The sequence below is a fragment of the Hornefia butyriciproducens genome, from assembly GCF_009695915.1.
Classification (GTDB): domain Bacteria; phylum Bacillota; class Clostridia; order Peptostreptococcales; family Anaerovoracaceae; genus Aminicella; species Aminicella butyriciproducens.
In genome coordinates, this window is the sequence record NZ_VUMZ01000012.1 from 1 (window position 1) to 56478 (window position 56478).

The window sequence follows — 56478 nt, forward strand, 5'->3', positions numbered from 1 at the left end:
AATGGTGGTTTCCACCGCCGGAACGGCGGTGCCGTTGAACCGGAATACACGTATTTATGATTTCCACCGGCCGGACTGGTGATTTCCAGTTCACCGGATTTGCGCTTTCAGCGCACCGGAATATTCAACGTGGGTATGGGGACGTAATCCCAATCAAGGTCTGCTACTCGTAAGTAATACAAAATTGTCAAAATGACAATACTGTAATACCCGGGTGGATCTTGCTCTAGTTGTAACATATTAATTTATACAATAATAGGCCCAAATGGGCACTTTCGCCATTTGAGCCTATATATTGTATGTCTTTCAAATGATAGCTTAAAAAGTAGCTGTCTAGACTGTATGTTTTTAACATAGAATTGATTTTATGGAAGACAACATGTATTTATCCATAATGTCATTGCATCATTTTTACTTTCGACACCAGAATCATCAGTCATCATTCAATTCACATAAGCCATTCTATAGCCTAATAAATTATGCTTTCTTTTTCGTTCATGATCATGAGGTTTTTTTCGTTTAAATTGTACGATTATACACTCTTTCGCCGGAAGTTCACTTGTTTTAATACTTAATCTTTTGGAATATCTGATGGACATTGTACCCAAGTGTCATCCTCACCAAATTGACAGATCTGCTATTTCTAATTTCTTGTGTAAAAGAAATATCTATTTTTAATGCACATTCAGCAATCTGTAAATACAGTATGCTACCTTTATTTCATCAACACAGATAATCTATCCTTGAAATATTCCGGATACGAATCAAGACAACTAAAGATTTCTTCACTATGAGCTTTCAACATATTAAGTATCTTGTCCGTTCCAATATTCGCATCAGATAAAATTTGAGCTAATTCTATAGCTAATAGACGATCATTAAAAATACTCTCACAAATAGAAATTGCTGTCATATTTGGAACGCCATATTTTACTTTCTTTTGTAACAATGTCAAGATGTTCCTTTGATCAACTTGCTCCTCATTTTCTCCGTCAACTTCTATCAGATCACAGATATTGCCGATAAGAAAATTCATTTCATATGAGATTCTTTTATTACATAATGATTCTACTTCTGCAATTCCAATAGTTTCTTTGTTGTTAATTTCCGTTGGAGTCTGGCCATCAATCCATTTTTTACAAATGCTTTGTATATGCTCTTGGTATCTAAAGTCTCCACAGATTTGCAGATACAATTCTGCAATAACAGATAACAGTTCTGTTTCTGTATATATCTTCTCTGTAAGTTCATTCTGAACAATCCATTCCTCTATTAGAGAAGACAAACCTATTCCTGACATTGCATTAGAATATCTGCTCAATTTTTCAACAGAATATTGTTGAATATTCTCTTCTATCTTCTGAAAAACTTTAATCAGTAATTCTTTCTCTTTTTCTGTTGCCATAGCATACGCCAATGTATTTGTACAAATATCCACAGCACTTTTCTTACTATCATTGACCAATGTTTCTGCGGAACGTACTAAACACAAATAATTTTCTATGTTTGATATAATATCCTGACGCAATAATATTTCCTGCACAATCAGATTTTGTGTTCTTTTGGGATTGGTTTTTAAGTATGCTTTTTCTAACTTCTTTGCGTAATCAAGCAAGAAATCTCTTTCGTCAAGGTGATCTATCACTCTATCAATAAATTTCTCACCACTTACGGTCACATCATAATCTATGTTAAAATTCTGGACTAACGAAAGAATAGAACTGCCACAAGGTTCTGTCAATTTTGCATCAAATAGCTTCACACAATCATTCCATAAATATCCTCCACCATTTTTCCAGTTGGTACGGTTGTCGTATATTTTGCAATCCGTAATAATAATACTTCCTTCTGTGTATATACCTGCTCGTGCTGTTCTACCCATCAAGTTTTGAAAATCTCGAGCTTTTACTAATTGCAATCCATTTCGAATGCTGGTAACCAATAAATATTTTATCGGAATATTCACACCCTGTGCAAGCGTCGATGTACACACTACGCAAGAAACATATTTATTCTTCAACGCATGTTCAACAACAAGCTTAACTCCATTTTGAAGATTAGATGAATGAGGCAAAACACCCAATTCCGCTGCTTTCGTATAATAGTGCTCTGAACCATAATAGCTTTCTATAAATCCCTTGATTTTGGAAAGTTCTGCTTGATTTGTATTATCTTTTAATGCTTGCAAATCATAGTTTCTCTTATCCAAATTTATAATTCTTTCAAATACCGTTTTCATTGAACGTTGCTGCCCGAGATAGATAGCAACACCGCCGTTATGACACAACTTTATTGCATTATAAATGGCCACATCTGTAGATGATGATAAATCTGGAAAATATTTATTACTTCTTTCTCGGGGTAACTTCTTCAATTGTTCAACTCGAAGGATTCGGGGAATATAATAATCTTCATTTGATTTATCATCAGAAAAGAAATGAATATCCCTTTGTGTCGATGAAAATCCTATTGATTTAGGTGTAGATACAATACTATCATCTGTCGCCAAACAACCTCTATCCTCAAACAACCACTGTGCAATATCCCCTGAATTTGGCAATACCGCAGATAGCAAAACAAACTGCCGTTCGCTCGTTATGTTCTGACGTATATGTGTTACTAATAACTCATATGTTGCACCTCTACCTCCATCATCAAACATATGACCTTCATCAAACACAAATAAATCTATAGCACTTAAGAAAAACGGATCATGATGCAATACATAACTCAGTTTCTCTGGCGTACATATCAGTATCTGCCGTTTAATATCTTCAGAAAACAAATTCCAAAAATCATTTTGAAGTACATCAGAAAACTGATTTATCGTGACATCATTTCCAAAAGCTTTGTACATATCCATTGTTATTTCGTTGCACAATGCTCTTAATGGTGCCACTATAATAGCAATATTCGCTCGTTCAGATAAAAAAGCTGCTCTAATAATTAGTTCAATACTTCTTGTCTTGCCTACCCCTGTCGGAAGTTGAACAATAGAGCTTTCTCCACGCAACAATCCCTTTTCGGCTATTAATCTTTGTGCTGGCCATAACATCTTTATTGACATCTTACTTTGTAGATATGGCTCCCATTCTTCATCCGGGATACCTGAACTACTCGGCAAAAGACTCCATGACGAATTTTCGCACGCCACAATAATAACTGCCACTAATATATCTACATAAAATATACTATCCGGATCTCCATTCTCGTATATTTCATTTCTATATACCCATAAGTTTGACTTTAATGCTTCTAAAGACTTACCCTTTCCAAAGTAATCCAAGAAAAAATTATTTATTCGCTCATAAGTATCTATAACTCTCAAATATGGCAAATACACTCCACCCAGAAGATAATTATAGAGATTCGTCAACAATTTCTGCGGAGATCGCTCCTCATCAATTAAATCAACTACTCTGGCTGTCAACACTTTAGCACTACCAAAATCTTTTCTTAGAAAGTAGGCAGATGCTCCAGATAGCAAAAAATCCCAATCATATTCTGGTCTATCTTTGGACTTAAAAGCTGAATCATAATATTCTGCAGTTGTAATCAAAAGTGACTCCAGCTCTTTTAATTCGTCATGATTATTTTCTATAATGCATTCTGAGTATCGTGACAGCACATAAGTTGTTGGATACGATAATTCATTAGAATTCAACGGAAAATGTGGATACTCCTGCTTTGAAACATCGTATTCTACCATTTTGGCCTTTGCTTTTTGATATTTTAACATTAAGCCTGCATTTTTCCCAAAAATCATTTACAACACCTCTGGTAAATGTTATGAGCCAATTCCATCAACTTTTTACCATGTACATAAAAAATCAGTTCATTTTTTCTAATTTCAAGTTCTTCACCAGAAAAATCTAATTCTATGGCATCATCTGCGTTTTCACGACTACTAACTCCTGCAGCTACATATGTAATACGATAATTATTATCTGGTTTAAATAAGAATCTCTTTACCTCTTCTGCCTCTTCTATTTTGCCCAGTTCTTTTAATCGCTTTCTGCAGTAGTTTACTGATCTTGCTAATCGATGTTCATCTTTTCTGGAATCGATAATTGCATTTTTGATTGGTGTGTACTCCGTATTAGAGAGGGTAGCTTTAACTTCTGCTGCTATCAATTCATCTTTATCATTTGGAGTTTTATCTTCATTTTTGTACTTATATGCAATGACATCAGTTCCTTGTTGTGAATTGTTTTTCCCGGATCTGTTCTTCAATTTATATCTCGGAACAGAATACTGATGAACAAACTCTAATAAATCGGAAATTAAAATTTCTGTTATGTCTGCAGAACGTACCGTAGCTCCCAATTCTTCTCCTTTTTGTGGAATTACATAATCATGCAAATACTGTTCAACAGTCATTGCATTGTCATCTGCGTCTTCTTTAAGTTCAGTATCTTCTATGTAATTTCTTCGAATGTGCAATGCCCAGTCATCAAGAATACTTTCATCATCTTTATAGTCAATTTTATAGCATTTTAGCGGTATGTCATCTTTAATTACAATACCAGTTTCTTCAACTATCCAATCGATGTATTGTGGCTTTTCCATGTAGTATTCCTTTCCTAACTTTTAACCTTTATACAGCCTTCAACAACATCCGGATTATTCTTAGATGTGATTTTATATGGTATCTCATCAATCTCATTTTTCACAAAAAGGATTGTCGGGAAAGCAACAGTTGTATTATGTTTTATATAATCTACTTTAAGCTTTACAATATACTTATCTTCACTTGAATAGAATCCATAACAAAACACATCTTTTATCTCATCAGTGAAATCATCACTATAATCCGGAACATATCCAGGCAAACCATATGAACGTGCTCCATACGAAGTTCTTCCATTTTGCTCTGATTTTGAATATTCAATATATTCAGATGTGCCTTCAATTCCGAACAAAATACTCATATCACAATCTGTAAGCAAATATCCCATCTCTGCATTATTAAACTTAGGGAATTCACCTAATGTAAGCAAGGATTCTTTTGGAACTTCAAACATAATTTCAGCATCTTCGTCAATGGCCTTACCACAATTCTGAATTGCTAATTTAATACAATTCATTCCAGAAAACGCTTTCTCAACCGGAGCCCATTCCAAAGCTTTAGAAATAGTTTCATGCAATCTTTTGATTTTCCAATATTTCTGCTTTTCTTCGGACGTTCCATTCAACTTAGGACCACTGAGTAGATTTGATGTTAAAGTATCTTGGTTTAAATTTCCAAGTTCAAAAAAGGAATCGGACAACTCACACTCCAGCTGTTCAGCCACAGCAGTAATAAACTCTTTCTCATCTTCATCTATGTCAACAGGGCTTGTAAATCCAGCAAAAAAAGTATTAGCTGTAACAGATCTACCACCTACATTCATATCAGAAATCTCCTGATACATATTCTTAATCGAAGTAATGTATTCTTTCATGGTAATCTCTGCATTTAACACGAATGGGCATACCACCGCTTCTTCAGTCAATCTTCCAGTTTCGTCAATACCTAATAACTTTAACTCAGAACGATATTCATTGGCTGTTTCACTTACCCTCTTTTCTGTCAAAAAATGCATGGAAAGATGGGCAAAAAACATCTTTTTAAATTCTTCGTCGGATGAATAAGTGAAATATATTCCTTTGTCTTTATATTTGTCACGGAATGCTTGTATTTTCTCATAGCCGTCACCATTTATTTTTGATGGTGGGATAGGCTTATCCGAAAAATACATAAACACTTGTTTTCCAGATTGAAGCATAATTTCAATTTCTTCTTCTGTTCCAGAACCATACTCATCAGTAGGTGAGCCAAATCTTGTCCAGAAAATCGCAACTGCTGCATCACATTTATTTACAAACTGTTCGTTAAGTAATGCCTGTGGTTTTCCTCCAGACTGAGCATAAGAACTCTTACTCCAATGGCGAGTTTTTATTGTGATTCCTAAAGTTTCAGCATATAATTCATTAAACTCATCTACTGCAGCTTCAATCAATGTAACTTCTTTCTTAATATCACCTGGGCAAGAAATCAAAAGGTTATACAATGTCACATTTTGAGCCATTGATTACACCTCCCAAACAGTTTCATCCCCGCAAATATTACGAATTTTAAGGCGGAGAGGTTTCTTTGTGCTGCGGATGTAACCATCCCAGAACTCCTTGGTTTTATTGCCGTCTACGATAACATAGCCATTTTTATCAATCTGGATTTCACTATCAGAATGCCACTCACCACCGGTCGCAGTGCAATCCAAGCTAAGGAATTCAATAAGTTCCAAGCCTTCTTCACTGATTTCAATCTGTTTATACGGTTTCTTCGCAGAAGAATTAAGGAATGCTTTCTGATTGAATTCTGCAATTTTAGACAACACACGATCACTCATAAATTTATCAATAGCAACAGCATATCTGCCTGCACTTTCTTCTGCATGGAATTCTGCATAATCACTAATGACAACATCATCAAGAATTGATTTAAGATCACGCAATTCAATTTCTACAGTTGTACTGTCATCTTCTTTGATGAAATTCATAATCTCCACTTCATCAGTAATGTCGATATAGTAAACAATAACCTTTTTAATATCATTATCCAATTCTGGAATCGCCTGATGGATAATACGGTTCATAGTCACTTTATCAAGAAGTTTTGATGCACTATCCATTAAGTTTGGCACGTAAACAGGAATTGTACCAAGCTTGCTGTCAGAAATAGCACCTTCCCAGAAAGAATCAAGGGAATCTTCATTTTTCAAGCCAGGAATCAAAGATTTAATTTTATCCATTGTCTGAACCGGATTACGATAAAGTTGAACGCCATCTTTAATTTCCAGCACATCGAATTCAGCCCCATCTGCGACAAGACGATCACGGGTTGTCTGAATAGAATTCAATCCAATATCACAATGAATAAATTTTCTGCCAAGTTTATTTGCGCAAACTGCAGTTGTTCCGCTGCCTCCAAAAAAGTCTGCAACTATTAAATTTATATCCGAAGAAGCTTGAATTGCCCTTTCAATCAATGCCTCTGGTTTTTGCGTAGCATATCCAACCGGTTCTTCTTTATCTGCAGGTTGAAGCATAGACATTCTCCAGACATCATCAATAGTCTTTTCTGATGATTCCTGGTAAATTACTCTACCATTTTCATCTTTTGCATTCACAAGCTTTTGAGTTTCAGAATCCCAAACCCTTTTAATTTGTTTAATAGTTTCATCTCTCTTTTCCTTAATGGGCGAGAAACTGTATATATCGCTTTTTGTATACAGAAAAATTACATCATGATTAGATGCAAATCTGTTTACATTCCCCTGCATTTTGTTGTAGTAATGCCAAACAATTTCATTCAGAAAATGTGATTCTCCAAATACTTCATCCAATAAGATTTTTACATAATGACCTATATGCCAATCAAGATGAACATAAATAGATGCCGTTTCGCTCATTATAGACTTAATCGCCATAAGATTTTCGTACATCCAGTTCAAATATTTTTCTTTATCCCATACATCACCGTACATCTTTTCTTCAAAAGCTTTCAATTCATCAACATCCAACTCTTGTTCAGCCTGTGCAATAGCTTCTGCTACTTTCGGATTTCGACGAATATATACTTTCTTTGCATAGTCAGCACCACTGGCAAATGGTGGGTCAATGTAAACAAGATCAACCTGAATACCCTGCTCCTTCAGATAAGCGCAAGCAGAAACACATTCTCCACGAATAACCATATTGCCGTCAGCGTTTTCGCCCAGGGTTTCCTGTTTTTCCATTTCATACAAAGGCATACCACGCTGTAATGTCATAGAAACATCGTCAGCGCCTCTATATCTCAATATTCTATTAAAATTTCCAAGCACAGCTTGTCCTTCCACCGGCTCCGGTATAAACGGTACATATTTAATTGGCATTATTTGATTCCTCCATTTTTCATATAACTTACAAATTGTTCAAAAGAAATTGCCATACTATATGATGTTATAAATTCTTGTGCCAATTTTGCTTTTTGTATGTCATCCAACTCGTCTAATGCCTTAATAAAATCAAGCAATTTATTTTTTGCATTAGTATATTTATCATCAAACTCTATGCCTACAGTAGGTCTAATTCCATTCATTACGCTTTCTCCTTAAAAAACTCACAGATTTTTTGATGTGTCTGTGTCAATCTATCTTTCTCTGGCATCGTATCTTCCAAATACAGGTAATCAAAACGTTCATAACCATACGCAGCATTATTCTGTTTTGAAAACTCTGTTTCCATAAAATTCTTCTTATCTTTAAAGACTGGATCTTTGGCATAAATCTGCCCCTTGGTTTCCACTACAATAACCTTATGGATAACGCCATCTTTTCGTTTAATGATAAGGAAGTCCGGTGTGTAAATACCAATGTAATTCCATTTTCCACTGGTTTTCTTATAGCACTTGATCTTAAACTCCGTCATAGCACGATCGCCATTGTAATACACCTCCAGACCTAATTCTTCGATAATATCGAAGGACAGTACTTCTCTTAAAAATGTTTGTTCAAAACCACTGTCTGTATGATATGGCAAGTAGTGGAACGAACGATTCTTATTTGGGTGAGATGATACACGCTGTTGCAATTCCAAAACGATTCTATCGTTTCCAGTTTCTATAGCGAGATCAATTAACTGCTGTGTCTTTTTATCAACTTTCAATTTTCCCTTATCGTCAGCCATTATGTTTTCAACAACATTCTGTCTTGGATAGTAGTCATCCAGATTATCTGCATATATCTCAGAAGTAAAATTCGCAATGTTCAACAAATTAGCTTCTTCTGGTATCAGTTCTTCTATTGTATTGAAATCCGTTTTGTCACAAAAAGCTTTGCGAATATTGGCTTCTATCAACTTTTTATTGTACTTCGAACTGAAATATCGTGAGCCACCTTTTTCGTATGTGATTTTTTCATATACTACTTTTAACTGCTCTGTATATGCATTTAATTCTGCCATGGAAAGTGTTCCAAATCCACTTCTCATAATGCCATAAATCCAAGAATTAAAGGTTGCATATTCTGTACCATATTCAGCATCATCCGCCTGGATACTGATATTATTTACATTCATAGAAAGATCTGTTGTTTTGATAATATTACCTGCAATTTGCGCTGAATCAACAGATTTTTCAATAGAAACTTCAGGATTTGCCTTTTCCACAGTAAGTGTATCATAGCTGATTTTCAGCTGATAAAACTCTACTTTAGGCAACTTTAAATAAGCCGTACGATTATAACGTTTCAAAGTAGTCTTACTGTTGTCTGCAGAAGAAAATTCTTTAAGCGAAATATGGTGCTGCCGCTCAAGCTGCATATTTAATTTTTCGGCATTGCTTTCATTCAAATATATCAGCGCCGTTTCCTGACCGTTTTTAATCACCTGACGCAAGCATTGACAAGATGTCTGTAATACCATATTGGTTGGGCAGTCTCCTTCTTGAGAAAGAATAATACCTGTAAGACTTCGACAGTCCCAACCTTCTTTACCAATCTGCACAAGCAAAACAATACGAATTTTAGAAATAGATTTATCCAAGATATCAAACTGCATCTGACTATCAGCCGACATCTTATACTGTTTATTTCCTTTGTGGAATTTAAGTATAACATCAGTACCAAGGCCATATTCAACTACAATACGGGATACCTGTGGATATACTGTTTCTTCTAATTTTTCGATAGTACCGCAATAAATACCCAATTTAGCTGTTAAACCATCTGCATAAACAGTGTCTTTATAAGTATCAAGAAATTCTCTGACACCCTTTTCAATAATAAGGCTGCTATCTGCAATATCTGCAATTTTTACAACTGGACGTTTTAAGAAATTTCCTACACCGTCTATAAGTGGATAGTAATACACAATATTTGTGATTTCAGCTGTACCAATGGACAATGAATCTACAACTTTTATTTTTTCAACTTTGTCTAAATATGGAGTACCAGAAAAACCAATTACAGAATTGACTGTATGATTCTGCGCCCATCTTGTAACTACAGCACGAAGCTTAATTTCATCACTTACTGCATGATGAACTTCATCAATAAAGATAGACAATGATGGTAACTTACCAATTAAATTACGAAGTTCATTTGCCTGTCGGTCTTTATCGTCCTCGCTTTCTTCAAACATATTTATCTGTCCCTGTTTTTCCTGAATACGGTCAAGAATTACTTTTTCCGCATTAGTAACAGCAACAAGACCAAACAACTCAGAAAGCGGCTGATGATTAGCGATTTTCTGAACATTTGGATTTTTTATCTTATTTGATTTTTTTGCAGTTTTGCTTTGATCCAACACTTCAAAAGAAATCATCCTCTTGATGTCTGTTGCTGCCGGCTCCGGAAGAATCCATGATGGATTAAAGTTTTGTATTGTTTTAAGACTTGGAACCACTGATGATTTCAAACCTGATGGTGCAAATATGATAAAGTTATGTGCAAATGCTGGATTTGTTGGCTCGTTATAAGCAAAATATAAATCCAAGTAAATAAATGCCGCCATCAAATACGTTTTACCAGCACCCATAGGAAGGCTAAACAGATAATCCGTATAGGAAACACCATAAAACGCATTACGAAAGAATTCATTATAATCAATTCCCGCTGGCTCTTTCTTTATCTGTTTTTCCAGTTTTTCAGATACCTGTTCATCTTTATCATTTGTCAAACATGCATATTCAAACAATGCCGCAGCCGCTGGATTCTGAAACAAATATTCACGAGTGGATTTTGACAATTCTATCTCATTCAAATCAATAGAATTAAAGAATCCCTGTCTAAACAGCTGTGTCAACGGCTTACATTCACAGGCAATTTTGAGAAACAGATATACCTTAATAGCCTCAATCTGAGCATCACGCATCTGCCCTGCTTTCTCTATATACTCAATTATGCTTTTAACCGTACACCGTTCTGATTCATACCATTGTGTACACTTATTTTCTATCATTTTATAGAACATGTATTTACTCCCGTCTTTAAAATGTATATCATTATTTTTTCTCAAAGCGCAAATTTTTCACTTTGAATCACGTTTAATATGCAATTCTAAAATAATCCAAATATGCCTTATACTTATCCTGTGCGGTCAAACAGGTATCTGTCAAATAACCTTTCTCATTGTTCCACTCTTTCAGTCCACGGTAATAGAACATCTTCAGATTATCCTCAATGATAAACGGAACGATATTATATTTCAGACATTCCTTAAACATAATTAATCTGCCCACACGACCGTTGCCGTCCTGGAATGGATGGATCCGCTCAAACTTCACATGGAAGTCCAGAATATCCGCAAAGGTTTTTTCTTCTTTGGCGTTGTATTCCGTCAGCAAGGCCTTCATTTTATCGGCAACTTCTTCTGGAAGGGCTGTATTCCTGCCACCGACTTCATTCGGAAGTTTCTTATAATTACCAACAGCAAACCAATCTTTTCTAGAATCGCTGGTGCCATTCTTCAAAACCAAATGAAGTTCTTTGATGAATTTCTCCGTCAAAGCTGCTTTTGCATGATCAATAATCATGTCAATGCACCGGAAGTGATTTGCCGTTTCGATCACATCATCCACATTCAGCACTTCTTTTTCTACGCCAATAGTATTGGTTTCAAAAATATATCTAGTTTGATCGTGTGTCAGGCGGCTTCCCTCCATATGGTTAGAGTTATAGGTCAAATCAATCTGTGTCTTATGATAAATCCCACCGGAATATTTACTTGCCTTCTGCTCTTTCAGAATATCCAACAGAGTAATCGGCTCTTCTTTTCTTTTGTTGGTGCGCTCCGGTTTTTCTGCATTTTCTGGAATGTTCCATGTCTTACCAGTGAGAAATGCACCGTTCACACGCCCTTGGGCACAGTAATTTCTAACACTGCGCTCTGACATATTCCATTTTTTTGCTATATCAGCAACTAAAAGGTATCTCATCTACAATCCTCCATCACAAATCATAACCCATATCCAAAACGTACCGATCTATTAATTAGTATATCACACCATCGGCAAAAACGCTATTCCTTTTGCCCACCGCACTATTTTTTAGCCGATATAACAATTATATCATCTAATAAGTTTCACTTTCATTTTCGCACATGATCATGAGGCTTTTTACGTTCAAATTGTGCAATCATATGTAAAAGGTGGATGTTCTTCATCAAAATAAAAATGGCGAAGTGCTTATCGTAACACTCCGCTGGAAGCCTAACCGGTTTGAGCCAGATGCTTGGTTAGGTCTGCTTTATTATTTTATGCACTTCCACTGCATTTATACACTTAAATGTTCTTTCCAATCCGCAGGAAGATTCATTGCTGCGAGACTGACCACACCATTATTAGTTTGAATCAACTTATCGAAAGCATTTACAAATACTGTCCACTCCTCATCAAATGAACGCAGGTACTTCATCGCCAGTAAGATTTGATACAAGCCATTATGCGCTGGTGTTGGCATAATTTTATCTACATCAAGAATCTCCGGTGTCGTATGAATTGTACGATTATAAATTCTGGAATTATGAGCACACATATTACGCAATACTGAAACACCCTGTATCCATGAAGCAAGCATTTTCTGTGATGGTTTTACCAAATTTCCTTTTTTCGATCTATACTGATAATTCGACGCCAAGATAGAGTATGAACTTCCGGTACCTGTTTTCAAATTCTTAATTATCTTCGATAATGTACCGAACGAAAGGACTTCAACGGCTGCCCATACAGGTACTTCTCCATCATGATTGTCAAAATTATGTTTGATAAACACATCATTAGAGCGAGCAATTTCTGACGCTACAGTAGCCATATTCTGCCAATACCGTTTTTTCTCTTTAAAAATCGATGAATCTTGCAAAACAAGTGGTTCTCCGTGTATAAGCAATGCTTCCACCAATCGCACTCTCAAAGCAACCTCAATCTTAGAAATCATTGAAAAAACCAAAGCAGATAATTCCTGATCAAATTGATACAATTTTATAATATCTTCAAACTTTGTTCCCGGAACATACTTCTTTGCAGCATTATCATATAATTGAAACGAATAACCTCTCAAACGATAAAATCCAATTGACTTCAATGCCTTCTCTACATCTTCTTGAGATGTAATCTTCATTCCTGCATCCACATAAGATTGCACCTGCTGTTCTATTGTTAATATTTGTTTTGGATATTGATACATAAAACACCCCATAAATAAGAAAGTCCCACCGGGTTGCGCATGAAAAATCAGAGGCGTGGTGGGTTCTGTTAATGTTATTATACAGCTTTCAATGCCACTGTCAAGATTGTTTTTGTAAAAAAATCAGCAGTCTATTTGTTTCTTGAAGTTATGCTCTCATTCATAAATTCCTATTTTTCAAAACATATCTCTTGTAGTTACCATATGTTTTAAATACCAATCCGATCTTCCAAAGGTGTAAATAAGGTGTAAATTCTACGTTGCCGTCTAAGAAACCTAATAAACTCAAGGCTTTTGCTCCGTCCCTTAAACACTTCCGTGGCAAATAAACAAAATGTTAAGCATTGATTTACGTTACCTCCAATTGACGTGCTTTGTGACGGCCCAGGAAACGACCCCGGAACAGAGAGAACACCTCAGAATACGTCAAGATATATCAGGTCACAACAGACCTAATGTGAGATGAAGTCCTGACATTTATTTTTTGATACTCCAATTTGGTGTGATATACTTATTATATCGAACAGGAATAAAAAATCCAAAAAAGTTTTCAAAATGATGTCACATTTTTGCGGTTTCCGAGGTTTATATATATGGAAACGTAAAAGGATGGAAAACTAATAAATACAATATTTATCCTGAATTATCAGATGCGTACCCAAGGACAGAGTTGGTAAAACTAACAGAACTAGGGGGAGATGTCTTATGAAATTTTTAACAAAAAAATGGAACATACCTCCAGGGAAAGAGAGAACTGCAATTGTGGCAACCCTTGCGGCGCTCGTGGTAGCTCCTGCCTTATGGGTTTTGTCAAATTGGATACTTTCTGATGATTGGTTTTCAGATGCGTGGACTATGATACCAATCTTCTTGGCGATGCAGTATGTCTTTATAGGTTTCTGCAAATGCACTACGCCACTTACGTTCCGTGCACATATGATAGTACGATGGGTGGTTTGTGTGGCTCTTTGCGGAAAAGTGATCACCTCAATTGTTCTGGTACTTACGCAGGGCTTTGAACCAGGTTTACTGGTATATGAAATGATTCTGGCGTTGGTAGGGATACAGTTTTTAAGGAATGGTTATTATAAGCCAGATGATGAAATCTATAATGAAGAATAATGGTAATCTGGCCCCAACGGAAAAGTATAGATACGCCCTAATCACACTTCTTCTGGTACTGGCATTTTTTCTTGCGGCATGTCAAAAAACTGCCTGGTATAAAGAGACGCTAGATTGCGAGGTGTTAGCGAAGTATGATGAATCCACGCAGACTATCGCTTTTATTGATACAGGAATAAGCAAGGAATTAGAAGAGGATTTCAACATAATTGATAAGTACCGATGTGGAAATAACGTGGTCAGAAAAGGAATGTCAAACCGAGTAATGTACAGAAAAGAGGGGAAATGATGTGGAAAGCTTAGTAAATCGAGAATTCGGTTACTGTTTGAGTAAATGAATTTTAGAAATTCGTTTTTTATTGAAAGGGAAATATTAGGAGCAGCATCATGGAAAGGAAACGTTATTCAATATATTTATTTATATCAGTGCTTCCGGCTTTGGCCAGTGCACAGGCGGCATATCGGACTGATGAGAATCTTCCGTATGTTACCAATTTCTTATTATTACTGGTTGTCAGCTTTGCAGCACTTACAATATGGGATTATTTCCGAAAGAAATCGGTTAGGCGAGACGTAGTAGTGTATCTCTTGAAGTGGACAGTTCCTTTTTTGTGGGGAGTGGCATTTTCTAAATTGTTCTATACGTTAGGAGCATCAGAGCCGGGGATAAGCCTTTCGGCAAGGGGATTGTTATATGCAGGTGCTGTATACTACTCGCTGTTCTTGTCAATTTTCTATGTATCTCAGAGAAAACGTACATGATGGCACATACCTGGTAAATTGACAAAGCATAAAGGTATGGAATTGAAAATAGCAGATTACTACACAGCCTCACGTTCATGACGGCGTGGGGCTTTTTCTTTGTTCGGAACAAAAGTAAATAGTGTCTGCTCATTAAGTTCCCGTCGGAATTAATGGGCGCTGACGGCAGTTTGTCAGCAGCGCCGCGGCGCACCATCCAATGGAAGGGTGCGCCGGCAGACACTACTTGATGCTTGTGCTCAGGGATTCGGCCGTTTCCGAATCCCACTGCCGCAAGGTTTTCGGATGAAACGTCTGAAAACCCTGCAGCGGGCTACCGAATATGTTCTTTGTATTATTGATATTTCAAGCATATTCGATAGCTGAGCACGTATTAAATACGCAATCAGGCATCAAAGGCTTCCGCAGGGCAGGCGAAGTCTGTTCTGTATATTTTTCCTTGACGAGAGCCACAAATAAGTTTACACTGAAAAGTAACTGTAAAGACATATGTCTTGTTAAATAAATGGAGGTTTGGAAATGGAACGTAAATATGCAGTACTTGTGGTGGATATGCTGAATGATTTTGTAACTGGAGCATTGAAATGTGACCGTGGTCTGGCAATCGTGCCGAAGACGGCTGAGCTTCTCAAAGGCTGCCGGGAAAAGGGAATCCCTGTGGTCTTTTGCAATGATGCGCATCTGAAAGGCATTGATCACGAACTGAAGCTGTGGGGCGACCATGCTATTGCAGGCACCAGGGGTGCAGAGGTTATTCCGGAACTGGAATTGTCAGATAAGGACTATGTGGTGCCAAAGCGGCGTTACAGCGGATTTTTCCACACAGATCTGGATCTTCTGCTGAAGGAACTGGGAGTAGACACTGTTGTCATGACGGGTCTCCACGCGCACATGTGTGTTCGCCATACATCCGCAGATGCATACCAGCTGGGCTACGATATTGTAGTTCCTAAGGATGCTACAGATTCCTTCACAGAGGAAGATTACAACATGGGAATCAGATATCTGAAAGAAGTTTACGGAGCGGAAATTACGGACGTAGACAGTTTCCTGGCTAGTCTGTAAAAGAAACGGCTGCATACCGACTATCTGAGGCATCGCAACAGCGGTGCTTTTTTTGCTGTTATGTCCGCACTGCTGAGGAATTTGCAGATTCGCGGAGGGAGATAGCAAAATGCGGACAAAGAATGATTTTTTTAGTATACAGACGCCGGAAATGAGTATACAAAAAGCAAAGGAAAGGTAATTGACATGCCATATAATTTATGCGATAAAATGATACAAGAACCCATAGTATTCCACGTAATCTATTTAATTAATGCGTGCTCAGCTATCGAATATGCTTGAAATATCAATAATATGAAGAGCATATTCGATAGCCTGCCGCAAGGTTTTCAAGCGTTTCATCCGAAAACCTTGCGGCGGTGGGATTCGGAAACGGCCGAATCCCTGAGCACAAGCATCAATTCATTATAAAAGGCGGAAAGCTTGTAACTCCGTTGAAAATCGATATTTCCACCGGAGATCAGGTTACGCCAAGAGAAACCGAATTCCATTTATGAAGCGGATATCGATACGCAAGTCTTCCATAATGCGTTTCTTCAAACTTGCAATAGGCGTGGACGAAATATTTACATGAACAAAATGAAGAAATACTGTCCGCCATTGAATCCGATGAGCAACTTCGGAAGCTTTGGGATTCTTATCGCAGAAAATTTTCTTACGCCTCCGAGATAACCTATCAAGATACGATAGACAACATAAAGATATTAATAGCATTGATCAGGTAACGGCAATATCTGCTATTTATGATCGGGCGGAGGCGTTAAGCTGTATTCTGCGCATTATAATTTCCATTATTTTCTACTGTTAATCCACTACATATAGTGCTATAATAGGTGATGCAACGCACATGATGTGCTGTTCGCAAAACAATCTGAATTTAATCAGTGCCTGCTCATCAAGTTCCCGTCGGACTTAATGGGTGCTGACGGCAGTTCACGGCAGTGCTGCGGTGCGCCGTCCGATGGCAGTCTGCGGCGCGTCAACTACCGGCGCACGCTCGCCGCCTTTGTTGAAGTTGTCGGGGCCTGCGGCTCGCTGTGTATCAGTGGCACCCGCTTGCCGGTCGCGGGCTCATCCGTCGTGTGACAATCGCTCGCCCAGCGCCCGCCAACAGTCGGAAGGACTCGCTCGACGACCGAGGTGGGCAGGAACTGTAATAATGGAAATGGAAAAGGAGTTGGAATCATGGCAATATCGGATATTAGTGAAAATGCTTTGAAAGTCCTGGAGAAACGGTACCAGGGGAAGGATGAGGAAGGAAATGTGGTGGAGTCTGTAGAGCAGATGTTCCGCCGGGTTTCGGACACCATCGCCAGAGTCGATGCTAATTTTGACAATACGGTGGACACAGGGAAAGTGTCCGATGAGTTTTTTGAACTGATGACCAGCCTGCGGTTTATGCCGAATTCTCCGACGCTGATGAATGCCGGACGGACGCTGGGACAGCTGTCCGCATGTTTTGTGCTGCCGGTCGGAGACAGCATGGAGGAGATTTTCGATTCCGTGAAGAATGCGGCGCTGATCCATAAATCCGGAGGAGGGACGGGATTCTCGTTCTCCCGCCTGCGTCAGAGCGGTGCGTCTGTAAAATCCACCGGTGGAGTTGCCAGCGGTCCGGTGAGCTTCATGAAGGTCTTTAATGCGGCTACAGAAGCGGTCAAGCAGGGCGGGACCCGGAGAGGCGCCAACATGGGTATTCTGCGCGTGGATCATCCGGACATTCTGGAGTTCATCGACTGCAAGGCCAATAACAGCGATATCACCAATTTCAACATCAGCATCGGGATTACCGAGAAATTCATGCAGGCGGTAGAGGAGCAGACTGATTATGACCTGATTGATCCCAAGTCCGGAACTGCGGTCGGTCACCTGAGCGCCGTCAAGGTTTTCGAGCTCATTGTGGATCATGCGTGGAAAAACGGGGAGCCGGGAATCATCTTCCTGGATCGTCTGAATCGGGACAATGTTGTGCCGTCTCAGGGAGAGATCGAGAGTACAAATCCATGCGGGGAACAGCCGCTGCTGCCCTATGAGAGCTGCAACCTCGGATCAATCAATCTGACGAAAATGCTTCGCCGGACTCTGACAGGATACGAGTTTGATTTCCCGCTGATTGAGCAGACCGTTAACGAGGCGGTGCATTTCCTGGATAACGTAATCGAAGCCAACAACTATCCGCTGGACATCATCGCGGAAACCACCCGGGCCACCCGTAAAATCGGACTGGGAGTCATGGGCTGGGCTGACGCGCTCCTGATGCTGGAAATTCCGTACAATTCTGAGGAGGCGATTCGTCTGGCGGATAAAGTCATGGGCTTCATCAATAACACCGGGCACGCGGCCAGCGCGAGACTGGCGGAAAAACGAGGGAGTTTCCCTTTGTTTTCCGTCAGCACCCTCAGAGAGGGTCCCGCAATGCGGAACGCAACTGTCACTACCATCGCGCCCACCGGAACGATTTCCATGATCGCGGGGTGTTCCTCCGGCGTAGAGCCGGTGTTCGCCTATGCTTTTGTGCGCAACATCATGGACGGAACGGAGATGGTAGAGGTGAATCCGATCCTCATGCATAAGCTGGAAACCCTGGGCCTTGATAAGGACAGGGCACTCCTGAAACGGATCGCCGGAGAAGGGACCATCGCGCATATCGAGGAGATTCCGCAGGAAATCCGGGATGTGTTCGTCTGCGCTCATGATATCAAGCCGGTGGATCACATCAGGATGCAGGCGGCGTTCCAGAACCATACAGACAATGCGGTTTCCAAGACCGTCAATTTCCCGAAGGAGGCCACGCGCGGCGATGTGCGGGAGGCGTATCTGCTGGCCTATGAAGAGGGCTGCAAGGGAGTGACGATCTATCGCGACGGGAGCCGCGAGGAGCAGGTGCTGAACATCGGCGCGGTGAACCACGGGAACAAAACCTCTGCCCCCGAGACGCCTGCGGCACCTCTGCATGTGGAGCCCCGTCCCCGTCCGGAAATCACCAGAGGCTTTACGGAAAAGGTCAGGATCGGGTGCGGAAACCTGTATATTACAACCAATTACGATGAAAACGGAATCTGTGAGGTGTTCACCAGCACCGGAAAAGCCGGCGGCTGTCCCAGCCAGAGCGAGGCCACGGCCCGTCTGGTTTCCGTTGCGCTGCGGAGCGGCATCTCCATCGAGGAGGTTTACGATCAGCTGAAGGGAATCCGGTGCCCATCGACTATCCGCCAGCAGGGGATGAGTTGTACATCCTGCCCAGACGCCATCGCCAAGGTAATCATGAAGGTGTCCAAGGCCATCGAGGAAGAGCAGAAAAACGGTATTACGGCATCGCTGGCACAGGAACGGGAGATGCTGAAAAGCAAACCGCTTCCCAAGCCCGGAACGGTGAATATCCCGGCCAACTCGGCGGAGATCCACGTCTGTCCGGAGTGCGGCGGACCGGTGGAGCATGAGGGCGGCTGCGTGATCTGTCGGAACTGCGGCTTCAGCAAGTGCGGCTGAAGCCGTGTCCATACGCCCGTTGCATCGGGAACAGTCTGACGAAAGGAGCCTGACTTGGAGCAGCTGACACCCTATCTGATAACTGTCATAAAATGTCTGGCGGCCATTCTCGCAGCGATTTTTCTGGGGAATGGCGCTGTCTATTTCTTTAACAAAATGCCGGCCCGGTGGTTCTGCGACTATGGCGAGGCTCCGCCCAATGAAGCATCGAAGAAAACACCGAATGGATCGCCGGAGGGAACATCGAAGGACCCGACGGGTTCCGGCAGGCGCCGGATTCGGAGCCATCCCTGGAAAATCGTTTTCACGATGCTTTTTGTCGTGCTGGGGATATGGCTTGTCATCGATGACTGGCGTTTCGCCGTTGCCGCACTGTGCAGCGCCTGGCTGCTGATTGAAATGGCAATCGGAGACGTCCTCTATCGGATTGTGCCGGATCAGCTGATTCTGCTGCTGGGCGTCACCGCGGTGGGTTATCTCCCTTACTATGATAACTGGCAGTTCTGCGTTTTCGGCGGGCTGGCCGGTTTCGGGCTTATGGGTTTTGTGGCACTGCTGGGAAGGCTTATTTATCGCCGGGACACGGTGGGCGGCGGAGATATCAAACTTTTCGCGGCACTCGGTTTTGTTACGGGCGCCTACGGCATTGTTGCGATCTTTGTGGTAAGCACACTGCTCAGCGCGGTGCATTTTCTGTTTCTCATGGCACAAAAAAAGGTACGGCGCGGCGAAAGCCGCCCGATGGTTCCGTACATTGCTGTTGCGGCGATCGCGTACCTTGCGTTTTTCTGGGGAATCCCCGAAATGATGTTCAGTCTGTAGAGCGGCGGAGCTCCGGATGCAGAAGTGATGACACTTCGGCTGCAGAAAATTGTGGATTCAGATGGCAATGTTTGCTATAATGAATAATACAGTACGTCCGGAAGGAAGACCATGGAACGGAATATTCTGCTGACAATCGAATACGACGGAACCGGATTTTCCGGCTGGCAGAGACAGCCGGACAGGAGAACCGTACAGGGAACGCTGGAGGAGGCGCTCTCCAGAGTCTGCGCTATACCCGTTCAGGTGGACGGCACCAGCAGGACAGACGCCGGCGTTCACGCGCTGGGGCAGAGGGCGAGCTTTCACGGGGATTTCGGAATCCCCGTGGAACGCATTCCGCTGGCGGTAAACAATCTGGTTTCAGAAGCAGGGAAAGACGGTGATATGAGGATCCGGAAGGCACAGCTTGTGCCGGAGGGGTTTCATGCCCGTTATGACTCGAAGGGAAAGAAGTACCGTTATCGGATTCACAATGGGGAAGAGATGCCGGTATTTTTGCGTAATTACCGTTATCATGTGCGCGGCGCACTGGATGCGGCCGCGATGTGCCGCGCTGCGGAGCATATTACAGGCACTCATGATTTTGCCTGCTTCCAGGCGGCGGGAGGAACTCCCCGGAAGACGACGGTGCGGACGATCCGTCAGCTTACGGTCAATGAAAGCGCCGTGGACGGCGGCAGGCTCATTGATATCGATGTTGCCGGAGACGGATTTCTGTATAACATGGTCCGGATCATAGCCGGGACGCTGGTAGAGGCGGGGCAGGGAAAAATCCCGCCGGAGGCGGTTCCCGGTATTATCGCGTCACGGGATCGGCGAAGGGCCGGGCATACGGCACCTCCGCAGGGACTGTATCTGACAGAGGTGTATTACTGATTACTGAAGGGACGGAACGGCCCGATGAACAGCCGGAACGGATGAAGGGACGGCCGGCTCGCAGAACGATCGAAACGAATAGAATAAAGGAACGGACATATGGAACATTATGAAGACAACAGGCCATCATGGGATGAATATTTCATGTCCATGGCGGAGCTGACCGCGAAGCGCTCGACCTGTCTGAGACGGCATGTGGGCGCTGTGATCGTCAAGGATCGACATATCATTGCCACAGGCTATAACGGCGCACCGAGAGGCGTGGCGCACTGTGCGGAGAAGGGAGGCTGCCTGCGGGAGGAACTGGGAGTTCCGTCCGGAGAGCGTCACGAGCTCTGCAGGGCGCTTCACGCGGAGCAGAACGCGATTATTCAGGCGGCAACGCTGGGACAGAGCATTGAGGACGGCGCAATCTACATCACCCATCAGCCCTGCGCCATCTGCGCCAAGATGATTATCAACGCGGGAATCAAGCGCATCGTCGTCCGGGAGGGATATCCGGATAACCTTGCCGTCGATATTCTGGATGAAGCCGGCCTGAAGGTCATAACGATGGGAAAAGAAACGACGGAAAAATAGAGGAAACCAATGGAAGTAAGCAGGACAGTTGTCTTTGGCTCCTTCGTGCTGGCATTTGTGATCGCGCTGGCGGCTACGCCTCTGGCGATCCGGATCGCCCCGAAGATAGGAGCCATGGACATTCCAAAGGACAGCAGAAGAATGCATGATCACGCGATGCCCAGGTTCGGCGGGATGGCCATATTTCTGGGCACCATGATTTCGATGATTTTCTTTCTGCACGATAAGCCGAAAATGCTGCCGGTGCTGATCGGCGGAACACTGATTTATCTGCTGGGAGTCGTGGATGATCTCCGGGATCTGGACGCCCGGGTCAAATTCGGCGGACAGACCGCCATCGCAATACTCATGTATGTGATGGGACTGAAGATCGAATTTATCAGCAATTATATCGCGGGAGAGGGACTGTGGCGTTTCGGAACGATTGTATGCTTCATCGTCACCGTGCTATGGATCGTTGGAATTACCAATACCATCAACCTGATCGACGGGCTGGACGGACTGGCGGCCGGTGTGACTGCCATCGCGTCCCTGGCAATTGCGTATGTCGCATACATTCACGGCAACCAGTTCGGATTTCTGATCGTCTGCGCCGCGATGATGGCGGTGGCAGGCGGCTGTATAGGATTTCTGCCGTATAATTTCTATCCCGCCAGAATTTTTATGGGGGACAGCGGTTCACTGTTTCTCGGATTTATGATCGCTGTGCTGTCTGTGGTGGGGCCGCTGAAGCGGTCCACGATGGTGGCGGTGGTGATCCCGGTTCTGGTGCTTGGCATTCCGATATTTGATACGTTCTTTGCGATTTTCCGCAGGGTGATTAACCGGAGACCGATTATGCAGGCGGACAAAGGCCATCTCCATCATCATCTGATCGCGTCCGGCTACGGACAGCGCAGAGCGGTTCTGATGCTGTACGGGATAAGCGCCATCATGGGAATGGCCGCTGTCCTGATCAGCCGGGACCTGTACAAGGATTCCTTTGTCCTGATCGGCATCGCATGTATCTATCTGTATGTATTCCTGACCGATCCGAATCATAAGATGCCGCAGATTAAGGCGGTCAACATCGAGAAAGAGGAGAAGGAGGAACAGAAAGCAAGAAAAAATGGAAAAATATAACGAATCTGTTGATGATTTTTTGAGGTGAGGGGAAAATGAATTTATCAGAAATCGTACCAGTAAAATTTACCGGTGACAAGATGCTTGTGCTGGACCAGACGAAGCTGCCGGGAGAGCAGAAGTATCTTGAGATGACGACGAAGGAGGATGTCTTTGTCGCCATCAAGAAGATGAAGGTCAGAGGGGCCCCGGCCATCGGCGTGGCTGCAGGATACGGACTCTACATTTCGCTGAGAGATTATGACGGGACGAATCTGAACGAGTTCAGAGAGAAAGCGCACGAGGTCGCCGATTATCTGGTCAACGCGCGCCCCACCGCCGTGAACCTTTCCTGGGCGCTCAAGAGGATGCTTGCCCGGCTGGATGATTTCCACGGATCGGTGTCCGGTGCGAAAAAGCTTTTGTTCGAGGAGGCGGATCGCATCCGGAAGGAGGACGAGCAGTCGTGCCGAAAGATGGGAGAGTACGGACTGACCCTCCTGAAGCCGGGGATGGGGATCCTGACACACTGCAACGCGGGTACGCTGGCGACCGCTAAATACGGAACCAGCCTGGCGCCGCTGTATCTGGGGCAGGAGAAGAACTACCGGTTCCGCGTGTTCGCAGACGAGACGAGGCCTGCTCTGCAGGGAGCGCGACTGACTGCATGGGAGCTGAGCAAGGCAGGCATTGATGTGACGCTGATCTGCGATGATATGGCCTCCATTGTCATGAAGAACGGATGGATCGATGCGGTTCTCGTGGGGTGTGACCGGATGGCTGCCAACGGAGACGGAGCGAACAAAATCGGGACCTCCGGGGTAGCGATTCTGGCGAAGGAATACGGGATTCCGTTCTATATGTTTGTGCCGACGTCCACCATCGACTACGATACGCCGAAGGGCGACGACATCGAGATTGAGCTGAGGGACGGCCGGGAGATCTGTGAGATGTGGTACAAAACAAGAATGGCGCCGGTCGGTATCAAGACATACAACCCGTCCTTCGATGTCACCAGTGCAGAGTACATTACAGCCGTTGTTACGGAGAAAGGAATCGTGTACCCGCCTTACGAGGAGAACCTGCAGAAGCTGCGGGAGAAATAACCGACAAAGACAGATACGGAGAGGACCCGCAGAGACTGTGGGGGAATGACAGACAAAGACAAATACGGAGAGGCTCTGCAGAAATTGCAGGGAAATAATAGACAAAAATAAAATGGAGAGGAAAAAAAGTTTTTTAGAAAAGTATGTAAAGATTATCGTGGTGCTGGCGGTGGTCGCGGGATCCTCGTCGGGGATCTTCGGCGCTGCGATTTCAGCACCGTCCATGGCTATCGGGTTCTGGAGGCTGACGCTGGGCATGCCGTTTTTTGCTGTTCCGGTGCTGCTGCACCAGAGGGAACAGCTGAAGGCCATTGAGAAGAAGGATCTGCTCTGGACCTTCGCTGCGGGGGCGTTTCTGTTCGGCCATTTTTTCAGCTGGTTCACTGCCGTCAAGCTGACGAATATCGCCAGCGGCGTTGTTCTGGCGGCGCTTCACCCGCTTGTGGTGCTGGTGGTGACGGTTTTCGTGTTCCACCGCCATGTGGGACGGCGGCCCGTGATGGGAATCGTTCTGGCGCTGCTGGGCGGCGTTCTGGTGGCAGGGCTTGACAAGAGCCAGCTGTCCTCGGGAAATTTCAAAGGGGACGTTCTGGCTTTCATGGCCGCGATGTTCATGGGCTTTTATTTTGTGATAGGCAATGAGGTGCGCAGGAGAGTGGCGGGACCGCCGTATGTGTTCCTGTGCTTCCTGTCCTGCTGGATCTGTTTCTGCATCGGCATGGTGGTGACAAAGACTCCGGCACTGGGCTATTCCGCGCACGATTATGTGCTGCTGGTCGGACTGACGCTGGTCTGCCAGATCGGCGCCCATGCGGTGTTCAACCTTTGTTTCGGTTATGTGGATTCCCTGTATGTTTCCGCCTGGGAATCCGGAGAATCGGTGTTCGCCATCATTCTGAGCCTGATCTTTCTTCATCAGATTCCGACCTCCTGGGAGGTGCTGGGGGCTGCAGTCGTGGTCATCGGCCTGCTGTACTACAATTACTGTACAGGTCTGGAGGAGAAGGCCAGGGCGGAGATACGCGGGAACAAATGAGGTAGCGGATGAGTTACAAAGTCAGACTTCCGATTTTCGAGGGGCCTTTCGACCTTCTCGTTTACCTGATCGAAAACGCGCAGATGAGCATCTACGATATTCAGGTGTCGGAAATTACAAGTCAATATCTGGACTACATCAGTGAAATGCGGCAGCGGAACGTGAACCTGTCTTCCGAGTTCATGGTGCTGGCGGCGGAACTCATCGAAATTAAATCCAGGATGATACTGCCTAAGCCACGGCTGGACGAGGAACTCCTGAATGTGGAGGATCCGCGCAGTCAGCTGGCAGAACGGCTGTTGGCGTACAAACGCTGTAAAAAACAGAGCGAGATGCTGGCGGAACGGGAACGCGCTCAGTCCGGCGTGTTTGAGAAACCCCAGGAAGACATTTCAGTGTATCTGGACAATCCGGACGTCTATCTGAACCTCAGCATAGAGGATTTCGCAGGAGCGTTTCACGCGTTTCTCGGTCGAAAACAGAGAATCGAAGCGGTTCGCCGCCACTATACCCGCGTAGAGCGCGAAAAAGTCACCATGGAAAACCGTATGGAGCTTATCCGGAGAATCTTCCGGAAAACGACGGCCGGCGGTGCCACCTCCGTCCCATTTCAGGAGCTGGTGCCGAATCTGCGAAACCGTTATGATGTGGTGGTCTCCTTCATGTCCGTCCTTCAGATGATGCGAGACCGTTACCTCGACGCGGTACAGAAGAAGACCTACGGGGAGATTACGGTAATTGCCGGAGAGAGGGACTTTGACCGGCCGCCGGATGAAGAGGGGACTGAACGCGAGTACGGGAACAGGCCGGGAGACCGACACGATGGCGAGTCGGGAGGCCGGCACGATGGTGGACGCGGTGACCGGCCCGAGGAGGATCAGAATGACCAGTAGAAAAGTGATTAAATCGGCCTTCGAGTCGATGCTGTTTGTCTGGGGACAGCCGCTTCCGGCAAAGGATGCTGCGGAAATTTTCGATATCAGTGAGCAGGAGGCTATCGGCTGCTTTGAGGAGCTTCAGGCGGAATACGAGCAGGAAGGCCGGGGAATCCGGATACGCAGAGTGGGGAAATCCTTTCAGTTTGTGACCCACGGCGAGAACGAGACGTTCGTGCGGAGGCTTTGTACTCCGGTAAAAATCAAGAAGCTCTCGCAGGCCGCTCTGGAGGTCCTTGCGATAATCGCCTACAAACAGCCGGTGACAAAGGGCGAGATCGATTCCATACGGGGAATCCGGTGTGACCGCGTCGTGGAAGGCCTTCTGAAGAAGGGCCTGATACGGGACATGGGACGTTCCGAGGCGGTCGGTCGGCCGGTTCTCTACGGAACGACGGAAGAGTTTCTGAAGCATTTCGGCTTCTCCTCCCTGAAGGAGCTTCCGGATATCGAGGACATCGAAGGGATTATGGGAGTCGATGACGACGAAGGTGAAGAAGAGGATTCGAGACAGATCTCGATAGAAATGGAGATGGCAGATGGCAGTGGAGATCATTGAGGTGGAATGCCCCGGCTGCGGGGAGATGATTCAGGTTCGCCAGGAAGAATTTGTGGATGTAAAAGAAAATCCGGAATACCGGGAGAAGATTATCGAAGGTGACTTTTTCCTCAACCGGTGCCCGTCCTGCGGAGATGTGGTTATGGTGGAATATCCGCTCATGTACATGGATCCGGACCGGAAACTGAATTTCTACATGGCGCCGGAGCACGAGGACGACCTGCTGGAGCAGCTGAACAGTCTGGAACTTCCGGAGGCTGCGGTGGACGCGGAGGCGGTGTTCCGCCTGGTTCCCAACGGCCTCGGCCTGACGGAGAAGATTCTGATTGCGGAAACGGGACGGGATGACCGGGTGCTTGAGCTCTGCAAATTTGTAATCTGGGATCAGGTCAGGGAGGAATGGCCGGATCTGGAGCCGGGTGATCTGCTGTACATGTTTGACGAGGACGGGGAATATTTTGTGATCTGGCCCTCGGACAACGGACAGGACGAGAAGCTGACGGTTCCTCTGGACGCAGAGCTGTACCGGGAAATCGAGGAGCATTACATGGATGCGCTGGCGATACCGGCGGGGAAATACGCCGAGGTGGATCAGCACTGGATCAGCGAGAGGTTTGAGCGGTAGAGCGGTGTACAAATGCAGTACAACTGTATAAAATAGTAAATCAGATCCAACCAGGCATTTTATGCTCAAAGCAGGCAAAATCGGCCGAAGAAAATGACTGAAAATTCCGTTTATGAGTTGCTCTTATTATTATATTATGTTATTCTCTAAGTAGTTTCACGTAGCATCATGGCGGCGGAGACGGGCAGTTTTATTACCGGAAACGCACTTTGTATGTTAATGAACAGATGTGTGCGTTAATGACCAGACATTGTGTGTGAGTTACTTCAACTTTTTATGTGACAAATCTAATGAATTTCCAATGCCTTCACTCATGTTGGAGCGGGGAGAGTTTGAGTTATCAGCAGGAAGAAGATAGAGTCATATGAGAGCGATATCAGAAAGAATTACAATAATAATCTTGACTGCATCAATGGTATTTGCAGGCTTTAATTGCACAAAACAGACAGTAAGTGCTCAGGAAACCGGAACCGATCGGTATATAGTTATAACAAAGACAGATAAAGCGGCGGAAATAATAGAAAACAAATACAGCGTAAGTGCAGATGCGACGATCAAAGGGGCGGATAATGTTTTAAGCGGAACATTGACAGCCTCTCAGGCAGGAGAAATTAAGGAGATGAAGAGTGTGAAATGTGTGGAAAAGGATTTCACACTCAATGAAAATGCGAAAGAAAATATTATACCTGATGTTAAACCGGCAGAGAATAACTGGGAGAAGAAAATGATTGGAGCGTCTGATGCAGCGGAGACAGGTGAGAAAATAAAAATCTGCATTATAGATTCGGGCATAGATGCGAATGAAAACGTTGACGTGGTTGAGAGGATAGATTTTATAAACGATAATCACGTTGCAGGTACTGACAATTGTAGCAAAGATATAACAGATGAACAGGAATTCACTGGTAAAGAGGACGAGAGTACAGTTGACGAAGAGGAGATAGATGATTCAGATGAAGAAGACATTGCCCAGGAAGAAGATTGCGAAGATACAGGGTCATTTGAGTTATTCGATGATACATGTGGGCACGGAACAAGCGTAGCAAGTGTAATAGCGGGAAAAGGTGTTAACAGTGAAGTGGAGGGTGCTGCACCAAACGCAGAACTGTATTCGGCGAAAATACTTGATGAAGAACGTCAGGCTCCGGTCAGCAGAGCGGTAAAGGCCATATACTGGGCAATAGACAATGATATGGACATAATCAATCTTAGTTTTGGGACCTTGAAATATTCAGAAGCTCTGGAACAGGCGGTAAATGATGCGGCAAATAATAATATACTTGTGATAGCCTCGGCAGGAAACAATGGAAATAGAGGTATAGATTATCCGGCAAGATACGAATCTGCACTGTCTGTCGGCGCTGTAAATGCTGCAGGAGAAGTGTGTGACTTCAGTTCAAAAGGAGATAAAATCGATGTTGTTGCACCGGGAGAAGCAATAACGGCACAGGCAAATTTCGGAGAAGACCTGACACTGACAGGAACGAGTCTGGCTACACCGTATGTTACAGCGATAGCGGCAGATCTCTGGTCGAAAGATAAGAGCAAGCCTGCAAAATTTATAAAAGAACTGATAAAGGCAAGTGGAAAAACTATCGCGTCAGAGGATAGTCAAGAGTACAGGATTGCAGATTATGGCTATGCAAATGAGATATATAACGACGCATATCAGGCATATCGGACAAAGACGGAAGAAGCAGAGTCTGAATCACAGGAAGATAATCAAAGCACTGCAGAAAAGTCAAAGACTGAAAGCAACACTGCCATTGATGATGAAAAGGCCGCTCCGGACGCGACAAGTAGTGGAGCAAGTACCAGAGACATTGTCGGCATTGATAATCTGACAAGTGATGAAGAAGTTGTATCGGATGAAGAAGAGAGTGGAGACGTCCAGAAAGAAAGTGAAGAAGCAGATGGTTCTACAGTCGGTGATGCAGATGGAACATACGAAAACGAAGACACAGATGAGGCGGATACAGATATCTCTGAAGAAATCGATGAAAACGATGGAGAACCGCAGGACTTATCCGAAGATACAGTAAAGGCCAGCTGGAAAAAGGAAACCCATAGAAAGAATGCCTGTAATACGAAAATGAAATGGGGAGCATCTTATCCGGACGCGAAATCATCCACAGTTAGTGGGATGACAGCAAATCCGCTTTTTCATGGTTGCGCAAAACTTAAAAAGAATGATCCCAGATACAATTATGTAGCTGCATACAGGTATATGGCTATAGTTGCGAAAAAATATGCTGACGGAGGAAAGTATTCTGACGTATCCGTTGGAGAAAGCAATACAGCAGGGCTTACCGACAAACAATACACTAAAATCAGGGATTTCTTCAAGTCGCTGAACAGCGGAAAACTTGGCGGAAATGCGAAAGGATTTAATAAATGGAAAAACCGGGAGCAGGCAAGCTTCATTTATGGAATTGCTATGCACACTGCAACAGATGCGTTTGCGCATTCAACCTATAAATTGAAGTCAAATGGCAAATTTAGAAGAATCAAGCATGCTGATGTTTCGGATAAGTGTTTAAGTTGGTGTTGTGATCGAACAACAGTTTATCCGAACAGAGCTAAAATCGCTCTGCAAATTGAGCAAAACATTGTAGACAGGTATAAAGGTAATAGAAAGGGAATAGGATATGGAAGAGATTTCTTTGTAAGCAAGATGAAGACAACAGATAATTATAAAAACTGGCGCATTAACAGATTGAAATCTTTTGCCGAGGCTGCAAAGGTAGAGCATGCAGAAAGTCTGAAATACTTTGGAAAAATATCGGTTACGGAATAAGTCACATAACTGTTTACTGAGGTGGGAAAATGAAGAAGCTCAAAAGGATACTGCTCGTATCCATATGCGTTATTTTAGCCTCATTCGGTCTGTTTAGACTGAGCGTATATATCTTTGACAACAGCACAAGCGTCAAAGGGATAGAGCAGGCAAAAATATCCATCATAGATTGGGATGGAGAAGGGTATTATGTCGACGATTACTGGCATACAACATTTGACGAAAAGAGCATGATAAAAATGGTGAAAGAGGCAGGAAAAGACATGTCTCATCGTAGTAAGTGGTATTATGCAGAGATTGAAGGGAAATTTCATTTCAGAATCGTGTATAAGTGCCTGCTGGGACTAAAGGTAACGAGAACATATCACATGGATTACACGGAATTAAAAAAGCTCAAAGCCTTTGAGAAATTATATGAAGCAAAAGGCTTCAAGGAAAAATTCCTGCTTTCCGGCACAGAGAGAGGAAAGAAGTACTGTTATGATGAGAATGGAAAAAAAGTCTCCAAAGAACTGTTGAAGAATTTAGATTTGGATTTCTTGGAAAGAAAGTATGATCAGGAGCATTTCGGTGAAGAGGATTGCGAAGATTATAGTAGCTACAGTGTTACCTTATATCCAAAGCGTGGTGATTACATGGATTATATTGCTCCTGCTATTTACAAGACCGATAAGCATACACCGAAATGGTTGAAAGAGCATGGAGGTAAGTATTAGGAACAATTCATATAAACCGCACACTATAACAGATGCGTTTGCACATGTGACCTGTAAAACTGGAATATTAACAGACTGAAATCTTTTGCCGAGGCTGCAAAGGTAGAGCATGCAGAAAGTCTGAAATACTTTGGAAAAATATCGGTGATTAAGTAAGGTGTTCAGTCTTTGCAAGGAGAGCGCGGGATGAAGAGGGTTAAAAGTGTAGTAAAAGGAATATTAATGATACTGATTATACTGATTTGTATCATTGTGGTAGTGCTTATCCACATAAACCTGTACGTACTCATTTTTGATAATGGCACAAATATAGCGGGAATCAGAGAGGCAAAAATAGCAGCAGTCGATTATGATTTTGATGGAGACGGTGGATTTTATGTTATTGATGACCACTGGCAGGCAGCTTTTAAATCAAAGAAAATGATTAAAATGGTAAGGGCTACCGGAAGGGAGATGTCGCGTTATAATAAATGGATCATAGTTGACGACCAAATTCACTTTAGAATAGTGTACAAGTGGATATTTGGAATGAAAATAACAAGGATATATAGTATGCCGCCTGAAAAATTGAGCGAGTTAAAATGTCTGAAAGAGTTATATGAAGCAAAGGAAACTAAGGCGAAGCTCAGGCTTGTAAAGTCAGCCGCAATGAAAAATGGCAAATACGTCTGGAAATATGCTGAGGTGGGAATGCTCGGGGAAAATTGCAAAAAACCGGAAGAATTAATATATAATATGGACTTGGATCTTATGGAAAGAAGCTTTGCTGAAGAGATTACAGAGGCAAATGTAATTTCAAAAGCTGACTTTCGCAGTGAAAATGGCGATATAATATCTCTGTCGATTCATAAAACCGACAGGCATACATTAAAATGGCTTAAAGATAATGGATATGACTATTAACGGGGAATTATCATGCAACGTTCGAAAAATAAAAATGAGATAAAATTGTATAGCGTAATTTGTCCGATTTGGTTTCTGATGCTTATGCCATCATGGCAATCGCTTTTGATTTTTCCGGTAAATTACATTATTGATACCGCCGTAACCTTTTTTACACTGCCTAAAAGCGAGAAACGTTGGAGCTTTTGTAAAAGGCACACATGGAAGGTGTTCATCGCAGGTTTGGCAACGGATCTGGCGGGAGGTTTGCTGCTTTTCCCTGCAGTACCCGTCGCGGGTGATACAGGGATTGAATGGGTAGACGATGCGATGATTGCAATTTATGGGAATCCATTTTCAGATTATGTTGCTTTAGCGGTTTGTAGTGCAGCAATAATAGTTGCAGCATTTCTTACATATTTAATTGACAAAAGGATTTTTCTAAAAGCAGGGCTTACAATAAGACAGGCAAAAAAATCGGCTATAATATTGGCGGTCATAACAGCGCCATACCTGTTTTTATTTCCGTCGGAATTATTAGGCACATAATAAACGTAACAGGGGGGAGTAATATATGAATCAACAAAAGGGCAGGATTGCAGAACTGCTTCCTAAGCAGTCTGTAAGAGAATTAAGTTACATCATTTTCTTTGCACAAATAGTCATTATTGCAGCGATACTGTGTGTAACGTTTACAGATGTAGGAGCGGAAAAACTGACAGGATTAATTCTGGTTCTGGCATTAGCGTCTTTAATTGCGGCGATTAAGCTCCTGAAAAAATCCCGGAGCGCCAGTCCCGGCGACGATGATTCCGGCCAGCCATGACCGGGAGAATGTAGATCTGATGCGTAACGGCGTTCCGGGCGGTACTCCAGCCAGAGCGCCGTTATTTTGACCGGGGTTTTCTTTTTGTTCATTTTCTTTTGTTCACTGGGGTTCACGGGCGCGCCGTTATTTTGTTATGGAGAAACGCCTCTATCTATGGTACAATATCGGTGGAGAGGCCGGCACATCGACTGACCGGGAGCGGAATCCCCGGAAGGTTTGGAAGGCGTGGCAAGCCAGGACGGAATGCGGCCATTCGGGAGGGAACAAATATTGATTAAGATACTCTTTGTCTGCCACGGCAACATCTGCCGTTCGCCTATGGCAGAATATATGATGAAGGATATGGTTCGGTACCGGCAGCTGGAGGAACAGTTTTACATTGAATCCGCCGGCGTGGCTTCCGACAATGTGGGAATGGAGATGCAGGAGGGAGCGAAAAACAAGCTGCGGTCTGTGGGCGTCCCTTATGACAATCACAGAACTGCCCGCAGAATGACGCGGGAGGATTACGCAGGCTTCGACTACGTGATCTGCATGGATGAGAACAACAAAAGAGAGCTGTATAATCTGATCGGAGGCGATCCAGAGAAGAAGATCCATCTCCTTCTGGATTTTACGGAGAGAGAGGAGAAAAACATCCCCGATCCGTGGTTTACCAACGATTTTGATGATACCTACGATGATATGCTGGTGGGAATCAGCGGGCTGCTGAAGGCTCTCCGGGAGCAGGACGGAGCGCTTTCCCGTGAAAACCCGGCGGCGGCTCCGGCTTTGCACACTGAACCGGGCCGTGTTTCGGCTCCGCGCACTGAACCGGGCCGTGCCCCGGCGCCCCGAAGCCTTGACAAAATGGCGGGATGTCGTTAATATGAATAAGGAACAGAAAAGAAAGGTGGAACATACGATGAAGAGAATTAAAACAATCGAGACGAGAAATCTGAAGGAAAGCCTGAAAGACGGCGGATGCGGCGAGTGCCAGACCTCCTGCCAGTCGGCCTGCAAGACTTCCTGCGGAATTGCCAATCAGAAGTGCGAGAAGGCTGAGTAAATGATACATCAGTACAGGCTGAACGGCTATAATATCGTGCTGGATGTGAACAGCGGTTCTGTACACAGTGTGGATGATGTTGCGTATGACATCATCCAGCTTTTTTGTGACGGAGAAATTTCACGCGAGGAGATTGCGTCCCGCATGCTGGAGAAGTACGGCGAATCCCAGGGACTGACCCGCGGGGATATTGAAGAGGTTTTCGGGGATATAGACAAGCTGCGCGAGGAGGGCAGGCTCTTCACAGAGGATCTGTATGAACCCTGCGCCTTTGATCTGAAAAACCATCATACGGAGCTCAAGGCGCTGTGCCTGCATGTGGCTCACACCTGCAATCTCAGCTGCTCTTACTGCTTTGCCGCACAGGGAAGGTTCCACGGAGAGCGTGGACTGATGAGTCTGGAAACCGGAAAACGCGCTCTGGATTTTCTGGTGGAGAATTCCGGTGACCGGGTGAATCTGGAGGTGGATTTTTTCGGAGGCGAGCCGCTGATGAACTGGGACGTGGTGAAGGGCATCGTGGAATACGGCCGCTCTATTGAGAAGGAGCACGGAAAAAACTTCCGCTTCACGCTGACCACCAACGGCGTGGGAATTAACGATGAGGTCATCGAATTTTCAAACCGGGAGATGCATAATGTGGTGCTGAGTCTGGACGGACGGAAGGAGGTTCACGACCGTCTGCGGAAAACCGTGGACGGGCGCGGAAGCTATGATCTGATCGTCCCGAAATTCCGGAAATTCGTTGAAGCCCGCGGCGGCAGAAATTATTACATGCGGGGAACATTTACTCACGCAAACACAGATTTTACCAATGATATTTTTCACATGGCGGATCTGGGATTCGATCAGCTTTCGATGGAGCCGGTGGTATGTTCGCCGGAGGATCCCGCGGCACTGACGGAGGAAGATCTGCCGGTTCTGTTTCAGCAGTACGAGCTGCTGGCTGAGGAGATGCTGCGCCGTGAGAGGGAGGGACATCCGATCACATTCTATCACTATATGATCGATCTCAGCGGCGGCCCCTGCATCTACAAAAGAATATCCGGCTGCGGCTCCGGCACGGAGTATCTCGCTGTAACGCCCTGGGGCGACCTGTACCCATGTCATCAGTTCGTGGGCGAGGAGCAGTTCTGTATGGGCGATATCTGGCAGGGAATTACTGCTCCGGACATCCAGGAGGAGTTCCGCAGCTGTAATGTCTACGCCCGTGAAGAATGCAGAGACTGCTGGGCCAGACTGTACTGCTCGGGCGGCTGCGCCGCCAACGCCTGGCACGCCGCCGGGTCAGTCCGGGGCGTCTATGAGTACGGATGCAGACTGTTCCGCAAACGGGTTGAATGCGCGATTATGATGAAGGTCGCAGAAGCATACGGAGAAGAAAATGAGAATCAATAAGTATATCGCCGCCGCAGGCGTGACCAGTCGCCGGAAAGCGGATGAGCTGATCCGCGCGGGAAAGGTGGAGGTAAACGGAGTCCGCCTTACGGAGCCGGGATATGACGTGCAGCCCGGGGACAAGGTCTTTGTGGACGGGAACAGAATATCATACGGCGGCCGCGACGCGTACTACGTCATGAATAAGCCGATCGGATGCATCACGGCAGTTTCCGACGACCGGGGGCGGATCACAGTGCTGGATCTGATGCCGGATGTTGAGGAACGGGTCTTTCCGGTGGGAAGACTGGACTACAATACATCGGGACTGCTGTTCCTGACCTCCGACGGCGAGTTCGCCCATCATATCATGCATCCTTCCGGGGCGGTAAACAAAACCTATCGGGTGCGTGTGGCCGGAAGCGTCAGCGCGGTGAAACTCGCAAAGCTCCGCCGCGGCGTTGACATCGGGGGCTTCGTTACCTCCCGCGCAAAGGTGGATGTCATCACCTGGAACCGCCACTCCACGATTCTGGAAGTCACCATCCACGAAGGCAAAAACCGTCAGATCCGCCGCATGTTCAGCGCGGTGGGATGCCCTGTGCAGGAACTCACCCGCATCTCCATAGGCAATATCAAGCTTGGACATCTGAAGCCCGGCCAGTACCGGAAAATGACCCGGGGCGAGATCGAACACCTGCGCAGCCTGTGAGAAATGCGCAGGCTCCTGCTGGTTGTAAAATGTAAAGAAAAAGAAGCCGCGCATCGGCGAACTCTCGTCGGATGCACGGCCTCTTTAAAATAAAGGATACTCAAGATGTTCTCTTAATTAAGTTTCATATCGGGAAGAATTCGCGGCAGCGCCGTTACAATGGAAGTTATCCTTTAGAAACTGAAGTTTATCTTCAGTTTCGCAAGTGTTTGTTTCCTTGCGGCAACGCCGTTACAGTGGAAACAAACCTTATTTACGCTTCATTTCCTTCGGTGTTACGCAGGTTCCGGTTGCTCTGCAGACCACGATCGGCTCTTCCAGGAAGTCCGCCGCGGAATCGTTGATGTCTTTTCTGGAAACAACGACCTTGCGGGCCTCGAACTTCATCTGGCGGGAGGTGTTTCCGATCTTGGTGATTTCGCCGTAAGCTTCGATGTAGTCTCCTGCGTAGGTCGGAGCCAGGAACTCTACGTTGTCATATGCGCAGAACAGACCTTCGTCTCCGTCGAGTTTGATCAGCAGCTCGGTCGCCACGTCTCCGAACAGGTGAACCATATGAGCTCCGTCAACCAGCTCGCCGCCGTAGTGCGCGTCCTTCGCGGACATTCTGACTCTGATCAGTGATGTGATTTTTTCTTCTGCCATTGTTGTACTCCTTTTCCAATAATTGATTTAATCGATAAAATAATTATAGTTTTCCTTTTTTCAGATGTAAATATCAATTGAAAAAAATGTCCGGAGGGTTTATGATTTAATCAGAGTGAACCGTTTTGTGTTCGACTGAAATGAGGTGAATCGAAAATGAACCAGACCAGAGACTTTGGTGAAAACAGAGTGCTGGAACCACAGTATGTTCTGCCGACATCAGCCTGGAAGCTTGATAACCGGAGGGAAATCGAGCCCTTTGAGATGCGTGTGAGGCTGAAGAAAATCCACATTGAAGGCACGAGCTTCAAGCAGATCCGGATGGAAGCGAACGACAATGACGAGAAAATCAAACAGAAAATCATCGATATCGTGATCCGTCGCGGCAAGCTGCACAATCCGGTGACGGACACCGGCGGGCTCGCCTACGGCACCGTCGAGGAAATCGGACCGGAGTATGAGAACCGTCTTGGACTCTCTCCGGGAGACGATGTGATCTGTAACGCGTCGCTGACGACGATTCCTATTTATATCGACAAAGTGATATCCGTTGACCGCGCCTTCGGGCAGGCGGACGTGGAGGGCTACACGATTCTCTATTCCAGAATTCCTGTGGTACGGAAGGCAGAAGATGTTCCGATGAATCTGATGCTGTACGCGCTGAACGAGTCGGGGACCCTGCTGAAGGTCAGTAATATTGCGGTGGGAAAACGGAAATTCCTGGTAGTGGGAAACGACGAGCTGACAAATATTTTCTACGGTTACGCTATCCGGAAGATTGCCAGAGAGGATGCAGAGATTATCTGCCTTCTGGACCGCAAGACAGAGTCCGTGCTGCAGGGCAGCTCGATGGAGCGCCTGATGGAGAAGGTCTTCACCGAGGTGCGGATGGTCGATATTCTGAAGCCGATGGAATGTCTGGCGGAGCTGCGGGATCGTGCCCCCTTCGATCTGACGGTGAACTGTGCGGATATTCCGGGGGCTGAAACCATCAACATTCTGGCTACCCGCGAAGGCGGGACCGTAATGTTCGCAAATCTGATTAACAACTACAATATTGCTTTGTACATCACAGAGTCTATCTCTAAGCGGCTGAACGTCCTCTGCGCCGACGGGTACAGCGAGGTCTACGACCGGTTCGACGTGGAGCTGGTCCGCGATCTGGCGCCGTATGTGGAACGGGCGGTGGAGGCGAACGTGCAGCTGGACGATGATCCGGCCTATCCGGTGGACCGCAAGAGCCGGCTGCGCGAGGTTTCCGGACAGCGGCAGACCATGCTGGAGGATTTTGTGTGCGAAAGCCGTGCGATGGCGGCGGTTCTGGACGAGATCCTTACGGTTTCTCGATACGACTGCAACGTGCTGATCGCCGGGGACACGGGGGTCGGCAAGGAGAAGGTCGCCAACATCATCTACAAAAATAGCATGCGGAAGATGCAGCCGTTCATCAAGGTGAACTGCGCATCGATTACTTCCGACCTGATAGAAAGCGAGTTCTTCGGCTGTGAAGAGGGGGCGATGGGCGAGAAACGCCCCGGCGGCCGGAAGGGGTATTTCGAGCTGGCGGATAACGGAACTGTTTTCCTGGACGATGTGGGCGAGCTTTCCCAGGATATGCAGGCCAAACTTCTGCGCGTGATTCAGGACGGTGAGTTCCGCAGAGTCGGCGGGAGCGTGCCGGTGAAAACTAACGTGAGGATTTTATCGGCAACGAATTGCGACCTGGAGGCGGCGATCGAAGACGGGAGCTTCCGACGGGATCTCTACTACCGGCTGAACGTGGTTCGCATACGGATCCCCAGCCTGAAGGACCGGCCCGGTGATATCCCGGCGCTGGTTCATCACTTCCTGAAGAAATACGGGAAGAAATTCGATATGAAACGGTACATCGACGAGGATGCGGTGGAATACCTGAAGCAGTGTGAATGGGAAGGGAATATCCGGGAGCTGGAGAATGTTGTGCAGCGCCTGATGATCAGCTCGGACCAGGAACAGATTACACTCCTGGATGTGATGAAGGAACTGCACGGTGACGTCTTTGAGGCAGCGGCTCTGGACAGTGGAGATACAAAGGAAGACGGGCAGATCATGGATCTGGAGAAAATGGTCCAGAATTTCGAGAAAAACATTCTGAAGATGGCCTGTGAACAGTACGGCTCCACAAGAAAAGCGGCCAGGGCCGTCGGAATCAGCCAGACACAGCTGGTGCGGAAAAAGAAAAAGTATGACATCTGATACGCCTGGAGAGTTTCGGGAAACTGTTACGGGCTGCCGGGGGCTGATCTGCTCAGAGTTCAATCCCGGCAGTCCGTTCTGTTCTGTTAAGGGAGAAACAGATTTATCGCAATGCCGATGGCGACGCTGATGGAAAGCAATATAAGAAAAAGCTTTGCGTGAGACCTGCTGTTTGTCCGGCTGAGCATAATTACATAGGCAATTATTAAAAGGGCAGTATTTAATATAGCCGATAAGATGAGCACTGGCACGGTATCTGTCGAGACAAACCGGCAGGCGGCAAAAATGATGGCGTTGACGATGAATACGGCGACTCCCAGCATAAATACCTGTTTTCTGATACTGCTCTTCATAGTTTTTTACCCCACACTTTAATAACTTCGTAGGTTTCTTTTGCGTTCAAATAATCCCGTCTGGATTTGAAAAAATTCGGGGATACTCCACTTGTGATATCGGTATCACATTTCTGTACGATAAGATAAATGTTAATATGCTTTTTTTAATGCAGCAAATACATATATATGCTCATCTGGTGCCATAGTGAAGCGCTTTGTATGTAAATTATATAATAATTAGTGTCTGCTCATCAAGTCCCCGTCGGACTTAATGGGCGCTGACGGCAGTTTTTCAGCAGCGCCGCGGCGCACCATCCAATGGAAGGGTGCGCCGGCAGACACTAATTGATGCTTGTGCTCAGGGATTCGGCCGTTTCCGAATCCCACTGCCGCAAGGTTTTCGGGTGAAACGCTTGAAAACCTTGCGGCAGGCTATCGAATATGCTCTTTGTATTATTGATATTTCAAGCATATTCGATGGCTGAGCACGCATTAATTAGGAAAAATGTCAATATTTCCAGGAAATGCAATTCGCCTGCTTTGCATCTGCCGATTGTAAATGTAATCTCACTGAGCCAGGAGCGAACCGACATAGAATCACGCCCGTTTGCCTTTGAACACAATTCGGTTCAATTGGCGAATAATCAAATTTTTCACAATCCCCGTGTACTTAATTGTGGACACGATTTCAGTTGGATTTTATAATTAAGTTAATCGGAGAATTCCGATATCACGTAGTTTATATTAATTCAATCAATTTTCTATCTAGGAGGATACAACAATGAAAAAAGGAAATCCATATGGAACACACAGAGTCATCTCCCCGAAGGGTGTTCTGCCGCAGCCGGCAGACGTTATCGACAACGATATGGAGATCTATGACAACGAAGTCAAGATCAACGTCAAGACCCTGAACATCGACTCTGCGTCATTCACATCTGTATGCGATCACGCATGTGGAAAGAAGCCTGCTGACATCACTTCCGACGAGGACAAGAAGGCAGTTGCGGACACCATGCTGGGCATTGTTGCTAAGGCAGGAAAGCATAAGAACCCCTGGACAGGTTCCGGCGGAATGCTGATCGGTACTGTTGAGGAAATCGGACCGAACTGGAAGGGTGACCTGAAGGTTGGCGACAAGATCGCTACACTGGTTTCTCTGTCCCTGACACCGCTGGTTATCGATGAGATTCTGGAGATGAGACCGGCTATCGACCAGGTTGACATCAAGGGTCATGCGATTCTGTTCCAGAGCGGCATCTATGCGAAGCTGCCTGACGATATGGAAGAGGGTCTGGCTCTGTCTGCTCTGGACGTTGCGGGAGCTCCGGCTCAGGCTGCGAAGCTCTGCCAGCTGGGACAGACTGTTCTGGTCATCGGCGGCGGCGGAAAATCCGGACTGCTGTGCCTGTATGAGGCAAAGAAGAGAGTCGGCGTTACCGGTAAGGTTATCTGCGCTGCGGGATCTCAGAAATCTGAAGACAGAGCACGCAACCTGGATCTGGCGGACGAGTACTTCCACATGGATGCTACCGATGCGGTCGGCATGTATGAGAAGATCATGGAACTGACAGACGGACAGCTCTGCGACGTCGTTATCAACTGCGTTAACATCGAGAACACTGAGATGGCTTCCATCCTGACCTGCAAGGACGACGGAACCGTTTACTTCTTCTCCATGGCGACCAGCTTCACAAAGGCTGCTCTGGGCGCTGAGGGCGTAGGCAAGGACGTCAACATGATCATCGGAAACGGCTACACCAAGGGCCACGCGGAGGTTACTCTGCAGGTACTGAGAGAGCATGACGGAATCCGCAAGCTCTTCCAGGAAATGTATGCGTAAGCATAGACAACAAAGGGCAATTTAACTGTACCTCATAAAACTTTAAACATTTAACAAATGCGCGGCCGGCGTTCCGGCCGCGCGAAAAATCCTGAGAATATAATCATACGAAAATCCAAGAAATTAAAAGAACTACTGCGTTTCGTTTAAAAAATTTAAGAAACAAACGAAGATAGGAGATTTATTATGGCAATCAGAAATTGGAAGGACATTCCTTTGTTCAAGGATGTCACGGATGAGCAGTGGAACGATTGGCACTGGCAGGTATCCCACAGACTCTCAACGGTAGAGGATATCGCTCAGGTTGTGAATCTGACAGATCAGGAAAAGGCTGACATCGAGAAGGTTATGGGCGGATTCCGCGTCGGAATCACTCCGTACTATGCTTCTCTGATGGATCCGGATGATCCGAGAGACCCGGTCAGAATGCAGGCTGTTCCGACGCTGGCAGAGATGCACAGATCGGAAGCGGACGATGCGGACCCGCTGCATGAGGATTCCGATTCTCCGGCTCCGGGACTGACCCACAGATATCCGGACAGAGTGCTGTTCCTGATTACGGACCAGTGTTCCATGTACTGCCGTCACTGCACCAGAAGAAGACTGGCCGGCGAAACTGACGGAGCGAGATCCAGAGAAGACATCGACGCGTGTATCGATTACATCAGACGGACTCCGCAGGTCAGAGACGTCCTGCTGTCCGGCGGCGACGCGCTCTGCGTTGAGGACGACACGCTGGAGTACATCATCAGCGAGCTGAGAAAGATCGACCACGTTGAAATCGTCAGACTCGGTTCCAGAACGCCGGTGGTTATGCCGATGCGTATTACGGACAACCTGGTCAACATGCTGAAGAAATATCACCCGGTATGGCTGAATACACACTTCAACCATCCGAAGGAAATGACTCCGGACGCGGCGGAAGCATGCCGCAAGCTGGCTGATGCGGGTATTCCGCTCGGAAACCAGTCCGTACTGCTGAGAGGCGTCAACGACTGCAAGCACATCATGAGAGACTTGGTACACGTGCTGGTCAAGAACAGAGTCAGACCGTACTACATCTACATCTGCGACCTGTCCGTCGGCATCGAGCACTTCAGAACCTCCGTTGCCAAGGGCATCGAGATTATCGAGGGTCTGAGAGGACATACTTCCGGATACTGCGTACCGACCTTTGTTGTCGACGCTCCGGGAGGCGGCGGAAAGACGCCGGTACAGCCTCAGTACGTAATCTCCGAGACGCCGGACAAGGTGATCCTGAGAAACTACGAAGGCGTTATCACCACGTACACGCAGCCGCATCTGCCTGATCTGCCGTGCAAATGCGACTACTGCACCGGGAAGAAGACCTACAAGTATGAAGGCGTTTCCGCTCTGGGCGAAGGACTCCAGATTAAATCCATGGAGCCGGCGCACCTGGCGAGACATGAAAGAAACGCGAAGAACAAGCAGAAATAAGAGGGCGTCTGCCTGAGCAGACCCGAAGAAAAACGACATAGGGAGGCTTCGGTCTCCCTATGTCATTCAAGAATATCCACAGGCAACAATCAATTATGGGCTTATTATACGATCTGTCAACTGAATACAAGACACTGTCTATTGTCGGCATGGCGAAAAACGCCGGGAAGACCACCGCGCTGAACTATCTGATCGAGGAAGCGGATGACGAAATGATCAGACTCGGAATCACATCCACAGGGCGGGACGGGGAAACCTCCGACCTGGTGACGGGAACGGAGAAGCCCCGGGTGTACCTTTATGAGGACACGATTGTTTCCGTTCCGGCGCAGCTGTATGAGCTGGCTGAGGCGGGGCTGGAGATTCTGGAGCTGACAAAGTTCGGTACGGCGATCGGAGACATCATGCTCTGCCGCGTCGTGGAGAGCGGGTATGTGCAGATTGCCGGACCCGTGGCGACCGCAGACAACAAAAAAATGTGCGCCCGGATGTTTGATTTCGGTGCGGAACTGATTCTGATCGACGGTGCCATCGACAGGAAGTCCATTGCAGCGCCGGAAACATCGGACGCAATTATTTTGTCGACCGGAGCGGTTCTCTCCAGGAGCCTGAAAAAAGTGGTGGAGGAAACCTCCCACATCGTCAATCTGTATCGGCTTCCGGAACTTGAGGACGAAACGGCCCGGAAGGCACTGGCGGAGACGCGCGGAGAAGAGCGTGTGACGCTGATTGACAGAGACGGCGGCGTGCAGCGGCTGGAGCTGGCTACCGGACTCGGCGGCAGTCGTTTTATCGACGACGCGATTACGGAAGACACGCAGTATGTATATATCCCGGGGGCTTTTACAAACAGCGTGATCGCCGATATTCAGCCGGAGAAGCTGAAGAGAGTCAGGTTCATTCTGAAGGATCCCACAAGGATCTTCATCAATGTAATGGACTGGAGGCAGCTGATCAAGCGCGGATTCTCGGTAAGCGTCCTGAAGAACATCAGGATTGCGGCGGTGACCGTCAATCCTTTTTCGCCGGGCGGATATTCGTTTGAACATGGAGTGCTGAGAGATACAATGCAGGAAGCGCTTCCCGACATACCGGTTATCGATGTGAGAATGTAGTCAGAAAGGGAGTAGACATGAAGCAGGGTTCTAACAGAAGGCTGGCCAATGTGAAGACCAGGACGGAGACGGGTTTTGAGTATGTCATGGCTCATCTGGATCTGAATACGCCTTTTGGAAAGAAACTCCTGAAAGAGAGAAAACCGTTTTATCCCGGTGAGGAGAACGAACTGCGGCACGAGCTGGACAAGGTCGAAGACATGATGAAATTTGTCCGGGAAAGTGACCGTCAGGTTTCAAGAATACAGGAGACCTTCATGGAAATGAAGGATCTTTCCTACACGATCCGGAGAAGTCACAGAAATGCGTTGTCGGTGCTGGAACTGTTTGAGGTGAAGACGATGCTTCTGCAGATGCAGAAGATCGAAAAGCTTTGCGCACAGACAGAAAGCCCGGTGCCGAAGGAGTATGTTCTGGACGACGTGACACCCCTGCTGGACAGGCTGGACCCCAGAGGAGATCGACTTAACACATTCTACATCTACGATGATTTTTCGGAAAAACTGGCTGAGCTGCGGAAGGAGAAGCATCGCTACGAGATTCTGATCCGCAGAACACAGAAGGCCAGAAAGGAAGAAATCCGGAAGGAATACGGTATCGTACTGACGCCGAAATTCGATGTCATCATTTCCAGGTCCAGCGAGGATCTGGAGAAAGCAAGACAGATAAAGGACCTGGAGCAGATTTCGGAAGATTATATGTCAGTCACGTTTGAACTGACAAAATCGGACAAGGTTTATGAACTCGTCAGAGACATGGAAGAGGTCAACGGCGAGATTGAGGAAGAAGAGTTGAGAATACGGGAGCTTCTCTCGCAGGAGGTGGCCTCCTGCGAGGAGCTTCTGACTGAGAATTGTGGAAAGATAGGAGCTCTGGATCTTGCTCTTGCGAAAGCAATCTATGGAATCAGGCATGATTGTGTCAAACCGGAAATTGTCGAGGAGCACGTTGTTGAATTTGAGGAGGGCAGACACCTGCAGGTAGAAGAGGTCCTGCATTCCAAAGGAAAAGAGTACTGTCCCGTCAGCATTGCGCTGACGGACGGCGTGACCTGCATCACAGGCGCCAATATGGGTGGCAAGACGATTTCGCTGAAATTGTCTGGTCTGGTGCCGATGCTGGCCCAATACGGATTCTTTGTCCCTTGCAGGAGGGCGAGAATCGGATTATCGAATTATATGCAGATTCTGATTGGCGACAGTCAGTCTGTGGAACGCGGCTTATCCAGCTTCGGAAGTGAAATGGAGGAGCTGAAGGAGATTCTGGACAACAGTCAGGACCGTTCTCTGATCCTGATCGATGAGATTGCCAGCGGAACCAACCCGATTGAAGGGCTGGCTCTGACCAGGAGCCTGATCGATTATCTGAAGGTCCGCAGCTATATCTCACTGATCACTACACATTTCGACGCGGTAACTGAAGAACGCGATATCAAGAACATGCAGGTTCGCGGGCTGGCCGACGTGGATTTCAGAAAGCTGGACAGTGAACTTCATCTTGCAAACAGAAGAGAAAGAATAAATATTATTTCCCGGTATATGGACTATCGATTATATACGGTGACAGAAAACAGAGAGATCCCGAAGGACGCTCTGAATATCGCTAAGATGCTGGGCCTCAATGAGGAAATCATCGAAGGCGCCAAAAAGTATATTAAGTAAGGAGATAACAGGATGAAAAGCAAATTGAACATTGATCCTAAAATGGTCGACAGCGCGCGTCAGCACGCCGCTAATGTGGCCAGGGACATGCAGGAATTCATCGACGTACATACGACAGTAAGTACGGAGAGAACCGTCCTGAGACTGCTGGGGGTGGACGGCATTGACGATGTCGAAACTCCGCTTCCGAATGTCATTGTAGAGCAGATCCAGGCGGCCGGCGGCCTCCCGCGCGGCGCAGCGTACTGGATGGGCAACGCAATGATTCAGACGGGACTGAAGCCCCAGGAGATCGCAGAAAAGGTGGGCGCGGGTGAGCTGGATATCACCAAGCTTGACACTGTTTCTGCAAAAGAAGCGGAAGAGGCGATTATGCCGATTGTGCATGAGTCTCTGAAGAAAATCAAGGCGCAGACTGCCAAGAGAAATGAATATATTGAGCGTCTGGGTGAAGGCAGCAGACCGTATCTGTATGTTATCGTCGCGACCGGAAACATCTATGAGGACGTTGTCCAGGCGAAGGCGGCGGCGAGACAGGGCGCGGATATTATCGCTGTAATCAGAACCACAGCGCAGTCCCTGCTGGATTACGTACCTTACGGACCGACCACAGAAGGATTCGGAGGAACCTACGCAACGCAGGAGAACTTCCGCATCATGAGAAAGGCACTGGATGAAGTCGGAGAGGAAGTCGGCAGATACATCCGTCTGTGCAACTATTCCTCCGGTATGTGTATGCCGGAGATCGCAGCCATGGGCGCCATCGAGAGACTGGACGTCATGCTGAACGACGCGATTTACGGAATTCTGTTCCGTGACATCAATATGCAGAGAACCATCGTTGACCAGTATTTCAGCCGTGTGATCATTGGCTACTGCGGAATCATCTTCAATTCCGGAGAGGACAACTATCTGACCACCGACGACGCTTTCGAGGCGGCGCATACCGTCACAGCGTCCCAGTTCATCAATGAGCAGTTCGCGGTTCTGGCCAACATTCCAGAGGAACAGATGGGACTCGGCCATGCCTTCGAGATGGACCCGATGATGGAGGACGGCTTCCTGTACGAGCTGGCGCAGGCTGTTATGGCCAAGGAGATTTTCCCGAACGCAAGCCTCAAGTACATGCCGCCGACAAAGTTCATGACCGGAAATATTTTCCGCGGACATATTCAGGATGCGCTGTTTAATCTGGTTTCCATCTGGAGCGGACAGTCGCTGCAGCTCCTCGGCATGATGACCGAGGCGATTCTGACGCCGCATATGCAGGACCGGTATCTGTCCATTGAGAACGCTCAGTACATCTTCAACAACGCCAGACACATCGGCGACGAGGTGGAGTTCAAGAAGGATGGTATCATCCAGAAGAGAGCTCAGCTCGTTCTGTCCAAGGCTAACGACCTGCTGGCGGAGGTTGAAAAGGACGGCCTGTTCTCGACAATCGAACAGGGTAAATTCGGCGGAGTCAAAAGACCTAAGGATGGCGGACACGGACTGGACGGCGTCTGCTCGAAGGACGACCAGTACTTCAATCCGTTCATTCCTCTGATGAAAGAAGGTGCAGAATAATGGCAGATAAGAATTGTGCTGCGGCAATTGCTCAGGTCGATCTGACAAAGGTCAAGCCTTACGGCGACACTTTGAACGATGGCTATATGGAACTCGCTTTTACTCTCCCGGTACCATACGGCGAAGAGGCAGAGGAAGCTGCCAAGCAGTATGTGGTCAAGATGGGCATGGAGGAACCGAACGTAACCTACTACCATGAACTCTGCCCGGGATATACATTCTTTGTTGTATACGCAAAGAGCACGCATACCGTAGACTTCACAAAGATCAAGGTCAAGAAGGTTGATGTCGAGGTGCTGGATCGTGTGGAATGCGGCAAATGGATCGAGGAAAACGTCGGCAGAGACATCGTCGTCGTCGGTGCATCCATCGAATCCGACGCGCACACAGTCGGTATCGATGCGATCATTCAGATGAAGGGCTTCCACGGACACTTCGGACTGGAACGTTTCAAGAATGTGGTTGCCTACAACATGGGTTCTCAGGTTCCCTGCGAGCAGCTGCTTGCAAAGGCCAGAGAGGTGAACGCGGATGCAATTCTGGTTTCCCAGACGGTTACGCAGAAAGACATTCACATCAAACAGCTGACCCAGATGATCGAGCTGGTCGAGGCAGAAGGCCTCAGAGACAAGCTGATCTGCACCTGCGGCGGACCGAGAATTTCTCATGAGCTGGCACAGGAGCTTGGCTATGATGCCGGATTCGGGCCGGGAAAATATGCAGAGCATGTAATGTCCTTCATCATGGAGGAAGTCGTGAAGCGCGGCTGGCAGAAGAAACCGAAAATCGAAGACAGATAACACATCTTGTGTTAAAAAATGAACAAAATTGCGTAAGCGTTGAAATTTAGCGGTTTCGACGCTTGCGCCATATTTTGATAAATTGTTGACAACTTATATCTCCGAGACTATAATGTAGTTGCAGCAGGGGACTGCTGCGGGAAGAATTTTTATTATTGATATATTATAGTTATAAGGAGAAGTGAGATGTTCAAGAAATTAACTGACGGCTGCGTTCATCTGGTGAACCGCTATCTGCCGGATCCGTTCATTTTCTGTATTATCCTGACGATCGTCGTGTTCATCGGCGCACTGCCGGCGACACATGCCGGCGTTATCGCCGTAATTAACGCATGGGGCGTGGGAGTATGGAATCTGCTGGCGTTCTCGATGCAGATGGTTCTGGTTCTGGTACTGGGCAGCGCATTCGCAAACGCGCCGGCGATCAAGAAGCTGATTGCCAGAATCGCAAGTATCGCCAAGACGCCGATACAGGCGATTATCGTTGTTACGTTTTTCTCACTGCTGGCCTGCTGGCTGAACTGGGGTTTCGGCCTGGTTGTCGGAGCTATTCTGGCTAAAGAGCTGGCGAGACAGGTCAAGGGAGTCGATTACAGACTGCTGATCGCTTCAGCCTATTCAGGTTTTGTGGTATGGCACGCCGGAATTTCCGGATCGATCCCGCTTGCGCTGGCGACTCCGGACGCACCGGGAGCACCGGGAGCTCTGGCGGCGGCTACCGGAGGGGCGGTAACTCATATCATTTCCACCTCGCAGACGATCTTTGCGCCGTGGAACCTGATCTGCTGCCTGATCATTCTGGTATGTCTGCCGTTCATCAACGCTAAGATGCATCCGGCTCCGGGAGAGGCAATCACTGTTGACCCGAAGCTGCTTGCAGAGGCGCAGATCGAATACGCCGCTCCGGTGACCCCAGCTGAGAAAATGGAGAACAGCGTGATATGCTCAGCGATTATCGCAATCGCGGGACTGGTGTACCTGGTTTACTATTTTGCGACCTCCGGATTCAACCTGTCGCTGAATATTGTAAACTTCATTTTCCTGATTTTGGGAATTATCTTCCACAAGACGCCGATCGGATATGTGAGGGCAATTGCGGATTCCGCGAAGGGCGCTGCGGGCATCATCCTTCAGTTCCCGTTCTATGCGGGCATCATGGGAATGATGACCTTCGCTCCGGAAGGCGGCACTTCCCTGGCAGGCGTGATCAGTAATTTCTTCGTATCGATTTCGAACAATGTGACGTTCCCGCTGTTCACATTCCTGTCCGCAGGAATCGTAAACTTCTTTGTACCCTCCGGCGGAGGCCAGTGGGCGGTACAGGGTCCGATCATGATGCCGGCCGGACTGAAGCTGGGAGTCGATCCGAGCATTACCGGAATGGCCATTGCCTGGGGTGACGCGTGGACCAACATGATCCAGCCGTTCTGGGCACTGCCGGCACTGGGAATTGCCGGACTTTCAGCAAGAGATATTATGGGATATTGCTTGATAACATTGTTCTTTGTTGGTATAGTAGTATGTGGAGGTTTCGTAGTCGTAGGACTGATGGCCTGACGCTTTCGTGAAGCCGGAGATCCTGGGGAGACGGTCTTCCATGACTAAAATTTATAGAAAGGTGATTTATTATGATTGACAAAGTAATTACTGCCGATGAAGCAGTTGCTGGCGTTAAAGACGGTATGACCATCATGATCGGTGGCTTCCTCGGAACAGGTTCCCCGGAAATCCTGATGGATGCGCTTGTCAGAAAAGGCGTCAAGCACTTGACTGTAATCGCAAATGACGGCGGACTGGATGTCGGACAGCCGGCGAACGGCCCCGGAAAGACCCCGAGAGGCGTAGGCAAGCTCCTTGTCGGCCATCAGGTTGACCACATCATCGCTTCCCATCTGGGCGTAAACCCGAAACTGAACGAGCAGTTCGCTGAGGGAACTCTGACCTATACGCTGGTACCGCAGGGTACGCTGGCTGAGAAGATCAGAGCGGCCAGCTACGGACTGGGCGGCGTTCTGACCCCGACCGGTCTGGGAACTCCGATGGAGACCGAGAAGGACGAGCTGGGCAGAGACAAGATGACCATTGAAATCGATGGAAAGCGCTTCCTGCTGGAGAGACCTCTGCACGCGGATTACGCCTTCTGCAGAGCTTCCGTCTGCGACAGATTCGGCAACTTCATGAGCGCCAAGGCAACCAAGAACTATAACTACGTTATGGCCGGCGCTGCGGATCACGTTGTCGTCGCGACGGAGAAGCTGGTCGAGATCGGCGAGGTTGATCCGGATACATTTGACGTTGCAGGCGTACTTGTAGATGATGTTGTGGAAGGAGAACCAAAATGGCAGATATAAAACTCAAGGAAAGAATTGCCAAGAGAGTGGCAAAGGAAATGCATGACGGGGATGTCGTAAACCTTGGAATCGGCCTTCCGACCATGGTTCCGAATTACATTCCTGAGGATGTGATCGTGACTCTGCACTCCGAGAACGGATTCGCAGGGCTTGACGAGACTGTCAGCGATCCGTCCAAGATCGATGTGGATATCATTGATTCCGGCGGGAGCTACGTTACCGTGCTGCCGAGAGTTAAGTATTTCGATACGTCGGACAGCTTCGGGATCATCCGCGGCGGACATTTGGACGCTACTGTTCTGGGTGCGATGCAGGTTGCGGAAAACGGCGATCTGGCGAACTGGATCATTCCGGGTCACAAAGTTGCCGGTATGGGCGGCGCCATGGACCTGGTTGTCGGCGCGAAAAAGGTTATCATCGCGATGACTCACACCCAGAAGGGCAACCCGAAAATCATGGAGAAGTGCACACTGCCTCTGACTGCAGAGAAGTGCGTTGACATGATCGTGACCGAAATGGGCGTTATGGAAGTAAGACCGGAAGGGCTGGTCGTAACCGAGCTGCATCCGGATTACAGCAAGGAGGACATCCAGAACGCGACAGCATGCAAGCTGATCTTCGCGGATGACCTCAAACCGATGGAAGAGGAATAATCGGTTTCCGTTCCGGACGATCCGGTCAAACTGAACAGAAACGGCGCACCGGGGAAAACGGTTCGCCACAAGAATGTAAATTCCTGAAACAAACGGCGCAGTCGGAGATACCGGCTGCGTCGTTGTTTAATTTGTGGATATGATAAACGGTATCTGCCGGTTAAATCCCCGGTGAAATCGATAGGTATGCCAGCAGCGCCGCGTCTGCATCAGTGCGGCGCTCACAGGAGTGCTGCGTTCAGGAAAGCCTCCAGATGTTCTTTGTCCGGGAAAAAGGCGCGGGCAGAGCTGTCGCTTCCGCCGCCCTTACCGCTGAATTGGGGAGCGATGGCTTTCACCAGCCTGCCGCAGTGTTTCTCGTTGGACAGAAGGATTGCGGTATGACTTGGCTCGTGGACAAGTGCGATTACGCCCTGACATACGGGACCAATTTTCTTGCCGAGGTTGAACAGATCGTCTACGGACAGGTCGTCATAACGGGAGATCAGACCGGGGCGCATTTCCGCAGCGAGGCGCTGCTGTTCCGCATTCAGGATCCGGGTGCGGAAAGCGGAAAGTCGGTCATGGAGTTGCTGATTCTTCGCTGTCTGGGCGTCGTATTTACGGAGCAGGTCATCATATCCTGCGGACATACGGTTTCCCAGCTCGTACAGGGTGTTGAACTGGTTCTGATAATGAGTCAGCGCGCGCTGCCCCGCTTCGAAATAGATGCGGGACATTCCTTTGTTGGGTTCGATTTTGTATATCTTAATCAGGCCTACCGCACCGCTCCGGGCGGGATGAGTCCCGCAGCAGGCTACGCAGTCCGCAGGATTGTCCTCGGAGCCGATGGTAACGATGGAGATATCTTCATCAAACGTCAGTGTTTTTCGGAGAGGAAACTTTTCGGCTTCTTCGCGGGTATCGAACCGATCCACAGAAACCGGGAGATCCTGCCAGATGACGCGGTTCGCTTCTGTTTCCGCAGCTTCAGCCATTTCCCATGTCATTTTTTCGTATGCGCCGGATGACGAATCGCCATTGAACGATATGTCGATCGTGATGGAGTCCTCACCCATATGGAAGCCTTTGTTGGCGCCGCCGAACAGCCGATAAACCGCGCCGCTCAGAATATGCTCGCCGCAGTGCCGCTGCATGTTGTCGAAACGGTGCGGCCAGTCAAGGACCGCCTCTACCGTGTCACCCGGGCAGAGGTTTTCCGTGCGTCCGGAGATGATATGGAGAATTTCTCCTGTATCTCCTTCCTGCGTATCGATAACAGGGAAGACTGTTCCGTTCTTCGTTAACGTGCCGCAGTCGCCACTCTGACCGCCGCCTTCAGGGAAAAAGACTGTCTGATCCAGGGTGACAATGGTATTATCTGAATCGTAATTAACCGATGAAACGGTCGCTGTCACGCTTTTGAGATAAACATTCTGCTGGAATAATTTTCTGGTTTTCATAGTTCCTCCCATTTACGAAATTCTGAAAAAATAATGCGTTCAAAAATGTGGATAACTACCTCTTGACAAAAAAGAATCAATGGGTATAGTCTTGAAATTCCAACGATTTATGAGGATTAAAGTTTCCACATCGGGTTGTGACAAAAATCGTATACAATTTCTCGGATTCATGTGGAAAACTCCCTCGATTCCTTATATTTATGGGCTTTGCGGAGTGTTGACAATCGTTTGCCAAACCGCGAACATAAGTTGACATAATACCTTTTCCGCAGATTGAATTTTGTATACTTTTCGAAACAGGATTGCGGACAGGACTGCGGTGCCGCGAGACCGCGGGCGCGTGAGGTCGTGAGTTTGCAGAATCGTGTTTCGCGAAGTCTGTGCTCGCCGGACGCAATGCCGCCGGTCGCCGCGGGCTCATTCCACCTTGATGGAGTCGATGAATTCCAGAAAGTCTGTGAAATCGCTGTCCAGGTATTGCATGAGCACAGGCTCATTGAATTCAAAACTCGAAACCGGCGTCAGCTTCTCCCGCAGCGGGCTGAAGTGCAGGTCGAGCTCAAGCTTCCGTATGTTCCTCAGCGTGGCGGAGCTGACCAGAAGCTGTCCACTGTCATCCATATGATAGACTCCGGTGAGATCGTTATACAGAAGGTACACCGGCTCCTTGACATGATCGTTGGTCGGGTTGTAAATCATGAACGTCCGGCCGTTGTGCTCCGGCAGAATCATCGCGTTCTTCGTGAGCTCGGTGCTGCTCCGGACGAATTCCTCCGGATTCCCCTCATACCGGTACACCGTGACGAACTCGGAGTGCGCCAGATTCATGTACGCCTCCATGTCGGAAATCCGCATATTCGAGATGCACCGGAACCCGCTGATCTTCATGCCGGTGAATGTCAGCGCAGTGACGATGACGCGGAAGCCCTGTGTGGTCTCAATCAGCGATTCACAGCGGCAGCTGCTTCGTCCCTCCGCCATCGTGATCTCGTTGCGGTAGTAGGTAAGGACGCTGAGGTCGGGGAACAAATCAAGTTCCACGCCGTCGGTGGCAAGCCTTGCGGCCGCCGGAAAGTCATGCCCGAAGACGCGCATCAGAAAATAATTGGCCAGTGCGTTTTTCGAGGTCAGCCGAACGCAGCTTTTGTCGAAAAGAGCGGCCTGTTGTTCCTCCGTCAGCGTTCCGTCCATTTCCAGAAGGAACAGATATTTGTCCTCCGGCTCCGGAAGAGCGAGGGCGTATTTTTTGTTGTAGCGGATGAAATACTGTGCAAGATGCACGGCCTCCTGCTGCCGGATCGCCACCTTGCGGCCGCCGAGACCGCCGATGAGCGAGGCCTCGAGCTCCCTGAGAGAGGTTTTGTCCACGCCGTCGTGCCATTCAAAACGGTCAAAGCCCTGCCCCTCGGCTTCAAAATAAAAAAACTGGTAGAGGTCGCCGGACCTGGGACTGTCTCCGGTCCAGCGGATGCAGAGACAAATCACGCCCATCAGTCTCGTGTTTGTGATCCACGCGGAGTGGAATGTCTGGTACAGCGGGGTGGCGGTGCGGGCCATACCGCCCTCCAGAACCTTGAATGTTCTTTTGATATCAGTCAAATTGAAACTCCTTTTGCTTTTGATAAAAGTATACCTTTTTTTGACAAACATAGCAACATTGTATATTGACGGAAGTACCGCTGATAGTATAGAATGACGGTATCCTTATCAAGAGTGGCGGAGGGAATAGGCCCTTTGATGCCCGGCAACCTGGATGCGGCGCAATAAGGCGCTGCCGGCAAGGTGCTACGTCCTACAGTATATCTGAGAGATGAGGAACGTGAAGGTAATCACGCCTTTTCTTTCCGGAAAGGGCTTTTTTATTGCGAGGGTGCCGTGGAGGACGCGCGGCGGAAGCACACCGGGGGTGTGAAACAGGAGGAAAATATGAAAAGATTATTTACATCAGAATCGGTTACAGAAGGACATCCTGATAAGATGTGCGACCAGATCTCGGACGCGATTCTGGACGCGATTCTGGAGAAGGATCCGAACGGGCGCGTTGCCTGCGAGACGACAACAACGACGGGATACGCTATGGTCATGGGCGAAATCAGCACAGACTGTTATGTGGACATCCCCAAGATCGTCCGGGGTGTCATCCGCGATATCGGCTATGACCGTGCCAAATACGGATTCGACGCGGAGACCTGTGCGATTCTAAGTGCGATCGATGAGCAGTCCGCGGACATCGCCATGGGCGTGGACGACGCTCTGGAGCACAAAGAAGGAACCATGGATGATGGTATCGAGGCCATCGGTGCGGGCGACCAGGGAATCATGTTCGGATACGCCTGCAACGAGACGCCGGAACTGATGCCGATGCCGATTTCGCTGGCTCATAAGCTGGCACTGCAGCTGACAAAGGTAAGAAAGGACGGAACGCTGAAATACCTGCGTCCGGACGGAAAGACACAGGTTACGGTGGAATATGACGGTGACAAAGTCAAGAGAATCGATACCGTTCTGATTTCCACTCAGCACGATCCTGAGGCAACGCAGGAACAGATCCGTAAGGATCTCATCGAATACGTTGTGAAACCCATCATTCCGGCAGAACTGCTGGACGATGAGACCAAATACTTTGTGAACCCGACGGGACGTTTCGTAATCGGCGGACCTCACGGAGACTCCGGCCTGACAGGACGGAAGATCATCGTGGACACCTACGGCGGCTATGCTCATCACGGCGGCGGCGCGTTCTCCGGCAAGGATCCTACAAAGGTAGACCGTTCCGCGACCTACGCCGCAAGATACGCGGCCAAGAACCTGGTGGCGGCGGGATTCGCGGATAAACTGGAAATTCAGCTGGCGTACGCCATCGGCGTTGCGAGACCGGTTTCCATCATGGTAGACACCTTCGGAACAGGAAAACTTGCGGATGAGAAGATCGCCGAGATCGTAGACAAGCACTTCGATCTGCGTCCGGCGGCGATTATCAGGGATCTGGATCTCAGACGACCGATTTACAGACAGACTGCTGCATACGGTCACTTCGGAAGAACGGATGTGGAGTTCCCCTGGGAGCGCCTGGACAAGGTGGAGGAACTGAAAGCAGAGCTGTAATTTGGAGGCATAATCGGTAAATGGGAGTTAAAGTACTGAAATTCGGCGGGTCCTCTGTGGCGGATGGCATCCAGCTTGAAAAGACCCGCAAGATCATCGAGAGCGATCCGGACCGCAGGTACATTGTGGTGTCTGCGCCGGGAAAACGTTTCGAGGTGGATAACAAAGTGACAGATCTGCTGTACCTGTGCAAGACGCACATGGATCAGAATCTGCCCTATGATCAGCTGTTTCAGGTCATCGAAGATCGTTTTAACGCGGCGAAGATGAATCTGGGAATTGATGTGGATCTGCAGAAGCATTTCGATGTGATTTTACAGAAAATGAAGAGCGGGGCCAGTGCTGACTATATCGCAAGCCGCGGGGAGTATCTCTCCGCGGTGCTGGTGGCGGCTTACATCGGCTATGATTTTGTAGATACGGCGGGTCTGATTTTGTTCGACAAAAAAGGGCGTCTCCTCACGGAGGAAACGAACCGTGCTCTTTCTGCGGAACTCGCGAAACATGAGCATGCGGTAATCCCGGGGTTCTACGGCTCTGATAAAGAAACGGGTGAGATCGTCACGTTCTCCCGGGGCGGCTCGGATATCACGGGAGCGCTGGTGTCCCGGGCAGTGAACGCGGAGATGTATGAGAACTGGACAGATGTTTCCGGTTTTCTGATGGCGGATCCGCGGATCGTGAAAGACCCAAGACCTATCGACCGCATATCGTACAAAGAACTGCGGGAGCTGTCGTACATGGGCGCATCGGTGCTGCATGAGGACGCGATTTATCCGTGCCGCGTGGAGAATATTCCGATTAACATCAGGAACACCAACCAGCCTGAGGATCCGGGCACGATTATTACGGCGGAGGAAGAGACCAGCGAGAAAATCGTTACGGGCATCGCCGGAAGTCGTGATTTCACGGTTATCGCCATCTATAAAAATATGCTGGCCGCTGAGAAGGGGTTCGTGCGCAGAATTCTGATGATCCTGGAGGACTTTGATATCAGCATCGAGCATATGCCTACCGGAATTGACACGATTTCCGTGGTTCTGGCGGACAGCGCCATTGACGGCCGGCTGGATGAAATTCTGGAGGAATTTAATGCACAGCTGAAGCCGGATAATATTGAAGTGTTTGAGGATATCTCTCTGATTGCAACAGTGGGATATGGAATGAACCGGCGCGCCGGCGTGGCGGCCAGACTGTTCACTGCATTGGCGGATGCGAAGGTGAATATCCGGATGATCGACCAGGGTTCCAGCGAGATGAACATCATCGTGGGCGTGGAGAACAGAGATTTCGAGAACGCTATCCGTGCAATTTACGCGGCGTTTTCATGAGCGTTTGCGGCATACCGTGGAATGGAATACGGCGGAGCTGCGGAGAACCGGGACGCCGGAGCACGGGAATGCAAGTGGTGCGAAATACATGCACTGCGAAATGCCGGTGCAGCGGCACACCGCAATACATGAAGGACAGAAAATCCCCGGAGCATTATGTGCGCTTGAATGAAAAGGTAACTTCCACATTTAAGAGAAAAACGACCGGCAGAGGCTGGTTTCATAAAATCAGGTATAGGAATCAGGCCTGAAATGCTGTAAAATTCAATTAGCCAATACGGGTTCATTG

General features: G+C 47.2%; 46 protein-coding genes and 1 riboswitch. Of the genes, 34 read left to right on the forward strand and 12 right to left on the reverse strand.

The window, feature by feature from the left end:
• Positions 1 to 715: 715 nt before the first annotated feature.
• The 8 genes from FYJ64_RS10335 to FYJ64_RS10370 all read right to left on the reverse strand — a co-directional run bounded on the left by FYJ64_RS10335 (position 716) and on the right by FYJ64_RS10370 (position 13205).
• The gene (locus FYJ64_RS10335; RefSeq protein ID WP_154575058.1) at positions 716 to 3766 is read right to left on the reverse strand and encodes a DEAD/DEAH box helicase; all 3051 of its coding nucleotides are present in this window, start codon (positions 3764 to 3766) and stop codon (positions 716 to 718) included.
• A complete protein-coding gene (locus FYJ64_RS10340) occupies positions 3763 to 4569 on the reverse strand; it encodes a Hachiman antiphage defense system protein HamA (RefSeq protein ID WP_154575059.1) in 807 nt (268 codons plus the stop codon). Before FYJ64_RS10340 ends, FYJ64_RS10335 begins: the two co-directional genes overlap by 4 nt.
• A gap of 14 nt (positions 4570 to 4583) precedes the next feature.
• The gene (locus tag FYJ64_RS10345) at positions 4584 to 6071 is read right to left on the reverse strand and encodes a hypothetical protein (RefSeq protein WP_154575060.1); all 1488 of its coding nucleotides are present in this window, start codon (positions 6069 to 6071) and stop codon (positions 4584 to 4586) included.
• Positions 6072 to 6074: 3 nt separating this feature from the next.
• Entirely contained in the window at positions 6075 to 7919 is a 1845-nt protein-coding gene (locus FYJ64_RS10350) for a DNA-methyltransferase (RefSeq protein WP_154575061.1), read from the reverse strand.
• Entirely contained in the window at positions 7919 to 8125 is a 207-nt protein-coding gene (locus tag FYJ64_RS10355; RefSeq protein ID WP_009243564.1) for a hypothetical protein, read from the reverse strand. The genes FYJ64_RS10350 and FYJ64_RS10355 overlap by 1 nt, the downstream gene beginning before the upstream one ends.
• Entirely contained in the window at positions 8125 to 10995 is a 2871-nt protein-coding gene (locus FYJ64_RS10360) for a DEAD/DEAH box helicase family protein (RefSeq protein ID WP_154575062.1), read from the reverse strand. Before FYJ64_RS10360 ends, FYJ64_RS10355 begins: the two co-directional genes overlap by 1 nt.
• A gap of 73 nt (positions 10996 to 11068) precedes the next feature.
• Positions 11069 to 11959 carry a Fic family protein gene (locus FYJ64_RS10365; protein ID WP_154575063.1) on the reverse strand — a complete coding sequence of 297 codons (891 nt, stop codon included), beginning with the start codon at positions 11957 to 11959 and terminating at the stop codon, positions 11069 to 11071.
• 337 nt (positions 11960 to 12296) lie between these two features.
• Positions 12297 to 13205: an Abi family protein gene (locus FYJ64_RS10370; protein WP_154575064.1), complete on the reverse strand. Its 909-nt coding sequence runs from the start codon at positions 13203 to 13205 to the stop codon at positions 12297 to 12299.
• 705 nt (positions 13206 to 13910) lie between these two features.
• Between FYJ64_RS10370 and FYJ64_RS10375 the strand changes: the two genes are divergently transcribed.
• The 22 genes from FYJ64_RS10375 to FYJ64_RS10480 all read left to right on the forward strand — a co-directional run bounded on the left by FYJ64_RS10375 (position 13911) and on the right by FYJ64_RS10480 (position 35646).
• A complete protein-coding gene (locus tag FYJ64_RS10375) occupies positions 13911 to 14327 on the forward strand; it encodes a hypothetical protein (RefSeq protein ID WP_154575065.1) in 417 nt (138 codons plus the stop codon).
• Positions 14317 to 14616, forward strand: a complete 300-nt coding sequence (locus FYJ64_RS10380) for a hypothetical protein (protein ID WP_154575066.1) — start codon at positions 14317 to 14319, stop codon at positions 14614 to 14616. Before FYJ64_RS10375 ends, FYJ64_RS10380 begins: the two co-directional genes overlap by 11 nt.
• Positions 14617 to 15608: 992 nt before the next feature.
• Complete coding sequence (locus FYJ64_RS10385; RefSeq protein WP_154575067.1) at positions 15609 to 16154, forward strand: cysteine hydrolase family protein; 546 nt, start codon at positions 15609 to 15611, stop codon at positions 16152 to 16154.
• Between the two features lie 1185 nt (positions 16155 to 17339).
• A complete protein-coding gene (locus FYJ64_RS10390) occupies positions 17340 to 19643 on the forward strand; it encodes a vitamin B12-dependent ribonucleotide reductase (RefSeq protein WP_154575068.1) in 2304 nt (767 codons plus the stop codon).
• Positions 19644 to 19697: 54 nt separating this feature from the next.
• Positions 19698 to 20465: a prepilin peptidase gene (locus FYJ64_RS10395; RefSeq protein ID WP_154575069.1), complete on the forward strand. Its 768-nt coding sequence runs from the start codon at positions 19698 to 19700 to the stop codon at positions 20463 to 20465.
• A 111-nt stretch (positions 20466 to 20576) separates the two neighbouring features.
• The gene (truA, locus tag FYJ64_RS10400; RefSeq protein WP_154575070.1) at positions 20577 to 21344 is read left to right on the forward strand and encodes a tRNA pseudouridine(38-40) synthase TruA; all 768 of its coding nucleotides are present in this window, start codon (positions 20577 to 20579) and stop codon (positions 21342 to 21344) included.
• A 99-nt stretch (positions 21345 to 21443) separates the two neighbouring features.
• Positions 21444 to 21923, forward strand: a complete 480-nt coding sequence (locus FYJ64_RS10405) for a deoxycytidylate deaminase (RefSeq protein WP_154575071.1) — start codon at positions 21444 to 21446, stop codon at positions 21921 to 21923.
• 9 nt (positions 21924 to 21932) lie between these two features.
• Positions 21933 to 23045 carry a glycosyltransferase family 4 protein gene (locus tag FYJ64_RS10410; RefSeq protein WP_154575072.1) on the forward strand — a complete coding sequence of 371 codons (1113 nt, stop codon included), beginning with the start codon at positions 21933 to 21935 and terminating at the stop codon, positions 23043 to 23045.
• Between the two features lie 35 nt (positions 23046 to 23080).
• Positions 23081 to 24130 carry an S-methyl-5-thioribose-1-phosphate isomerase gene (mtnA, locus tag FYJ64_RS10415; RefSeq protein ID WP_154575073.1) on the forward strand — a complete coding sequence of 350 codons (1050 nt, stop codon included), beginning with the start codon at positions 23081 to 23083 and terminating at the stop codon, positions 24128 to 24130.
• A 112-nt stretch (positions 24131 to 24242) separates the two neighbouring features.
• Positions 24243 to 25166, forward strand: coding sequence for a DMT family transporter (locus FYJ64_RS10420; protein WP_154575074.1), 924 nt, complete (start codon positions 24243 to 24245; stop codon positions 25164 to 25166).
• 8 nt (positions 25167 to 25174) lie between these two features.
• Positions 25175 to 26059 carry a segregation and condensation protein A gene (locus tag FYJ64_RS10425; protein WP_154575075.1) on the forward strand — a complete coding sequence of 295 codons (885 nt, stop codon included), beginning with the start codon at positions 25175 to 25177 and terminating at the stop codon, positions 26057 to 26059.
• On the forward strand, positions 26049 to 26660 hold the full coding sequence (scpB, locus tag FYJ64_RS10430) for an SMC-Scp complex subunit ScpB (protein ID WP_154575076.1): 612 nt from the start codon (positions 26049 to 26051) through the stop codon (positions 26658 to 26660). The genes FYJ64_RS10425 and scpB overlap by 11 nt, the downstream gene beginning before the upstream one ends.
• Positions 26641 to 27285, forward strand: a complete 645-nt coding sequence (locus tag FYJ64_RS10435; RefSeq protein ID WP_154575077.1) for a CpXC domain-containing protein — start codon at positions 26641 to 26643, stop codon at positions 27283 to 27285. Before scpB ends, FYJ64_RS10435 begins: the two co-directional genes overlap by 20 nt.
• 364 nt (positions 27286 to 27649) lie before the next feature.
• A complete protein-coding gene (locus FYJ64_RS10440) occupies positions 27650 to 30082 on the forward strand; it encodes a S8 family serine peptidase (protein WP_154575078.1) in 2433 nt (810 codons plus the stop codon).
• Between the two features lie 29 nt (positions 30083 to 30111).
• A complete protein-coding gene (locus FYJ64_RS10445) occupies positions 30112 to 30798 on the forward strand; it encodes a hypothetical protein (protein ID WP_154575079.1) in 687 nt (228 codons plus the stop codon).
• 186 nt (positions 30799 to 30984) lie between these two features.
• Positions 30985 to 31701 carry a hypothetical protein gene (locus tag FYJ64_RS10450; RefSeq protein WP_154575080.1) on the forward strand — a complete coding sequence of 239 codons (717 nt, stop codon included), beginning with the start codon at positions 30985 to 30987 and terminating at the stop codon, positions 31699 to 31701.
• A gap of 12 nt (positions 31702 to 31713) precedes the next feature.
• The gene (locus FYJ64_RS10455) at positions 31714 to 32229 is read left to right on the forward strand and encodes a hypothetical protein (protein WP_154575081.1); all 516 of its coding nucleotides are present in this window, start codon (positions 31714 to 31716) and stop codon (positions 32227 to 32229) included.
• Positions 32230 to 32254: 25 nt separating this feature from the next.
• Positions 32255 to 32506, forward strand: coding sequence for a hypothetical protein (locus tag FYJ64_RS10460; protein ID WP_154575082.1), 252 nt, complete (start codon positions 32255 to 32257; stop codon positions 32504 to 32506).
• 273 nt (positions 32507 to 32779) lie between these two features.
• Positions 32780 to 33376 carry a low molecular weight protein-tyrosine-phosphatase gene (locus FYJ64_RS10465; protein ID WP_154575083.1) on the forward strand — a complete coding sequence of 199 codons (597 nt, stop codon included), beginning with the start codon at positions 32780 to 32782 and terminating at the stop codon, positions 33374 to 33376.
• 37 nt (positions 33377 to 33413) lie between these two features.
• Positions 33414 to 33557 (forward strand): six-cysteine ranthipeptide SCIFF, encoded by a 144-nt coding sequence (gene scfA, locus FYJ64_RS10470; RefSeq protein WP_075715136.1) that lies wholly within the window; start codon positions 33414 to 33416, stop codon positions 33555 to 33557.
• Positions 33558 to 34955, forward strand: coding sequence for a thioether cross-link-forming SCIFF peptide maturase (scfB, locus tag FYJ64_RS10475; protein WP_154575084.1), 1398 nt, complete (start codon positions 33558 to 33560; stop codon positions 34953 to 34955).
• On the forward strand, positions 34942 to 35646 hold the full coding sequence (locus FYJ64_RS10480) for a pseudouridine synthase (protein WP_154575085.1): 705 nt from the start codon (positions 34942 to 34944) through the stop codon (positions 35644 to 35646). Before scfB ends, FYJ64_RS10480 begins: the two co-directional genes overlap by 14 nt.
• A gap of 249 nt (positions 35647 to 35895) precedes the next feature.
• Here the strand turns inward: FYJ64_RS10480 and kal are convergent, their stop codons facing one another.
• Positions 35896 to 36291, reverse strand: a complete 396-nt coding sequence (gene kal, locus FYJ64_RS10485; RefSeq protein ID WP_075714015.1) for a 3-aminobutyryl-CoA ammonia lyase — start codon at positions 36289 to 36291, stop codon at positions 35896 to 35898.
• A 156-nt stretch (positions 36292 to 36447) separates the two neighbouring features.
• Between kal and FYJ64_RS10490 the strand changes: the two genes are divergently transcribed.
• A complete protein-coding gene (locus FYJ64_RS10490) occupies positions 36448 to 38526 on the forward strand; it encodes a sigma-54 interaction domain-containing protein (RefSeq protein WP_154575086.1) in 2079 nt (692 codons plus the stop codon).
• 86 nt (positions 38527 to 38612) lie between these two features.
• Here FYJ64_RS10490 and FYJ64_RS10495 read toward each other — a convergent pair whose 3' ends face one another.
• Entirely contained in the window at positions 38613 to 38879 is a 267-nt protein-coding gene (locus FYJ64_RS10495) for a hypothetical protein (protein WP_154575087.1), read from the reverse strand.
• Between the two features lie 763 nt (positions 38880 to 39642).
• On the opposite strand from FYJ64_RS10495, the gene kdd reads away from it, so the two are divergent.
• The 9 genes from kdd (at position 39643) to FYJ64_RS10540 (ending at position 50311) form a co-directional block, all read left to right on the forward strand.
• Positions 39643 to 40704, forward strand: a complete 1062-nt coding sequence (kdd, locus tag FYJ64_RS10500; protein ID WP_075714019.1) for an L-erythro-3,5-diaminohexanoate dehydrogenase — start codon at positions 39643 to 39645, stop codon at positions 40702 to 40704.
• A gap of 186 nt (positions 40705 to 40890) precedes the next feature.
• Positions 40891 to 42162 (forward strand): lysine 2,3-aminomutase, encoded by a 1272-nt coding sequence (kamA, locus tag FYJ64_RS10505; protein WP_154575088.1) that lies wholly within the window; start codon positions 40891 to 40893, stop codon positions 42160 to 42162.
• 95 nt (positions 42163 to 42257) lie between these two features.
• On the forward strand, positions 42258 to 43277 hold the full coding sequence (gene kamB, locus FYJ64_RS10510; RefSeq protein ID WP_154575089.1) for a lysine 5,6-aminomutase reactivase subunit KamB: 1020 nt from the start codon (positions 42258 to 42260) through the stop codon (positions 43275 to 43277).
• Positions 43278 to 43294: 17 nt separating this feature from the next.
• Positions 43295 to 44938, forward strand: coding sequence for a lysine 5,6-aminomutase reactivase ATPase KamC (kamC, locus tag FYJ64_RS10515; RefSeq protein WP_154575090.1), 1644 nt, complete (start codon positions 43295 to 43297; stop codon positions 44936 to 44938).
• Positions 44939 to 44950: 12 nt separating this feature from the next.
• Positions 44951 to 46507 (forward strand): lysine 5,6-aminomutase subunit alpha, encoded by a 1557-nt coding sequence (gene kamD, locus FYJ64_RS10520; protein ID WP_154575091.1) that lies wholly within the window; start codon positions 44951 to 44953, stop codon positions 46505 to 46507.
• Positions 46507 to 47307: a lysine 5,6-aminomutase subunit beta gene (gene kamE / locus FYJ64_RS10525; protein ID WP_075714027.1), complete on the forward strand. Its 801-nt coding sequence runs from the start codon at positions 46507 to 46509 to the stop codon at positions 47305 to 47307. Before kamD ends, kamE begins: the two co-directional genes overlap by 1 nt.
• A gap of 186 nt (positions 47308 to 47493) precedes the next feature.
• Positions 47494 to 48864: a short-chain fatty acid transporter gene (locus FYJ64_RS10530; protein ID WP_154575092.1), complete on the forward strand. Its 1371-nt coding sequence runs from the start codon at positions 47494 to 47496 to the stop codon at positions 48862 to 48864.
• A gap of 71 nt (positions 48865 to 48935) precedes the next feature.
• The gene (locus FYJ64_RS10535; RefSeq protein WP_154575093.1) at positions 48936 to 49658 is read left to right on the forward strand and encodes a CoA transferase subunit A; all 723 of its coding nucleotides are present in this window, start codon (positions 48936 to 48938) and stop codon (positions 49656 to 49658) included.
• Positions 49646 to 50311: a 3-oxoacid CoA-transferase subunit B gene (locus FYJ64_RS10540; RefSeq protein ID WP_154575094.1), complete on the forward strand. Its 666-nt coding sequence runs from the start codon at positions 49646 to 49648 to the stop codon at positions 50309 to 50311. Before FYJ64_RS10535 ends, FYJ64_RS10540 begins: the two co-directional genes overlap by 13 nt.
• A 221-nt stretch (positions 50312 to 50532) precedes the next feature.
• Here FYJ64_RS10540 and FYJ64_RS10545 read toward each other — a convergent pair whose 3' ends face one another.
• Together FYJ64_RS10545 and FYJ64_RS10550 are read right to left on the reverse strand one after the other, a co-directional pair.
• A complete protein-coding gene (locus tag FYJ64_RS10545) occupies positions 50533 to 51753 on the reverse strand; it encodes an alanyl-tRNA editing protein (protein ID WP_206045647.1) in 1221 nt (406 codons plus the stop codon).
• Between the two features lie 417 nt (positions 51754 to 52170).
• A complete protein-coding gene (locus tag FYJ64_RS10550) occupies positions 52171 to 53352 on the reverse strand; it encodes a hypothetical protein (RefSeq protein WP_154575096.1) in 1182 nt (393 codons plus the stop codon).
• Positions 53353 to 53454: 102 nt separating this feature from the next.
• Positions 53455 to 53570, forward strand: a riboswitch (SAM riboswitch).
• Between the two features lie 109 nt (positions 53571 to 53679).
• Between FYJ64_RS10550 and metK the strand changes: the two genes are divergently transcribed.
• Both metK and FYJ64_RS10560 read left to right on the forward strand, forming a co-directional pair.
• A complete protein-coding gene (metK, locus tag FYJ64_RS10555; protein ID WP_154575097.1) occupies positions 53680 to 54858 on the forward strand; it encodes a methionine adenosyltransferase in 1179 nt (392 codons plus the stop codon).
• A gap of 20 nt (positions 54859 to 54878) precedes the next feature.
• The gene (locus FYJ64_RS10560; RefSeq protein WP_154575098.1) at positions 54879 to 56189 is read left to right on the forward strand and encodes an aspartate kinase; all 1311 of its coding nucleotides are present in this window, start codon (positions 54879 to 54881) and stop codon (positions 56187 to 56189) included.
• Positions 56190 to 56478: the final 289 nt, after the last annotated feature.

Excerpts from the sequence above, each read along its gene's own strand:
- FYJ64_RS10335 (WP_154575058.1), bottom strand. The coding sequence starts at position 3,766 with ATGATTTTTGGGAAAAATGCAGGCTTAATGTTAAAATATCAAAAAGCA.
- FYJ64_RS10340 (WP_154575059.1), bottom strand. The coding sequence starts at position 4,569 with ATGGAAAAGCCACAATACATCGATTGGATAGTTGAAGAAACTGGTATT.
- FYJ64_RS10345 (WP_154575060.1), bottom strand. The coding sequence starts at position 6,071 with ATGGCTCAAAATGTGACATTGTATAACCTTTTGATTTCTTGCCCAGGT.
- FYJ64_RS10350 (WP_154575061.1), bottom strand. The coding sequence starts at position 7,919 with ATGCCAATTAAATATGTACCGTTTATACCGGAGCCGGTGGAAGGACAA.
- FYJ64_RS10355 (WP_009243564.1), bottom strand. The coding sequence starts at position 8,125 with ATGAATGGAATTAGACCTACTGTAGGCATAGAGTTTGATGATAAATAT.
- FYJ64_RS10360 (WP_154575062.1), bottom strand. The coding sequence starts at position 10,995 with ATGTTCTATAAAATGATAGAAAATAAGTGTACACAATGGTATGAATCA.
- FYJ64_RS10365 (WP_154575063.1), bottom strand. The coding sequence starts at position 11,959 with ATGAGATACCTTTTAGTTGCTGATATAGCAAAAAAATGGAATATGTCA.
- FYJ64_RS10370 (WP_154575064.1), bottom strand. The coding sequence starts at position 13,205 with ATGTATCAATATCCAAAACAAATATTAACAATAGAACAGCAGGTGCAA.
- FYJ64_RS10375 (WP_154575065.1), top strand. The coding sequence starts at position 13,911 with ATGAAATTTTTAACAAAAAAATGGAACATACCTCCAGGGAAAGAGAGA.
- FYJ64_RS10380 (WP_154575066.1), top strand. The coding sequence starts at position 14,317 with ATGAAGAATAATGGTAATCTGGCCCCAACGGAAAAGTATAGATACGCC.
- FYJ64_RS10385 (WP_154575067.1), top strand. The coding sequence starts at position 15,609 with ATGGAACGTAAATATGCAGTACTTGTGGTGGATATGCTGAATGATTTT.
- FYJ64_RS10390 (WP_154575068.1), top strand. The coding sequence starts at position 17,340 with ATGGCAATATCGGATATTAGTGAAAATGCTTTGAAAGTCCTGGAGAAA.
- truA (WP_154575070.1), top strand. The coding sequence starts at position 20,577 with ATGGAACGGAATATTCTGCTGACAATCGAATACGACGGAACCGGATTT.
- FYJ64_RS10405 (WP_154575071.1), top strand. The coding sequence starts at position 21,444 with ATGGAACATTATGAAGACAACAGGCCATCATGGGATGAATATTTCATG.
- FYJ64_RS10410 (WP_154575072.1), top strand. The coding sequence starts at position 21,933 with ATGGAAGTAAGCAGGACAGTTGTCTTTGGCTCCTTCGTGCTGGCATTT.
- mtnA (WP_154575073.1), top strand. The coding sequence starts at position 23,081 with ATGAATTTATCAGAAATCGTACCAGTAAAATTTACCGGTGACAAGATG.
- FYJ64_RS10420 (WP_154575074.1), top strand. The coding sequence starts at position 24,243 with ATGGAGAGGAAAAAAAGTTTTTTAGAAAAGTATGTAAAGATTATCGTG.
- FYJ64_RS10425 (WP_154575075.1), top strand. The coding sequence starts at position 25,175 with ATGAGTTACAAAGTCAGACTTCCGATTTTCGAGGGGCCTTTCGACCTT.
- scpB (WP_154575076.1), top strand. The coding sequence starts at position 26,049 with ATGACCAGTAGAAAAGTGATTAAATCGGCCTTCGAGTCGATGCTGTTT.
- FYJ64_RS10435 (WP_154575077.1), top strand. The coding sequence starts at position 26,641 with ATGGCAGTGGAGATCATTGAGGTGGAATGCCCCGGCTGCGGGGAGATG.
- FYJ64_RS10440 (WP_154575078.1), top strand. The coding sequence starts at position 27,650 with ATGAGAGCGATATCAGAAAGAATTACAATAATAATCTTGACTGCATCA.
- FYJ64_RS10445 (WP_154575079.1), top strand. The coding sequence starts at position 30,112 with ATGAAGAAGCTCAAAAGGATACTGCTCGTATCCATATGCGTTATTTTA.
- FYJ64_RS10450 (WP_154575080.1), top strand. The coding sequence starts at position 30,985 with ATGAAGAGGGTTAAAAGTGTAGTAAAAGGAATATTAATGATACTGATT.
- FYJ64_RS10455 (WP_154575081.1), top strand. The coding sequence starts at position 31,714 with ATGCAACGTTCGAAAAATAAAAATGAGATAAAATTGTATAGCGTAATT.
- FYJ64_RS10460 (WP_154575082.1), top strand. The coding sequence starts at position 32,255 with ATGAATCAACAAAAGGGCAGGATTGCAGAACTGCTTCCTAAGCAGTCT.
- scfA (WP_075715136.1), top strand. The coding sequence starts at position 33,414 with ATGAAGAGAATTAAAACAATCGAGACGAGAAATCTGAAGGAAAGCCTG.
- scfB (WP_154575084.1), top strand. The coding sequence starts at position 33,558 with ATGATACATCAGTACAGGCTGAACGGCTATAATATCGTGCTGGATGTG.
- FYJ64_RS10480 (WP_154575085.1), top strand. The coding sequence starts at position 34,942 with ATGAGAATCAATAAGTATATCGCCGCCGCAGGCGTGACCAGTCGCCGG.
- kal (WP_075714015.1), bottom strand. The coding sequence starts at position 36,291 with ATGGCAGAAGAAAAAATCACATCACTGATCAGAGTCAGAATGTCCGCG.
- FYJ64_RS10490 (WP_154575086.1), top strand. The coding sequence starts at position 36,448 with ATGAACCAGACCAGAGACTTTGGTGAAAACAGAGTGCTGGAACCACAG.
- FYJ64_RS10495 (WP_154575087.1), bottom strand. The coding sequence starts at position 38,879 with ATGAAGAGCAGTATCAGAAAACAGGTATTTATGCTGGGAGTCGCCGTA.
- kdd (WP_075714019.1), top strand. The coding sequence starts at position 39,643 with ATGAAAAAAGGAAATCCATATGGAACACACAGAGTCATCTCCCCGAAG.
- kamA (WP_154575088.1), top strand. The coding sequence starts at position 40,891 with ATGGCAATCAGAAATTGGAAGGACATTCCTTTGTTCAAGGATGTCACG.
- kamB (WP_154575089.1), top strand. The coding sequence starts at position 42,258 with ATGGGCTTATTATACGATCTGTCAACTGAATACAAGACACTGTCTATT.
- kamC (WP_154575090.1), top strand. The coding sequence starts at position 43,295 with ATGAAGCAGGGTTCTAACAGAAGGCTGGCCAATGTGAAGACCAGGACG.
- kamD (WP_154575091.1), top strand. The coding sequence starts at position 44,951 with ATGAAAAGCAAATTGAACATTGATCCTAAAATGGTCGACAGCGCGCGT.
- kamE (WP_075714027.1), top strand. The coding sequence starts at position 46,507 with ATGGCAGATAAGAATTGTGCTGCGGCAATTGCTCAGGTCGATCTGACA.
- FYJ64_RS10530 (WP_154575092.1), top strand. The coding sequence starts at position 47,494 with ATGTTCAAGAAATTAACTGACGGCTGCGTTCATCTGGTGAACCGCTAT.
- FYJ64_RS10535 (WP_154575093.1), top strand. The coding sequence starts at position 48,936 with ATGATTGACAAAGTAATTACTGCCGATGAAGCAGTTGCTGGCGTTAAA.
- FYJ64_RS10540 (WP_154575094.1), top strand. The coding sequence starts at position 49,646 with ATGGCAGATATAAAACTCAAGGAAAGAATTGCCAAGAGAGTGGCAAAG.
- FYJ64_RS10545 (WP_206045647.1), bottom strand. The coding sequence starts at position 51,753 with ATGAAAACCAGAAAATTATTCCAGCAGAATGTTTATCTCAAAAGCGTG.
- metK (WP_154575097.1), top strand. The coding sequence starts at position 53,680 with ATGAAAAGATTATTTACATCAGAATCGGTTACAGAAGGACATCCTGAT.
- FYJ64_RS10560 (WP_154575098.1), top strand. The coding sequence starts at position 54,879 with ATGGGAGTTAAAGTACTGAAATTCGGCGGGTCCTCTGTGGCGGATGGC.